Below are 57,368 nucleotides of genomic sequence, written 5' to 3' on the forward strand. Positions count from 1 at the left end.
GCTTTGGCGTCCAAGCTGACGGGGACAACTTAACGGTGACCGTACCGGTAAGACGGTGGGATATTGAAATTGCTGCCGATTTAATCGAAGAAGTAGCCCGCCTTTATGGTTATGATAACCTCCCAACAACCTTACCAACCGGGGAAACGACCCCAGGCCATTACACTTATGAACAAAAAATGATTCGCCAGGCCCGCGCCCTCTTGGAAGGGGCCGGCTTATCCCAAGCTATTTCTTACGGCTTGACTACGGAAGCTAAGGCTAAGCGGTTTGCGCTTGAACCAGCCAAGTTAACTAAGTTAGACTTCCCAATGAGTTCGGAACACACCACGGTGCGGATGAACTTAATCAGTGGCTTGTTAGACGATTTAGCCTATAACGCTGCCCGGAAAAACGAAGACGTGGCCCTCTACGAACAAGGCCGGGTCTTCTTCAGGGATGAGGGCTCAGAACGGCCACGGGAAGTAGAACACATTGCCGGGGCAATTACCGGCTTGTTCCACCAGGCTAGCTGGCACGATGGCAAAAAGGCAGCCGACTTCTACCTAACTAAGGGGATTGTTGATTATCTTTTAACCAGCTTTGGTTTAGAAAACGTTAGCTACCAAGCAACGGGCGCTCATGATGAAATGCACCCCGGCCGGACGGCAGACATCTTTGTCGGTGATGAATTTGTCGGCTTCATCGGGGAAGTCCACCCAACTATCTTGAAGGAATACAAGCTTAAGCGGACCTACGTCTTTGAATTAGACCTCGCTAAGTTGATTTCTTTGGATAAGAAGGAACTAGTTTACCAACCAGTTTCCAAGTACCCAACCATTACCAGAGACATTGCCATGGCAGTCGCTAAGGAAGTTTCTAACGCTGCGATTGTTGAAACAATTGAGGCAAATGGCGGACCTTACCTCAAGGAAGTTAAACTCTTTGACCTTTATGAAGGTGAGCACATCGACTTTGGCTTTAAGTCACTTGCTTACACCTTAGTCTTTAACAACCCTGAAAAAACCTTGGTTGAAGAAGAAGTTAACCAAGCCTTTGACAAGGTAGTGGCTGAGTTGAAAGCTAAGTTTGATATTGTCGTTCGTTAATAAGCTAAAAGAGGCCCACAAACGGGTCTCTTTTCTTGTAGTTAAGGAGCTTTCTTATTTGCGCGTATTGCGCCTAAAAAGTCCATGGGGTATAATAGGAAAGATGAATTTTTCCGTAAGGGGGCAAAAAAGAGCGTGGCTGATGATAAAAATAAGCAGGCGCCAATAGCTGGTGCACCTAAAAAGCGGGCTAAGGGAATTGTAATTGGGGTGGTAGTGGTAATCTGCGCCCTAGTGATTGCCATTTGTGGTTTTGGTTACCACTATGTCCAAGATTCACTAAAGCCGCTTAATCCTAAGTCACATAAGCTAATTCAAGTTAAGGTGCCGGTAGGTAGTACCAATAAACAAATTGGAAGCTTGCTTGAAGAAAAGCATGTAATCAAAAACGGGATGGTCTTTGATTACTATGTGAAAACCAAGAAATTTAACGGTTTTAAGGCGGGTTATTACGTTTTACAACCATCAATGACTTTGAGCCAAATTGCTAAGAAGTTAGAAAAGGGTGGCTCTTCTACCCCACTGATTAATACCGGCAAGGTCTTAGTTAAAGAAGGAGTTACCGCAGATGAAATTGGAACAGTGGTTGAGGAAAATACTCGCTTTAAGAAGAAGGATTTCTTAGCGTTATTAAATGATCAAACCTTTGTTAACCAGTTAGCAAAACAATATCCAGAGTTGCTTTCTTCCGCGGTAAATGCTAAGGATACCCGCTATAAATTAGAAGGTTACCTGTATCCGGCAACTTACGTGGTGACTAAGTCCGTGAGCCTAAAAGACTTAGTGACCCAAATGGTGGCGCGGGCTAACCAGGCTTTAAGTCCTTACTATAGCCAGATTGCCGCTAAGAAGTACAGCGTTCAAGAGGTAATGACTTTAGCTTCCTTGGTTGAACGCGAAGGGGTAACAGAAGCAGACCGTAAGGAAATTGCCGGGGTCTTCTTAAACCGACTCGACAAGGACATGGCGCTGCAAACTGATATCTCAGTCCTTTACGCCTTAAATGTCAAGAAGGCTAACGTTACTTACAAGGATTTAAAGGTTGATTCACCTTATAATCTCTACTTGAACAAGGGTTATGGACCAGGGCCATTCAACAATCCAAGTGTTGATTCGATTGAAGCCGTCCTAAATCCAAGTGACCGTGATAAAAACTACCTATACTTTGTTGCCAATATGAAGACGGGTAAGGTTTATTACTCGGCAACTTACGCCGAACACCAGGCTAACATTAAAAAAATCGAAACCGAAAATGCAAACTAATTCCAAGGGAGAAAGAATTTCATGTCACAACAAGCAAGCAACAAGCGTCCGATTATAATTGGGGTTACTGGGGGATCCGGTAGTGGTAAGACCAGTGTATCCAAGGCCATCTTTGAACAACTTCACGGCCACTCACTTTTGATGCTCCAAGAAGATTCTTACTACAAGGCGCAAGATGAAAAGCCATTTGAAGAAAGAACTAAGGTTAACTATGACCACCCAGATGCCTTCGATACTGATTTATTAATCGAACAAATTCATGAATTGCTAAACTGGAAGTCAATCGAAGTGCCCGTTTACGATTACGCAGCCCACACACGGAGTAAAGAGGTCATCAAGAAGGACCCTAAGGAAGTTATCATTGTCGAAGGGATTTTGGTCCTAAACGACCCCCGCTTACGGGACTTGATGGACATTAAAATCTTCGTAGATACCGATGACGATATTCGCATCATCCGCCGGATTCAACGCGACATCGAAGAACGGGGCCGGTCCTTACAATCCGTTATCGACCAATACTTGGCAACGGTTAAGCAAATGTACCACCAATTTATTGAACCAACTAAGCGCTATGCTGACATCATCGTTCCTGAAGGGGGCGAAAACCAAGTGGCAATCGATTTGTTAGTCACTAAGGTACGCGATATTATTTCCAAAACTAATTAACGAGGTGTAACTATGAGTGAAAAGACATTTCCAATGACTTTGGAAGGAAAAGAAAAGTTAGAAAAAGAATTAGAATACCTAAAGACAGAAAAGCGGGCTGAAATCATTAAACGCATCCAGATTGCGCGTTCTTTCGGGGATTTATCTGAAAACTCCGAATACGAAGCAGCTAAGGACGAACAAGCCTTTGTTGAAGGCCGGGTTAAAGAAGTTGAAAACATGCTTAACCACGCCGAAATCATCGATAACGGTGCAATTGATGCTGACGAAGTAGCCGTTGGTAAGACGGTTACCTTCCAAGAAGATGATGATGAACCAGAAACTTACCAAATCGTTGGGGCCGCTGAAGCAGATGTCTTTGCCGGTAAGATTTCTAACGAATCACCAATTGCCGCTGGTTTGATTGGCCACAAATTAGGCGAAACAGTTGCGATTGAAACACCCGGTGGGGTAATGAAAGTCAAGATTATTGACGTAAAATAAACTTGTTAAGCAGGCAAGGCGATTTGGCTTTGCCTGCTTTTGTTGTATAATTAACTTATCTTTTATTAGTGAAGGTGATTTGATGGAATTAAATGAAACCCTAAAAAAACAGCTAGACCACCGGACCATCCGGGCCTTTAAGGAACAAATCCTAAGCCAAGAACAGCTAGTAACCTTGTTAGAAGTGGCACGCCATACTTCAACGAGCATGTTTATGCAGGGCTTTTCGGTAATGCACATTACTGATCCTAAAAAGCGGGCGGCTATCCGGAATATCTCGACTCAGCCTTACGTTGGGGCTAACGGGGACTTGTTTATTTTCATGGTTGATTTATACCGCAATTACCAGATTAGAAAGCAAACGGGGCATGACGCAGGTAGGGTCCATACCACCGATATTTTTTTACAAGCCTATGAGGACACTGTACTCCTCGCCGTTCAAAATGTTTTAAACGCGGCTGAAAGTATGGGCTTAGGTGGGGTGATTTTAGGCTCAATCAATAACGACCCGGCCAAGTTAGTTGAAGTCTTGGACTTGCCTAAGTTAACCTACCCAGTTTTAGGCTTACAAGTTGGAGTCCCAGACCAAGCCCCCCAATTAAAACCACGTCTTCCCCTTGAGTTTATCGCCTTTGGCAATGACTACCCCAAGGACTTTAAGGCAAGCGACCTCAAGGATTATGATGAAGTCGTTCAAACTTACTACGACTTGCGCGATGCCAACCGGCGGATAGATTCCTTTACTAACCAGGTTATTGGACCGAAGTTAAGCGTAGCATCTAAGAAACGTGACGAGCAAGTTAAGGTTTTAAAGGCCCAGGGCTTGTGTCTAGATTTTAACTAAAAAAGTGCTAGCAATCAATGACGGACAAGATTGATTGCTAGCACTTTTTCTAGGTTTCAGCTGAAAAATTAGTTTTTTACTAACTTTGAATTTTATCTAGGTTGGATAGTAGGGATAATTTGTGCAGTAAAAAAGTTTGTCATTTTTTGAATTAATTTGCTGTTCGTTTGCGTATATCTATAATGAAGGGTAAATTATTCTCTTTGCCCTCCAAATTTTATATAATAAAGGAGAAGCAAATGGTAAGTAAGCAAAAAATACGGCAAAAACTGGCCCGGGCCGACTTTACCGACGACGTCATGTTTGGCTTAGTCATGTCTCAGTTAGAAATCTGTCGTAAGTTCTTAAAGGCAGTCCTACCCCAACACGATTTTACCAAGCTTAAAATCGTTGACCAAAGCCACTTAAAAACTGACTATCTGTCTAAGGCGGGCCGCTTAGACATCCACTGTACCGACGCTTATGGCAACCAATTTGACATCGAGCTACAGATGACCAACGAGCATAACGTTGCCCAGCGGTCCAAGTATTATCACGCCTTGATGGCCAACCACATGCTGACGGCTGGTGAAGAATATCAAGCCTTAAAGGCGACCTACGTCATCTTCTTGTGTCCCGCCAGTTTCACCGACGCCGACCAGGCCATCACCCATTACGAAATAGTCTCAAGGCAAGGTAACCACCTAAATGATGGAACCCACACGCTGATTTTAAATGCCAGTGGGAATTGGGCAGGCGTCAGTGACGAACTCAAGGGCATTTTTCAGTTACTCTTAAGGCAACCGGCTTCGTTTGGAAAGTTGGGCCCACAAATTATGGACAAAATTGATGAGATTAAGCACAGCAAGATAGGAGGGCGCAAGTATATGGAATTAACAGGAGCATTTTGGCAGGACGCTAGAGAAGCGGGTATCAAGATTGGTGAACGTCGTGGTAAAAAGGCCGGGATTAAGGAAGGGCGCAAAGAAGGACGTAAAGAGGGTCGCAAGCAAGGCCGTAGGGAAGGAACCGATGAAACCATCATCAAACTCATCCCCGACCTAGTGGCCCTGACCAATGATCGCCAAGCCGTCATCAATATCTTGATGAAGAAGATGAATCTGAACCAAGCCCAAGCAGAGAGCTACTACAAGCGGGCGATGGAAAGGGAAAAACGGGACTAGTTTTTGCCTAATTATGAACTAAGGCTAATGATAGCGTCAGCAAGAAATAACATTTATAATGAGTATTGAAAAGTCTCATAAATAAAGAAAGTGCTAGCAATCAATGACGGACAAGATTGATTGCTAGCACTTTTTTAAGGCTTTAGCTGAAAAGTTAGCTTTTTTAGCCGTTATTTAATTAAGGAGTCAAGGTTTCCTCGCTACCACTAGAGCTGGGGGTTAAACTGGCCTGACTTGAAGAAGCCTGGCTGCTGCTAGTAACACTGGTTTGACTAGTTTGGCTACTAAGCTGGCTGCTACTTGAGTTCAAACTGCTAGTGGCGTTAGAAGCACTGGCAGAGCTGAGTGAACTAGTTGCTGAGCTGGTGGTGGTGCTAGCAAAGCCTCCCAGGCGACTTGAACTTGACGCTGGGACGCTAAAGCTATCACTAGCATCGTCATCGTCTGCGGTTAGGTAGTAGTAAGTCTTACCGTTAATCACCTTAGTCGCAACGTCGCTAGGGCGGGCCCAGTCTTGGTTAGGCAGGCCCTGGGAGATGGCTTCGATTAGGTGGCGGTAAAATTCGATAGGTAACTGGCTTTGGGCCGAGGTTAGGTAGTGGTTAGGTTGGTAGGGGTTATCATACCCCATCCAAACGGAAACCGAAAAGTTTTTGGTGTAACCATTAAACCACGCGTCCATTAAGGCGTCACTAGGAAAGTTAGTAGTGACATCCGCCGGGTAAGCGTTGGTTCCGGTCTTGCCCGCCTGGTAGAAGTTAGGGATGCTGGCAGCCCGACCAGTCCCAGCTCCTGAGTAAATAACATCTTTGAGCATGGCGGTAATCATGTAGGCGGTTGAAGCTTGCATGACCTGCTTTTTTTTGCTGGTAAACTTCCGCGTCTCACCGGCTGGCAAGACAATTTTGGTGATGTAACTAGGCTCATAGTAAGTTCCCCCGTTAGCAAAGGCAGCGTAGGCAGCCGCGTTTTGCAGGCTGGATGAAGGGAGGCCAATCCCGTTTTGGAGTTCCAAGTTGTTCGGGTAGGTGAAGCCCAACTGGCTAATAAAGTTTTGAGCCCGGGTGATTCCGACCGCCTCTAAGGCCCTAATAGCCGGAATGTTTCGTGACTGGATTAAGGCATCTTGCATGGTCATTTTACCTAGGTGGCGGTTATCGAAGTCATGCAACTCCTTATCAGTCCCAGCGTAGGTATAAGGACCATCGTCTAATTCGTGATAGGTCGGCCACTCCAGGTATTCGATGGCCGGAGCGTAGTCGAATAAAGGTTTAGCAGTCGAAGCGTTCGTCCGGCTGGTTTGGACGGCCCGGTTAAAGCCAAAGGTGACGTTATCAACCTTGCGGGCCCCAATCATCCCTAAGATAGCCCCGGTCTTAGGGTCGACTACACTGGCCCCAACTTGGAGCTGGTCATTAGGGTAGGCTAGTTCATTTGAATTGGCTAGCTGGTAAAGCTTAGTTTGGACCTGCATATCCAGGTTGGTATAGATTTTTAAATCACTCCGGTAAGGATCATAGCCTGCCTGCTTAGCACTGCTTAAAACCTGCTTTAGGTAAGGGTCGGCTAAAATAGCCTTTTGGTTGGTTTGACTCTGAGCATGACTAGCTTTAGGCACCAAGCCTGAGCTAATGTCTTCATTAATTGCCGCCAGGTAGGCTGGCTGACTAATCTTCTTGTTAGCCAACATCGCCTTTAAGACGGTGTTTCTCCGCTTAGTTGCCTTTTGCAAGTCGCTATAAGGATTATAAGTCGAAGGGGCGTTGGGAATGCCCGCAATGGTTGCGGTCTGGGCTAGTGATAAGTCGGCCAAATCCTTACCGTAGTAGTATTTAGCCGCCGTTTGCATCCCGTAAATCCCGTTGCCCATAAAGACCTTGTTGACGTAAAACTTAAGGATGTCTGCCTTTGAGTACTGGTGGTCTAGCTGTAAGGCTAACCACGCTTCCTGGGCCTTGCGTTTAAAGGTCTGATCAGATTTCTTGGTTGAAAAATAGGAGAGCTTGATTAGCTGTTGGTCTAAGGTACTGCCCCCCTGCAAGGCCCGGTCGGGGTGCTTTAAGTCGGCCACAGCTGCCCCTAAAATTCTGACTGGGTCTAAGCCGAAGTGCTTATAAAAGTGGCGGTCTTCAATCGAAGTCACCGCGTCGGCTAGCTGGCTAGGGATTTCATTAGCCTTGACCGGTTGCCGCTTTTGCAGGCCCAGTGAAAAAATCTTCTGGCCTTGGCGGTCGTAAATCGTAGTTGTCCCGCTACTGATTAGGTAGTTATTGTCTAAGGCAGGCGCTTGTCTAGCATAAATAATAACTAAGCCGAGGACAAAGCAGATAAACACGATGGTTAAAAAGACCAGGCTGGTAATTAGGCGGCGGATTCTTCCTTTCCAAGTAATCTTGCGCTTGCGCTTTTTAGGGCGCCTTTTTTTGACCGGCCGTTTTTTAGGTTGCGGCCGTCTTTTAGCCTGGCGTTGAGGTTTTTTTTCCATGATAAAAAATACTCCCATTAAAAGTCTGAATATACAGTAACACAAAAGCGCCCAAGAAAAAAGCTTGACAGCTGGAAAACGTTTTTTAGAAAAAAGAAGTGGGTTTTTGCTTAAAAAATTTTTTTTTTGACCGATTTAAATTATAGAGATGGATATTTAGGAGGAATTTTGATGGATTTTATGGTTGTTGTTGGGATTTTAATGGGGGTCATCGCCGTTTTAGGGGGGATGATCGTCAAGGGTGCCAACTTAATGGTTTTTGTTAACCCCGAAGCGTTACTGATTATTTTCGTGGGGATGTTTGCCGCCGTAATTAATTCCTACCCCTTAAGCGATATTAAACGGATTCCCGGGATGTTTAAAGTTCTCTTTACTAACCGAGATTACAATCCAGTCGCTACGATTGAATCAATTGTAGAAATGTCTAATATCGCCCGCCGGGAAGGATTATTAGCGCTAGAGGAGCCGGTAAACCAAATCGAAAATGAATTTTTGAAGCGGGGCTTGGAAATGGTAGTTGATGGTATCGATGCCGAACAGATTGAAGAAATCATGTACACCGAAATCGAAGCGACTGAAGAAAGACACCATGCAGGCGCCGGCATCTTCAAGACCGCCGGGACGACTTCCCCAACCTTAGGGGTGTTGGGGGCCGTTATCGGTTTGATTGGGGCCTTAGGTGACTTAAGTGATGTCGATAAACTAGGGGAATCAATTTCTTCAGCCTTTGTGGCGACTTTATTAGGGATCTTCTTTGGGTACGTAATTATGATTCCGTTTAGTTCCCGTTTAGCCAGAAAGTCAGCAGAAGAAATTCAGGTAATGAATATTGCTTTAGAAGGTGTCTTGTATATTCAAGCTGGGCAATCGCCTAAGACTATCAAGCAAAAACTGTATTCAAAACTAGAACCAAAATTACGTCCAGAAGACGAAGAGTAGGAGTGATTGGAGATGAAAAGACGAAAGAAAAAGCGCGAGGAAGAAGAAGTCGGAGAAGGTTGGTTATTGCCTTACTCTGATATGATGACCTTACTATTATCCTTATTCATTGTGCTTTTCTCGATTGCCAAAGTGGACTCGCACAAGTTGCAACAGGTCTCAAGCGTCTTTAGTCAGATCCTTTCTAGTACAGGTTCAACCACGATTGCGACTAGTCAAGAGACGGCCATTGATAATGTGATTGACCTGGGGGATACCCCGAAAAAAGGTAAGGGGGGCGCACCTAACGTTAAAGGTGAAGCCAATGTTAAGAGTCAGGCTAACGTCAATACGATTAGCCAGGCGGAAAAAGCCGAAGCCCGCTTGCAAGCAGAGATGCAACAAAAGCAAACCTTTAACCAGGTCACCCAGGAGGTCAAAGCTGAGCTGGCCCAGGCCGGGATTCAGGGAAATTCGACCGTGAAGCAGGAAAAAGATGGGATTCATATTAACTTGGATTCTAACATCCTCTTTGATTCGGGGAGTGCTGAGCTGTCTGACCAGGTCCAAGCTGCTTTAAAAAAGCTGGTCCCAACCTTACAAAAGGTGCACACCTACCCTGTAATCATTGCCGGCCACACCGACAACGTGCCGATGGCTCATACTTGGCGCTACGCCTCTAACTGGGAGCTAAGTTCTGCGCGGGCAATTTCGGTCATGCATTTCTTCGTTAACAACGGGGCCTTCAATGAAGATGGGGTCTCAGTAGAAGCCTTTGCTGACACCAAGCCGGTTGCAAGTAACGATACCGCTGCCGGCCGGGCTAAGAACCGCCGGGTTGAAATTGTCATTCAAAAAGCAAAAGACCAGTCCTGAAAAGTAAGACAATATCCATCTAGATTATAAGTAATGAGAAGGAGAATAGTTGATGAATACTAAGGGCACCAAGAGTGTGGGGAGAATTATTATTGCCATCTTAATGGCGGTCTCCTTACTGTCAATCGTTACCTTAACAGTGGGAACATATAAAAGTACTAAAGACTTACTGATTCAACGAAATCAGCTGTCAGAAAAAAGTGCTGTAACGGTAGTTAATGATGAGGCAACTAACTTACGCCTCTCTGCCTTTAAAAAGGCCAAGGATATTCAAAAAAACGCGCTGTTTAACGGCGACTCTTACGATTTAGACCAAATTCAAAAGTTTATGGACAGCAACCAAACTGGTAATGACCGGATTGTCGGAGTCTACTTTAGTAATGATCAAGGTAGGGCAGTTGCAGGTTTACGTAAGTTACCTAAGAATATGGATGCTCGGACTAGACCTTGGTATAAGGGAGCCGTTGCCCAAGAAGGAACTGTTTACTGGTCTAAGCCGTATAGAGATATTAGCGGCCAATACGTTGCCACTGCTTCGTTAGCCTTTAGAAACAAGGCTAACCAACTAGGGGTAATTGGAGTTGACGTTTCTTTTAGCGCTATCAATGATACCATCAAGCATTTAAGCATCGGCCGGACTGGGTCCGTGACGATGATGACCAACCAAGGGGACGTTATGTCTTCTGAAGGGAAGGGTAAGAAGTATAAGGACGGAACAAATATTGCTAGTTCCGAAGTTTACCAAGCGATTAAAAACTCACCTAAGTTATCAGGTTTTGTTCAGCTAAAGGGTGGTAATAAGGTGTCAGAGGTTTACTTCAACAAGATTAGAGCTAACTCAACTTTATGGACCTTTGCTACCGTATCTAAAAATGACTTGGCTGTAGAAACACGAGCTTTAATCAGAAACTCAGCAATCTTAGTTGTCGTTATGCTAATAGTAGTCTTTGCCATTTCCTTCTTCTTGACTAAGCAAATCAAGGGGATGCTTGACAAGTTTGGCTCCTTCTTTGACAAGGCGTCTAAGGGTCAGTTGGCTAAGATTCCAAGTATCAAGGCCGGCCACAAGGCTAGTTTAGTTGATAAGTTCACCAATCCAGATGCAAATGGTTATGAATTTAACCGGCTAGCGGTTAGCTACAACCAGGTGGTTGACGGCATTAGCGCCATGGTTCACGGGTTGCAATCTGAAAGTCAACGGGTAGATGAAATGGCGGCTTCGCTCTTAGAACTTTCCCAACAAACAAGCAAGGCGACCGAAGAAGTTTCCCAAACGATTACTGGGATTGCCGAAGTCACGAGTACCCAAGCGGCTGAAACTGCCCACGGGGTTGATCAGCTCCATAAGTTGGCGGAAACGATTAGCGATATGCGCCAAAGCATCGTGCAATTACATGACCAAACTAACGATTCCAGTGCCCTAAACCAAGAAAACATGGACACCATGGATAAAGTTCATGCTAACTGGAACAACGAATTAGCAGAGATGAAGCAGTTGATGGAAAGTGTTAACGACATGAGCGCTAACGTTCAAAACATCAACCAAATCATTAACGTCATCAACGATATTTCCCGCCAAACTAACCTGTTAGCACTTAACGCTTCGATTGAAGCCGCTAGTGCCGGGGAAGCCGGAAAAGGCTTTGCCGTGGTGGCCGCTGAAATCCGCAAGTTGGCCGAACAAAGTAAGGAATCAACGGCTGAAATCGAAAAGATTATCGAAACTATTCGTCAAAAATCAGACGAAATGGTGGCCCAAACTAATAACTCAATTGAGGGTGGACAAAAGCAAACCGACTTAATCCTCTCTGCAATTAAGTCAACCACTGCTGTTTACCAAGGTAATAACCAAATGACTACTGAAGTTAACACCTTAGATACAGCTAGTGCAAGCATTGAAAAGGCGCAAGAACAAGTCTTGTCCAACCTGGAAAATATTTCCGCTTCTACCCAAGAAAACGCAGCCGGGACCGAAGAAGTTTCTGCTAACTCCGAAGAAGTCCTCGCTACGATTGAAGAATTTACTGGCCACGTAGCCGATTTAGCTAACATTGCTAAGGAATTACGCAAAGAAACAAATAAATTTAAAATTTTAGACTAAACTAAACAACCAAAATAAGATAGAAAAAAGGCACTGAGGATTTCAAATCTTCAGTGCCTTTTAATTAATACCAATTATGGCTAAGCCAGTGTTCCTTAGCCTTAACCCAGGAACCATAGCGGTTATGAACGTAGTTATTAGCGGTTTTTTCTTGGTTAGCTGGAGATAGGTCGCCCTTGAGGTAGGCGAGGTCTAACTGATACTTACCATAGTATTTTCCGTTTTTCGCCGTGTAACTGCCACTTGATTCGTGGGCGGCAATCCAAGCACGAGCTTCTTCTTCGGCTTGGCTAGCCAGGCTAGGTACGGTTGAATTAGCCTGGCTGGTAGTTGCATTAGCCACCGTAGTCACGGTGCTAGCCTGACTTTGGTTAGCCTGCACTGGAGTGCTTGCTTGGCTTGAACTTAAGTTGATGACCTGGCCAGGGTAGATCAAGTCAGGGTTTGTAATGTGATTGACTTTGACTAGCTGTTCCGTGGTTAAATTGTGGTCGGCAGCAATCTGGCTTAAGGTGTCGCCTGCCTTGACCGTCACCTGGGCTTGGTTAAGCTGCTGGCTAAAAGCAACTTGCTGGCTGCTTAAATCTTTTTTAAGCGCCGAGTTAGGAAACAGGCCGGTGATTGTTGCCAACTGACTTGCTGAAACTTGCACGCAAAAATTCCTCCTTTTGGCTACCAATTATAAGCCAAATGCTCAGAAAAAAATAGGACAAAATTTTTTCTTAATCCCGCCGGGTCCGTTGGTAAAAGAAGCCGGCCGAAAAAAGGGCAAAAGCTGCCGCCAGCAGGGAATAAAGCCAACTGGTGGCGCCCTGGTGCTTTTTTTTCTTAGCGAACTTAGCCTGAGGGGCGGTATAGCTAGCTAGCTTACCATCGCCTTTAGCTTGACTGGCACTGGGCATTTTAGCTTGGGCCGCCTTAGTTTGCTTAGCCACGGGGAGCGGCGTTGTGGGGTTAGCTTGGACTTGGTAGTTGGGCTGATAGCTGGGCTGGCTAAAGCTGATTTGCTTTGGACTAGGTGGAAAGCTGACGCTGGTTCTTTGCTTAGCCGTCCGTAAGGTAAGTGGTTGTGAAGTTAGGTGTTGCTGGCTGGTTTTTAACTGGTTAGTCAAGTTGGTAACGGTAGTTTGTTCTTGACTAATTAAGGTGGCTAATGTGCTGTGAAACCGAGCTACCAACTGGACTTGCTTAGCTTCTAATTGGTTTAATTGGCTAGTAAGTAAGTTAAGCTGGGCCGTCATGGTCGCTAACTCTTCTTTAAGGCTAGCTAATTTGGCGGCTAGCTCGGTTAAATTAGCCTCCAAGTTTGCTTGGGTCTTGGTTAGCTCAGCTAGCTGGTCAGTAATTTGCGCAAGCTTAGCGGTCAGCTCAGCTATCCTGGCTGTTAATTCATCTGGCTGGGCGCTTGCATTTGCTAACTGTTCCTTAAGGTCAGCTAGTTCCTGGGTCAACTCAGCTTTGTTAGCACTTAAGTCTTGGAGTTGGAGCTTGACAGCGGTTAAGTGGTCGTTAAGTTGGGCTTGGTTGGCTAAAGTTTGGTCTAAGTCGGTTTGCTTAGCGGCTAGCTGGGTCTTTAGCACGCCAATTTGCCTAGTTAAATTGGTGATGGCCTGGCTGGTTGTTAGCCACTCTTGGTAAGCTGCTTGTAAGCTAGGGTAAGTTACTCCAGGATCTAATAAGCCTTGGGTTTGGTTTAGTCTTGCTTGAAAGCTAGTCAAAAAACTTAGCCGCTGTTGGTGAGCGCTCAGATTTTGACTAATGGTTTGCTTAAGTGGACTAGCAAGCACCGTGGTTGGTGGGGCTAACAATAACAACCCAGCCCCACCCAAATAGGCTTTGGTCTGCATAAAAATTCCTCCCTAAAAGTCAATAAATTAATAATAAAATAAAGCGGAAACAAAAAGCAAACCAAAAACGTTTACACAAACTTAAGTTCTGAAATTATGTATATACAAATGTCCAAAAATACAAAAATATTAAAAGCTAAAATAACTAAAGTATATTAATGTATATAATTATTTTTTGGATAATATCTGCTACATAAACTTTTATTTAATTAGTTTAGTAAAAAATAACCCGATTAAACCCTTATAAAATCAAGGGTTATCCGGATAAACCCAAAGTAAGAGCTTAAACTCATTTCTAACCATATTAATGGTAATGATAATTTAATTATTATCAATAAAAAAGATTGGTTTTGCGCTAAGATTGTTATTGTAAAACCCAACTTCCTGGTATATACTGAAAATATAACGGGAACTTAGAAAAATAACCAAATAACTAAAAACTGTTTAGCTTTTGGTTGGTAAGAAAGGTGGGATTAAATGGTCGCAAGCGAGAGCACTTATAGCTTACTAAGACAAGCAATGGCTGTATCTAATCAGCGGGCAAGCTTGATTTCCTCAAACATTGCTAACGTCAACACGGCTAATTACAAGGCAAAGCAGATTGTCTTTGAAAGCCAGCTGGCCGATGCCACCCAAGGCTTAGCCTTAAATCGGACCCATAAGGCGCATATGGGTTACCTAGGGGCAAGCCAAGGAGCTTATGTAACTGCTAATAATACCGGTGCAGTTAAGGAAAATGGAAATAATGTTGACCTGGATAGTGAGATGGTTAACCAAGCGATGAACACTATCTACTACGAAGCTTTAGAAAAGCAAATTTCAGGCCGACTATCAATGCGCAATTACGTAATTAACAATTAAGGAGTTATTTAAGTGAGTATTTTTAACGGATTACAAATTAATGCTAGCGGGCTAGCCCTCGAACGCTTGAAACTAGACACGGTTTCGACTAACATCGCTAACTTAAATACTAACCAGACGAGAAACTCGGCCGCCTACCATGCTAAGTCGGTGGTTTTTTCCGAGAATATGAAAACAAGTCTTAATAACGGGCTGACATCTTCAGGGGTTAAGGTGCTAGGGATTGATGAAAACCTGGACCGTAACCTAAAGTATGACCCGACTAATGAAGCAGCTGACGCTAATGGTTACGTAGAGCAATCAAACGTTAACCTCTCAGATGAAATGGTTAATATGATTCAAGCGATGCGGACTTATGAAGCCAATGTGTCTGCACAAGAGGCCAATAAATCGATTTTGACTAAGGCTCTTGCAATTTCGAAGAATTAGGGAGGAATAAGCGATGAATCTTGGAGCAATCGATCCAAGTTTGGCGGCCTATCAGGCTAATTTAGGCCAGAGTTTAGGTTTAACTAAGGAGCAAGCAACTAGTGCCAAGCAAACCTTCAGTGACTACTTGGATAAGTCAATGGCCAGCCTAAACCAGTCGATGGCCGTAGTTAATGACGGAACGAAGGACCTCGTTTCCAGAAAGGCCGAAGACTTGGGCCAGATCATGGTAAACATGACTGAAGCTCAGTTGAACTTACAAACGGCGGTTCAGGTTAGAAATAAGGTTATTACAGCCTACAACGATCTTAAAGAAATGCAATTTTAGTTGACCGGGAGGATATGTAAGTGGATAAAGTGAAAGATAGCTTGGCTAACCTCGGGCAACGGTGGCGTGACTTAAGTCGCCTGGCACGGATTGCAATTATTTTAGGTTTGGTTAGTCTCCTGACGGTTGGGGGGATTATCTACTACCTCCAGACTAAGGTTGACTACGGGGTTTTATTTTCTAACCTCAGTCAGGCGGACGCTGGCAAAATTACCGAACAGCTAGAAAAAGAAAACGTGGCCTATAAGTTGGCCGACAATGGCTCAACCATCTTAGTTGATAAAACAAAGATTGACCAAGAACGAATTAACCTGGCGATGAATAATGATTTGCCTAACACGTCTAAGGGCTTTGATTTGTTTGATTCGACTAGCGTAATGACGACCGACCAGGATAGAAAAATTCTCTACCAACGGGCCTTACAAGGGGAATTGCAAAACGCAATTCAATCCTTAGACGCCGTTTCAGCCGCCAAGGTCATCTTGGTAATGCCAAATAATAGTAGCGTCTTTAGTGATAGCAGTGACAATAACAAAGCTAAGGCCTCAATAACCTTGACCTTGAAAAACGGCACGATTTCTAACCAAGCCGTTAGGGGGATTGTTTCCTTAACGACTGGTGCCGTTAACGGCTTAAGTCCTAGCAACGTGAAGGTAGTTGACTCGAACGGAAACGTCTTAAATTCCGATACGGCTAGCGGAGACGATAATACGGGTGGCAGCTCTAAATACATTGCCATGCAAAACAAATACGCTAGTCAGTTAGAAAAGAAGATCAGAAGCATGTTACAACCAACTTTAGGCGACACGAGCTTTACCGTTTCGGTTAACGCTAGTTTGGATTTTAACGCGGTTGAAAATAAGACGACGACCTACGCTAACCCGCAGGTTCGTTCGGAAGCAACCGCGGCCGGTGGGGATGCCGCTACGGTTTCATCAGCTCAGACCGCTAATGAAGCCAGCAACGTAGCTAACGTTACTAACCAACAAAATGGCAATAACGCTAGCTCCTCTGCTAGCTATAGTCATACTCAAAATAACGAGTTAGACACGAGTGTGACTAAGACAATCCAGGCTCCCGGCACGGTTAAACGGCTGACGACTTCTGTCTTAGTTAACCGGCGCTTGAGTCGGAAGAACCGGGCTGACATTACCCGGGCAGTGCAAGCAGCCATTGGCTTTGATGCTGGCCGTGGGGACGCGATTGTTGTGCAGGGAATGACCTTAAATAACAAGCGTAAAACAACGGCGAGCCCTAAGGCCACGACCGATAACAAATCCTTCCCATGGTTATACCTAGGAATTGGGGGCGTTATTTTAGCCCTAGTTATCGGCGGACTAACCTTCTTTATGATTAGACGCCGGCGGGCCGCTGAAGAAGAATACTATGACGATGATTACGATGTCGATGTCAGTGACGAAGAAACACCGACAGCTACTGAACAGGCGGATGAAGTTGAAACACCAGCACCAAGTCCAGTGGTCGAAGAGCCTAAGGTTTCACCAGAAGTTCAAAAACAACTTGACAGGGATGAACGGGCTCGCAATTACGCTATGGAAAATCCTGAGGTTGCTGCCGACTTAATCAAGGCCTGGATGAAGGATGAAACTAACCGCAAGGCAAAGAGAGGAGGTAAATAATGGCAGAGATGGACGGCTTTAAAAAAGCAGCAATTTTGATGATTTCATTGGGAACTGAAACCTCTTCGCAGGTCATGAAGCACTTACCGGCTGACGTGATTCAAAAGGTCAGTTACGAAATTGCTAACACGGATGTGGTTAGTCCTGAAGAAAAAGACCAAGTATTAAACGACTTTGTTAATACCGCCCAAGCCCGGCAATACGTCTTGGATGGGGGGATTGACTACGCTAAAAACGTTTTAAAACAGGCTTTAGGTCCCCAAAAAGCCAAGGAAGTCATTGATTTGCTCACGCAGATTCAATACCGGGAGCGGCCTTTCAATATCGCTCGTAAGGCGGATGAACAGCAGCTAGTCAACCTCTTGTTAGATGAACATCCGCAAACTATCGCCTTGGTTTTATGTTACATTCAACCTGACAAGGCGGCGCGGGTTTTATCTGAATTTCCCAAGGAATTACAGGTCGATGTGGCCGAAAGAATCGGGACGATTTCTTCAACTTCGCCTAAGATTATTCACCGCATCGAAAAGGTGATGGAAAGTAAGTTCTCAACTTTAATCGAAAACGACTCCGAAAAGGTTGGGGGTGTCAAGGCCTTGGTAGATATCTTAAACTCTGCCAGCCGGAGCACCGAAAAATCTATCCTGGGCGACTTGGAAAAGACCCAGCCTACTCTGGCCGGCGAAGTCAAAGCCAGCCTATTTACCTTCGAAGATATCGTTACCTTGGACAAGATGGACGTTCAAAAGGTATTACGCGATGTGGCCAACGATGTCTTAGCCTTAGCGCTTAAAGGTTCTAATGATGACATTAAGAACTTCATCTACGAAAACCTTTCTAACCGGGCAGTTGATAACTTGAAAGAAGAACTCGAATTCATGGGTCCAACCCGCTTGTCTGCTGTTGAAGAAGCCCAACAAGAAATTGTGGGGGTTATTCGCAAGTTAGACGAAGCCGGTGAGATCTACATCGGAAGAGGTGAGGAGGATGCCGTTGTATAACAACGTGGTTAAGCAAGGCGCACTCTTAAATGGCAAGAAAGCTCCGATTGTAACGGCCCAGCCTAAAAAGCACCCCCAGCAAGCCGATTTGTTGGCTGACGGCAACCTTACTCCGGAGGAGTTAGAGCTAAAGCGCCAGTCTAAACGCCAGGAAGCTAAGCTCAACCAGCTCCGCAGTGAAATTATTAGCCAAGCCCAGGCTGAAGCCCAGCAAATTAAAGACCAAGCCCACCAGGCTGGTTTTGAAAGTGGGCAAAAAGCGGGCTATGAGGCTGGTTACCAGGAGGGATTAACCGAAGGAAATAAGGTTGCTACCGAAATTGTTAACCAGGCCCAGGCTAATTTAGAAGCTGCTAATAAAGAAGTGAAAGACTTCGTTCAAACCGAAAAGCAGGCCATCATCAACTACGGGATTAAGATGGCGGAAGTGTTACTTAAGTCTGAACTCAAGGCTGATTCAAGTAAAATTTTGGCCTTGCTCGAGCCGATTTTGTTTGAACTAGAAAAGCCCGACCAGGTGATTATTGTTAAGGCTCACAGCCGTTATCACCAGGATTTAAACCAGCGCTTGGAAATTATGAAGCAAAATAGTAACGTCCGCTATGCCATCCTGGATGACAATAGCCTCGGAGTTGATAAGGTTGTGGTCGAATCGGATGAAGCCTTGTTAACCTTAGACATTCATGAAGAGTTGGAGAATTATTTTAAAGCATTAATTGAGAAGGAACAAAATGAAAATTGATTTTGACGAATTAACTAACGAGGCCCGCCTCCACCGTTTTTATTCTAAGTACGGTAAGGTTGCCGAGGTGGTCGGTTTGATTATCAAGGCCACCGGCTTAGAGGTTTTTGTGGGGGAGATTTGCGAAGTGCAGGTTAAAAACTCCCACAAGGTCGCGCTAACAGAGGTAGTGGGCTTTGTTAAGGATACGGTCTTATTGATGCCACTCGATGACCTAGAAGGCATCGGTCCTGGTTGTATAGTCAGGGCGACTAAGAAGACACTGCAAGTCAAGGTGAGTGATGGTTTACTTGGCCACACCTTAGATGGCTTAGGTCGCCCCTTTGATCTGAGTGATGTCGATACAAGTTCTTTAGTCGATTATCCGGTTATGCAAGATTCGCCAGATCCCTTTAGGCGCCAGCCCATCGCTAACATCATGAGTACCGGGATTCGGGCCATCGACGGCTTACTAACCGTTGGTGAGGGTCAGCGGATTGGGATTTTTGCCGGAAGTGGGGTGGGGAAATCTACCCTGCTAGGGATGATTGCTAAATACTGCCAGGCCGATGTGATTGTGGTCGGCTTGATTGGTGAACGGGGCCGCGAAGTCTTGGAATTTATCCAAAAAGACCTAGGGGAAGGTTACCAAAAGTCAGTGGTCGTCTGTGCGACCTCCGATATGCCACCGTTAGTTAGGTTAAAGGGGGCTCACACGGCGACTGCGATTGCTGAGTACTTCCGCGACCAAGGTAAAAAGGTGGTCTTGATGATGGATTCCGTTACCCGCTTTGCCATGGCCCAACGTGAAATTGGGCTGTCGATTGGTGAACCACCGACTACCAAGGGTTACACTCCATCTGTTTTTGCTGAGTTACCCAAGTTGCTTGAACGAAGCGGGATGTCTGATAAGGGGTCAATTACCGCCTTTTATACGGTCCTAGTTGATGGCGATGACATGAACGAGCCGATTGCCGACGCGGTCCGGGGGATTTTAGACGGGCACATCATCTTATCACGTAAGATTGCGGCCCAAAACCACTACCCGGCCATCGATGTTCAAACCAGCCTTAGTCGGTTGATGAAGGGGTTAGTTAGTGAGCAGCAGAGTAAGGATGCCAGTGCCCTGCGCGAAAACTTAGCCGCTTATGCGGACGCCAAGGATTTGATTGACATTGGGGCCTATAAAAATGGCTCTAACGCGGTCACCGACTTTGCCATTAAAGTTCACCACCCGATTGATAGTTTCTTGAAACAAGAAGTTAGCGAGTACTCAAGTTATGAAGAAACTGTCACGAAGTTGCACCAGTTATTTGATCAGACGTCAGTCTTATAAGCATAGAGGGGAATCGGAATGGAAAAATTTCAGTTTTCTTTAGAAAAAGTTTTAACCTACCGGCAACAATTAGAGCAAGAAGCTAAGCTTGAATTTGCGGCGGTTCAACGACAAGTCAACGAGCGCGAAGCCAAGTTAGACCAGATTGCTAAGGAACGAGCGCAAATGCTAACGGTCCCTGAACAAACATTAGGGCGCATGCAAATCCAGCACCGCTACTTGGCCCAACTTGAACAGGTCAGTAGTGAATTAAAGCTTGAAGTTGACCAACTGCAAGGTAAGCTAGACCAGGCCTTAGATGGCTATGTTAAAGCTCAACAGCAACGCAAGGTAATCGAAAAGCTCCGGGCTAAAAAGGAAGCCGAGTATCAGCAAGCGTTCCGGCAGGCTGAACAAAAACAGCTAGATGATCTAGCTAACCGCAAGCAATTAATCAGTTAAGGAGGTGAGTTAATGCTAAAAAATATCCCCCTAAATGTTGCTAACCAAACTTTAGGGACGACAGGTAATGACGACCAGACTACCCCGCTGGTAACCAGTGAGCAGGTCTTGGACTTTAGTAAGTTACTGGCCCAAGTAACAACTGAAACAAAGCCAGTGTCGTCACCGTTAGAAGAAACAACTAACCAGCAACAAGCCTTAAAGCAACAACCCTTAGATCAAGCCCAAGTAAAAGATGCACTAGCGCCTAAGGAAGTTGAGGTGGTACCGCTAGCCAGCTTAACTAATGCTAAGACTAGCGCCCAGTTAGAGTTAGAAGAACTAGGGCAAAAGCAGGCTGCAGTTGAAAAACAGTTACCGGCCGCTACCGTTAATGACCAAGTGAAGCCAGTTAAGGTGGCAGTTACAATTGCTGGTAAACAAGCGGACCTTCAGCCAGTTGATTTAGGGCAAAAGCCAACTACGCAGCTAAGAGAGCAACCGTTAGCCGTTCAGTTAGTTCAACCTGACTTAAAGCTAAAGCCTAATTTGACGGCCGTAAAGGTTAAGCAAAGTCCGACTAAAATAAGTGGTCAGGCTGATGAGCAAGTTGACTTGGGGCAGTTAGCCCTCTTAACTAGTGCAGTCTTTAAGGAAAACCTAGCGGTTGCTAATGGTCAGACTAATCTGAAAACTAACCTGCCTAGTCAAGTTCAAGAAATTAGCTTAACCACCGGCCAAACTAGTGAATTGGACAGCCTGGCTAATAAAATCGTCGCGGGCTTAAAGAGTGAAAATTTGAACGACCACAAGACCTTAACTCTGCAGATTAAACCAGAAAAGTTAGGGAAGATGGAAGTTAAATTTAAGGCGACAGCTGAGAACTTTACGCTTGAATTTAAGGTAGAAACTAAGGAAACTAAGGCCATCTTAGAAGCTGTTTCAGATAAATTACAAAAGATTATTGATAAGCAGCTGAGTCCGACTTTTAGTCAGGCCTTGAACCTGCAAGCTCCAAGCGAAGTTTTAAAGGTTAGTCCAAGCCAAACTGCTAGTGAGATGACTTTGGGTCAATTTGACTTTGACCAGGGTCAATCACAACAACGGCAATTTGGTCAAACACACCAGACTAAAAAAGCAAGTCCCAAGCAAACCGTAACTTTGGTAGAAGATAGTCCTGCTAATCCCCAAGTTACTGGTCAGGTTAGCATTTTAGTTTAGTAAATAATAGAGGAGAAAGTTATGGATGTTGCTAATTTAAGTGATGCGGTAGCTTCGTTAGCTACTAATCCTAATTTAAAATCGGCAAGCCAACAAGCACTTGCCAAGAGCAATTCTAAGTTAGATATGGAAGCCTTCTTAAAAATTATGGCTGCTTCGATGAGTAATCCTTCCTTTAGTGGGGATTCATCTTCTGGCGGTGCTAGCGGGGCGACCGATTACGTTTCCCAGTTAGCTCAGTTTTCAGTCTTACAAGAGCTAACCGACTTAGAAACAACCATTGCTCAATCAGCTGCTATTCAGCAGCAACAACAAGCCTTTGCCCTGATGGGTAAGAAGGTAATGCTAAATGACGGTCAAGGCTCAACAATCGAGGGCACTGTTAGTGGTGTTCAATTTTCAAAGGGTTATGCCAAGTTAATGGTTAATGGTCAAGCCTACTCAATGGGGAATTTAATCCAAGTAGGCGATGCCAAATAAATTATAGTAAATAATTAATAGTAGAGGAGATATTAATTTATGTTACGTTCACTTTTCTCAGGTGTTAGTGGGATGAAAAACCTACAAACCGATTTAGATATTGTCGCTAATAACATTGCTAACGTTAATACGACCGGGTTTAAATCCAGTCGGGTTCACTTTGCAGATACTTTTAGCCAAACAGTTGCTTCTGCATCAGCGCCAACTCGAGGTAACGGGGGGACTAACGCTAAGCAAGTCGGTTTAGGGGATCAAGTTGCTTCGATTGATACCAACATGACATCTGGGTCAACCCAATCTACTGGAATTGCCACTGACTTTTACATTACTGGTAGCGGCTTCTTTATGGCTAAGGATGCTAGTTCCGGGCAAACTTACTTTACCCGTGACGGGGCTTTCCAACGTGATAGTGCTGGTAACTTGGTTAACAGTAATGGTTATTTAATTCAAGGGGTTAATACGGTGGCTAACCCAATCTTATATGCTAACTATAACGAAAATAGTTTAACAACCCCAACAACAGTTAATGCCACCCAAGGGATTACAATTCCCCCAACTTTGACCTACCAAGGCCAAAATTATAGTTTTAATAGTTTCTCCGTTGATAGCAACGGGGTGGTAACTGGTGAATACAAGAATACCACTAATACTGATGCCGACGCGCAAAAGTTTGTTTTAGGGAAGTTTTTACTTGCAACCTTCAACAACGCGGCCGGCCTAGAAAAGCAAGGAAACAACTTGTATTCAGCTTCTAATAACTCAGGGACACCAATTGTTGGTGACGTTGGTCAAAACGGGGCCGGAACCGTTCAATCCGGGGCCTTGGAAATGTCAAACGTTGACTTATCAACTGAATTTACCAATATGATCATCGCTAACCGGGCTTACCAAGCCAACGCGCGGATTATCACTACCTCAGATGATATCTTGCAAGAATTAGTTAACCTTAAGAAATAATTAGGGGTGGACGCTTGTGATTAGATTGACCAGTTTTAAGGGGAAGACATTTTATTTAAATCCTGACCTCTTATATAGAATTGACGAAACACCGGACACTGTCTTGACCTTGACGGACGGTAAGAATCTGGTTGTGAAGGAAACTGCCAGTGAAGTGGTAGCTTTAATCATCACTTACCGGCAGAAAATTTACCGCCAACCGGTAACTAATTTAGTGGAAAAAGTAGGGGATTAAAATGGCAAAAAAAGTACCAAAAACAGAGGAACAACCGGAAGCAACACCAAAGAAAAAAGGGAATAAGCTAGTTTTGATTCTGGCCTTCATTTTATTAGCAGCTGCTTTTGGTTTTGGGGGCTCATACCTAGCCAATAAGTACATCCTGCCTAAAAAGGCGGAGGCTGCTAAAAATGACAAGACAACCATCTCTAAGGATGAAGTGTTAGTTCCAATTTCTAAGTTTGTGGTTAACCTTTCGGGCAATAGTAATAATAACTATCAATACATTCGCTTAAAGGTATCCTGCCTAGTAGCCGATAAGGATGCAAGCGAAAACCTAACTAAGTCAATGCCTTTAGTTCGCGACAGCGTGATTAGCGTGCTTAACTCTAAAACGGCTAATGACTTGTTAGAAGCTAACGAGGGAATTAATAATTTAAAGACGGCTATCAAAGATAAAATCAACCAGGAATATGGGCAAACGATTGTTAAACAGGTTTATATAACGGATTTAGTAATTCAATAAGTTAGAGGGGTCAGTAAATGGAAATGGCGTTAGCAGTAGTTAGGTTAATTATTGGACTAGTGGTGGTCATCTTTTTAATTAACGTTTTAATGCGCTATTTAAACAAGTACACCACCCAAAATAATGACAGTTTGCGGCTGGTTTTGCGGGTGGCACTTTCTAAAAATCTTAGCTTAGGAATCGTTGAGATTTTAGGGTCTTACTACGTGGTCAGCATGTCCGAGCAAAAGTTAGAAATCATTCGTCAGCTAGACGCTGAGGAAATCGAGCAATTAGAAGCTAACCTAGCCCAAAAGCAGGCGGCAAACGAACAGCAGGTAGAAAAGTTCAAAGAAATTTTTACTAAGGCCAAGTTAACGGTCAGAAAGGATCATAAGGATGATGAAGATTAAGGCGCGTCCAAGCAAGGTTTACCTCCTAGCACTTGGACTTAGTTTAGGCTTGTTATTGATGGGGCTTTTTCCTGAGGCCATCCACGCGGTAACGACTAACGAACTATCGTCTGAACTAAATAAGGCTTTAGGTGGTACCAGTGACACCAAGACGACGATTAACACCTTCGTCATGCTGACCCTCTTGTCTTTTTTACCGATTGTTTTGGTAATGACGACTTCGTTTACCAGAATCATCATGGTCTTATCCTTTACCCGGTCGGCTTTGTGAACGCAAACCAACCCGCCTAACCAGGTGCTAATGGGCTTGGCCTTGTTTTTGACCCTCTTTACGATGAAAACTACCTACACTAATATCTACCAGGACGCATACAAGCCCTATACTGAAAATAAAATTTCGCAAACCACGGCCTTGAGTCGGGCGGAAGGCGAGATGAAAAAGTTCATGTATAAGCAAACCCGCTCCAAGGATATTAAGTTGTTTTTAGACTTGGCCAAAGACAAGCACCGCTACCGCAAGGCCCAGGACCTGCCCCTGGTCAGCTTGGTTCCAGCCTTCGTAATTTCCGAGATGAAAACGGCCTTTAGCATCGGTTTTTTAATCTACATTCCTTTTTTGATTATCGACATGGTGGTCTCCAGTATCTTGATGTCGATGGGGATGATGATGTTATCACCGGTAATGATTTCACTACCGTTTAAGTTACTGTTATTTGTCCTAGTCGACGGTTGGTATTTGTTGGTCCAGTCACTAGTGGCAGGATTTCATTAGGAAAGAAAGGAGTAGGCGATGACAATTTCACTCGTGTTAACACTGATTCGGGAGGCATCACTAAGGATTTTAGTGGTTTCCGGTCCGGCCTTAATCGTCTCGATGATTGTCGGCTTGATTATTTCAATTTTTCAGGCCACCACGCAAATCCAGGAGCAAACCTTAACCTTTGTGCCGAAGTTATTTGCGATTTTTATAACAATCATCCTGGCAGGCAACTTCATGATTACGGTCTTGCTGGAATTTACCCGGTACGTGTTTCGGATGATCAGTCAGCTTTAAGAAGATGGACTTTGCACAAATATTAGGCTTGATTTTGTGTCGGATTTCGGCCTTCATCGTCTTAGCCCCCTTGTTTTCTGAACGGGGCTTTCCCAGGATGGCCAAGTTAATCGTGGCTGTCTGTCTGACCGTGGCTGCCTTTCCAGAGGTTACGACTAGTTACCGGGCAGTCTCGGGTGGTTTGTATTTACTGTTGGCTTTAAAGGAAAGCTTGTTTGGAATGGTGATGGGTTATATCAGTAAGCTCGTCTTTGATGCGGTCACCATGTCCGGGGTCTTCATTGACTTTCAAACCGGCCTCACGATGGCCCAGGCCTATGACCCGACCTTTCAGGTACAAAATTCGACCTACGGGAAAATTTATAACTGGATGGCAATTATGGTCTTTTTTGCCTTAAACCTTCACTTATTAATGATTAAAGGGGTTATGTATTCCTTTGAGATGATTCCCTTAGGGACGGCCAACATTTTAACCGGGTCGGTGATTGAAGGGATTGTCAAACTGTTTGTTAAAGCCTTTGCGATGGCAATCAGTTTAGCGGCCCCCTTGGTAGTGGCGGTCTTGGTGGTCGACGTTGTCTTAGGGGTAATCGCGCGGACCATCCCACAAATTAATGTCTTGTTATTAGGGATGTCAATCAAAACGATTGTGGCCTTAATTTTGTTTTTACTGGCCCTCCCTAACGTCGTTGACTTTTTACAGGCCAACTTACCGGCGGCCTATACCAACATTGTCGATTTAGTCAAAGCTTTAAAAGGACGGTGAGTAAGTGAATAACGATAAGTCTGATAAGACCGAAAAGCCCACCCCCAGACGGATTCGGGAGGCGCGCAAGGAAGGCCAGGTTGCTAAGAGTCAAGATTTAGGCGCAGCCGCCGTCCTCTTAGGCTTAGCCGGCTTCTTCATTCCGGCCTGGCAGTTTGTTATTCAAAACTACCTGCCCTACATGGTAGCTTCGCTGCAAAACCTGACCATTTACCAGGCACAGATGAATGACCTGCCTAAAGTGGCCTTACAAGCAATTTGGTTGGTGGTTTTGGGTTCGTTGCCCTTTATGGCGATTTCTCTAGGGATTGGGTTATTTATCAACCTCGTTCAAACCCGGCTTAATTTCAGTGTCAAGGCCATAAAGCCGGACTTTAAAAAACTCAACCCGCTAACCGGGGTTAAAAATATGTTTTCCATGCAGGCCTTGATGAACCTGGCTAAAACAATTGCCAAGTTAGCTGTGATTGTTTACCTCTGTGTTAAAAAGTATCAGGCGGCAATTTCGACAATCGCCCAGCTAAGCCAAATGGAAATGGGGCAGATTTTATACTTCGTCTTGCACTTTGCCCAGGAATTGATGCTCCAAATCGCCTTGGTCTTCTTGGTTTTAGGCGGGTTAGACTATATTTATCAACGCCATAGCTTGATGAAACAGTTGAAGATGTCTAAACAAGAGATTAAGGAAGAAGTTAAGCAAAATGAAGGGGATGCCAATATCAAGGCCCAACGCAAGGCGAAGTACCAACAGCTGCTCCAAAATGCGATTGCTAACGTTAAGGATGCAACGGTGGTCATTACCAACCCGACTCACTTTGCGGTGGCCATCCAATACGAAAAAGATGGCTTAGGGATTCCCCAAGTCATTGCCAAGGGGGCAGACGAGATTGCCCAGAGAATGAAGGCAGAAGCCAAGAAGTTAGACGTACCGATGGTGGAAAACGTCCCCCTGGCCCGGGGCTTATACGCCAAAGTTAAAGTCGGCGACGTGATTCCGGACGAGTTCTTTGGGCCGGTGGCCGAAGTCTTAGCCTTAGTTTACCAATTAGAAGAGGAAGCTAAGCATAAAATTTAAGGAAGGAAGTTTGTAAGTGGCAGGACAAAGCAAGAAAAAAGCTAAAGGTAATAAACTCCTCGCGGCGGATATCATTATTTCATTTGTAGTCGTAGGGGTGATTGGGTTAATCATCATCCCTTTACCGGCGGCGGTCTTAGACGTTTTAATCGTAACCAACATGGCGATTGCGATTAACATTTTACTAATTACTTTGTTTGCAAAGTCTGTCTTGGAATTTGCAACCTTTCCCACCTTACTGTTGATTACGACGATGTTTAAGTTAGGCTTGAATATGGCCTCCACCAGGTTGATTTTAACCGATGGGTCTGCCGGTAAGGTGATTGCGGCCTTCGCGGACGTGGTGGCCGGGAGCAATTACATTGTCGGAATTATCCTCTTTATCATCATCATGGTCGTGCAGTTGGTCGTGGTAACTAATGGGTCCGGCCGGGTAGCCGAAGTTTCTGCCCGCTTTACCTTGGATGCCATGCCCGGTAAGCAAATGGCGATTGACGCCGACTTAAACAGTGGCTTAATCACGGAAGAACAGGCTAAAAACCGGCGGAAGGATCTGCAAAGGGAAGCCGATTTTTACGGGTCCATGGACGGGGCCAGCAAGTTCGTTAAGGGTGATGCCATCGCCGGGATTTTAATCGTCTTGGTTAACCTTATCGGTGGATCGATCATCTTTAGCGCCAACGGCTCAATGTCAATCGTTGATGCTCTCGGGCAGTTTGGTAAGCTCTCCATCGGGGACGGCTTGGTGTCATCGATTCCGTCGCTGTTGATTTCGATTGCGTCTGGGATTATCGTGACCCGGTCTGGCAATGACGGCTCCTTTGGGAAAGACATTGCCGCCGATGCCATCAGAAACCCCAGCCTGTTTAGGATTGCCTCTGCTATCCTAATTATCTTAGGCTTGGTGCCGGGTTTTCCAACCATCCCCTTCATGGTCTTAGGGGTCGGCTTGCTAGTAGCTTCGACGATGATTACTTCTAACGAAGAAAAGAAGCAGGCGGCCTTTAGGCGGGAACAACAAAAGCTGGCCTTAGCAAAACGCAAGTCTAGTCAAGAAGAAGACGAAGACGTGGCTTCCTTCCAGGTTGAACCAATCGCAGTCGAAATCGGCTATGGCTTGGTGTCGTTAGTCGATAAATCGCAGGAAAATAGCTTGATGAAACAGGTGGTGGCAATTAGAAAGCAAACTGCCCATGAACTCGGGATTTTGGTTGCCCCAGTGAGAATCCGCGATAACCTCTATTTGGACGCCAATAATTACTCGATTAAAATCCGGGGCAATGAAGTGGCCTTTGGTGACGTCTATCCAGACAAGTACATGATTATCTCTAACGGGCAAGACGAATTCCCATTCCAAGGGATTCCTACCAAGGAGCCGGCCTTTAAGCTCGATGCCTTATGGATTGATGAGGCCGATAAGGAACAAGCCGACCTGCAAGGCTACACGATTATCGAGCCGTTAACCGTGATTGCTACCCACTTAAAAGAGGTCATTTACGGTCACGCTTCAGAGTTATTAGGGCGTCAAGAAGTTAAGACCCTGCTTGAAGGAATCAAGGCAGCCAATAACGTCGTCATTGATGAATTAATTCCTGATATTTTACGCCTCGGTGAGGTCGAAAAGGTCTTGCAAAACCTGTTGGATGAAAAGATTCCAATTAACGATTTAACCACGATTTTAGAAACCCTGGCCGACTATGGGACCGTTACGAAGGACACAGAAGTTTTAACCGAATACGTGCGTCAGGCCTTAAAACGGACGATTGCTAACAAGTATTCAGAAGACGGCCGGACCTTAAACGTAGTGACGGTTCACCCTAAGACCGAAGAAATGATTGCCCAAAGCATTCAAAAGACGGCCACGGGCTCTTATCCGGTCTTAAACCCAGATGCGGTTAACCAGGTTTTACAGGCGGTAGACAAGGTCCAAGCGCAACTGGCAACCAAGGAGCAATCCTATGTAATCTTGACCTCGCCAAAGATTCGGCTAGCCTTCCGGAAGTTAATTGCCTTTAACTTCCCTGACTTAGCCGTCGTCTCGTTAAACGAGGTTCCTAATGAAATCACGATTGAGGCCGTGGGCATGATTGAAGTATAAGGAGGGATGGATATGTATGAAGTTGATTTGGAAAGCCAGGTCTTAAAGTACCTGCCGTTAGTTGAGCGGATTGCCAGCCGGATTTCTGTAAAAAATACCAACTATGAGTATGAAGATCTCTACAATATCGGGGTCATTGGCTTAATCGACTCCCTTAAAAAGTATGATCCCTCTAAGAAAGTCCCCTTTGGTGGTTATGCTTCAATTCGGATTAAGGGGGCAATCATCGACGAAGTCAGACGCCATTCCAAGTTGCCCCGCTACAAGATGAATTTAATCAACGAATACTACCGGGCCAAAGAGGAACTAGAAAGCCAAGCCCAACACACTGCCAGTGACGAAGAAATTGTCGCTAAGATGGGCATCGATTTGAACCAGTTAGGTGAAATCTACGACAGTATGCACTACCTGGCTTCGGTCTCCTTGGAGGGAACCATGTTTTCCAAGCAAGAAGACCAGATTCATCTAGCCGACTTATTGGAAGATCAAACTGCTACTGACGCGGAAGAAAACCTGCTAGTAGCTGAGCAAAAGCAAATCTTAGCCAAGGCGATTAAGCGGTTGACTGAAAGGGAGCAGCTGATACTAAGTCTCTACTACCAAGAAGAGGCCACCCTTAAGGAAATTGCGGCCGTGCTAGACATTTCCATCGCCCGGGTCTCGCAGTTACACGGCAAAGCGATTGCTAAATTAAGGGCCGATATTCAAAAGGAGCTTAACCGTTAACGAAAATATATTTAAAACATACTCAAAAGCTATCTAAGATAGTCAATCAGAAAGTAAAAATGTGAGATTGACAAATTTTAGAACTTATGTTTTGAATTTTGTTTAAGAAAGTGCTATCATCTCTGTAATAGGAGGTGAGACCATGCTATGCGTACAAAAGGTTAGGCTATATCCTAATCAAATTATGAAACAAGTGCTTGATGATTTATGTGATTATCGCAGATATTGTTGGAATCAAGGCTTAGCTTTATGGAATGATATGTATGATGCTTCCTTAGTTTTAGGAGATAAAAAATTACGTCCAAGTGAACGTAAGGTTCGGGACGAATTAGTTGCTAACAAGGAAGATTGGCAGTACCAACTGTCGGCCCGTTGTTTACAGCTAGCCATTTCTGACTTAGGTAAAGCTTGGCAAAACTTCTTTAAGAAGTCATTACCGGATTGGGGCAAACCAAAGTTTAAGTCTAAAAAGACAGCCCGCCAAGGTTTTAAAACAGACCGAGCTCAGATTGTTAACGGTAAGTTACGGTTGGATAAGCCGCACGGGGTTAAAGCCTGGGCTGATATTAGTTTTAAGGGCGCTAATGATTTAAAGGGTGAATTAAAAGTTGTCTCGATTTATCGTGAAAACGGTAAGTATTGGGCTAGTTTACCCTTTGAAGTTAAGGTGACGAAAAAAGCTAAGACCGGACAACAGACAGCTGTTGATGTTAACGTCGGTCACTTTGACTATCCTGAAGGTCAAGTCAAAACTTTACCTAACAACTTAAAGGCCTTGTACAAACGCATTAAGCATTACCAACGCCTCTTAGCTAGAAAACGAGTGGCAAATGGAAAGAAAGCGACCCAAGCAAATAACTACGTTAAGACGAGAGCCAAGTTACAACGTGATTATCGTCGGGTTGCCAATATCCAACATGATATTGTCCAAAAGTTTACCACCATGCTAGTCAATAATTATGACCGCATTGCCATCGAAGATTTAGCAGTCAAACAGATGCAGATGAGTCATGTTGCGTCTAAAGGCTTACATCGGTCAATGTTTGGCTATTTCAAGCAGGTTTTAAAATATAAGTGTGAATGGTATGGCAAGGAGTTAATCTTAGCGGACCGTTACTATCCAAGTACCCAGCGTTGTTCTCAGTGTGGGCATGTTAAGACTGGCACAGATAAAGTCGGGCTTGACGGCAACAAGAAACACAAAACTAAGCATAGTGAATATATTTGTTATGAGTGCGGGGCAGTTATGGAACGAGACGAAAATGCCGTGAGAAACTTACTTGCTTTACTGTAAAAATAAACGGGGTGGGCTACACCCTTAAGCTACAAGAGTCAGTCACTGTCATTACCCCCAAGTTGGGATATGGGAATACTGGTGTTGACGGTAGTAAATAAAATTAGGAAAGGAAAAGCTATATTCTTTCTCAAATGTAATCAGTTACTATATTTGATTACGTTTGTTTACATTTATGTAGCAGCTAACAAATGATTAGAGGATTAGATACACTGCGCGCCGACTTTAACGTCTTACAGGCGCGGCAGCAAAACTTAAGTAGTAACGTGGCTAACGTTAATACTAGTGGCTACCAGCAAAAGCACTTATTTCAAGCAGCCCTAGCAGACGTTAGGTTACATAATTATGAAAATGGCCCCCAAAATGACCAATACAATGGCTTGGTTGGGGGAATTAGCTGGCACAACCAGATTAGTGGTGCCAAAATCGATACCACGATGGGGGCGTTGAAGCACACCGAGCGCCCGACTGATTTTGCGATTAACGGGGACGGCTACTTCGTAGTCCAAGGCCCTAATAACCAACAACTTTACACCAAGAACGGTAACTTCCGCTTAAACCAGCAAAACCAACTGGTGACCCAGGAAGGCTACCCGGTTTTAGGCGCTAACGGACAAGCGGTAACAGGAACAGCTAACCCCAACTTGATGGTGGTAACCTTTAACGACAATAACAATATCCAAAATCTAGGGGCTACTTACTACACCACCACCGGGGGCGTTAGTCAGGTGCAAAACCTCCAGGTGCAAGCCGGCTACTTGGTCGACTCTAACGTCTCAATGGCAGACGCGATGACCGAAATGATGCAGACGGTGCGTGAATTTCAGTCGAGCCAACAGGTCCTAAGTGCCACTAACCAGACTTTGGACAAGGCCGTTAATAATTTAGGGAAGGTGTAATAACTAATGGGAATCAATAACTTATTTGCCACTAATGTTACCGGCGTAACTGGCTTACAAAGACAACTTGATATTATTGCTAATAACGTGGCTAATTCAACCACCACCGGCTATAAGGCCCGCCAAGCTTCTTTCCAAGAACTACTGAACCAGGATGTAAAAGCCGGCGTTGATCCGGCTAGCCAACCGTTGGGGTTAAACGCCGGCCTTAACGTTACTAACCAAGCACCTGATTTTAAGCAGGGTAACCTAGAAGAAACCGGCCGCCAAACCGACTTAGCCTTAAATGGCCCGGGCTTTTTTGGCCTACGAGACGCTAACGGTAACCTCTACTTGAGTCGGGACGGGGCCTTTTCCTTTGATAGCGACCAAAATTTAGTTTCGGCACAAGGCTTAAAGGTGGAACTAAACGAAAGCCTGCCCAAAGCTCAGTGGCCTAAGGGGACTTTAAAAATTGGGCGTGACGGGCAGGTCTACATTAAAGAACAGGATCAAACCACTGCGGTGGGGCAGTTAGTTTTATACCAAGCCCAAAATAACGAGGACTTACTAAGTGTCGGTAATAATTTATACCAAGTAGCCCCAGGGCGGACTTTACAGTCGAATTTGACCGGGGCTAACGTCGGGGCGGTCATTCAAGGTAGCCTCGAAAGTGCCAACGTCGATTTGGCGGCAGAAATGTCCAATTTGATTATTGCCCAACGGTCTTATTCAATGAATACGCAGATGCTAAAGGCCAACGACGAATTATGGGAAGCAATTAACGCTTTTAGTCGCTAGCTTTAGGGCACACGGGAGAAGAGAAGATGATTAGGTTTAAACAAGTTAGCAAGACTTATGGTGAAAATTTAGCTTTACGCCAGGTCAATTTTGAAATTAAGCAAGGTGAGTTTGTCTACTTAATCGGGCCTTCGGGTGCGGGCAAGTCCACCATCATCAAGCTGTTGACAAGGGAAGAACTGGCAACCAGTGGCCAGGTAATCATTGGCAACACGGATCTAAGTAAGCTCAAGGACCAACACGTCTATAAGTTGCGCCGCCAGCTAGGCATCGTCAACCAGCAAGATGTGTTCTTAGAAAACCGGACCGTTAAGGAAAACTACCAGGCCGTTTTAGGAGCGACCGGGGTGGCTGAAACGGAGTGGTTGGCTAAGATCAAGCGGACCTTAGATCTAGTGGGTTTAGCCGCATACTTAGACGCTTACCCCCGGCAGTTATCGGTCGGGCAAAAAAAGCGGGTGGCCATCGGGCGCGCCATGCTCAACCGGCCGAAGATTTTACTAGCCGATGAGCCGACCGCTAACTTGGATCCTAAGACGGCGATTGACATTATGCGCCTCTTTTTTAGGATTAACCGGCAACAAACCACGGTCCTAATGGCGACGCACGATAGTACCATCGTTAATACCTTTATGCGGCGGGTGTTAGAACTGGAAGAGGGTAAATTAATTAGGGACCAAGCTGCTGGAAACTATAACGTTTTCGGAAATCCAAATGATATTTATATTTTATAATTAAACGCTTAACTATTTACCAAAACAGCCGATTAAATAAGTGGAAGGTTGTTTAAGAATTACTTAAACTAATTCTAGAATTGAGCGTGTATACACAAGTATACGAGAAAGGATTTTTGCCATGCAAAATGTATTTAGTCGTTTCAAAAAGATTAACGGAAAGTCGTTTATTCCGGTCGGGATTACCCTGTTAATCCTGGTTTGTTGTTATTTCTTCGTGATTAGTGGCAACGCCGATTTAGCTGCTAGTTTCTGGATTTTTAGTCTAGTCGTCTTGATTCTTCAAGCCCTAGGGATTTGTCTAGCCAAGATGTATTTCACGGGTGCGACCGACCAATCAATCGCTAACTTAGAAGACAAGATTGCCAAGGTTTCCCAGGGGGATTTACGCGACCTAGAATCAATGGTCACAGACGATAAGGAATCCATCGCCGGCCGGGTGCAAACTTCCCTTTTAGGGATTGCTAACGCCTTTAAGGGAATGGCAATTGGGATGAAGGAAGAAACTAAGGAAATCGAGCAAATGGTCACTAAGTTGGGGAATTTGACCGACAATGCTAAGGCCTCCATCTCGGATATTCGCGATAGCATCGCTGATATTGCCGACAAGTCAAACCGCCAAAACTCCGAAACAGACCAAACGGTTGAATACATCAACCAACTTGCAGATGATATCGACAGCATCAACGCTGATATTAGCCAAATGGTAGCCCGGGCCGACCAATCACGGGAAAGCAACGAACGCAACTTCAATTTGATGCATGACGTTGCTACTTCTTGGCAAGAAGACCACCAAAATCAAACCCAGATTGTTAAAGAAATGGATAACATGAACAAGGATATCCAAAGCATTGGTAACATCGTTAACTTGATCAATGACATTTCTGAACAAACCAACTTACTAGCCCTCAACGCTTCCATCGAAGCTGCCCGGGCTGGGGAAGCTGGTCGCGGGTTTGCCGTGGTGGCCGATGAAATTCGCTCATTAGCTGAACAATCCAGCAAGTCAACCAAGGATATTAGAGAAATCATTGAATCTATCCGGGACAAGTCAGAACACATGACAAATGACATTAACCGCTCTTACAAGAAGGGCCAAGAACAAAGCCAAGACATTGAAAAGGCCATCGGGGCAACACGGGAAATCACTGAGTTGGTTAATAGTTTCAATACGAGTCTAGATTCAATCAAGGGTCGGATGGCTGATGTGATTAAACAAAAAGACGTCGTAACCGAAGCTTCACAACAAGTGATGGACTCAATGACCTCGATTTCCGCCTCAACCCAAGAAGTTAATACCAACGTTGATGACTTCTACAAGATGGTCCAAGAACTTGAAAAAGATGTAGCTCACCTAAAGGATGCATCCGAAATCAAGAAATTAAACGCAGCCGCATTTATTACTGACTAGGCTAAGGGGGAAGAAGCTGTGGAACAATACATTGTGTTTACAAGTCATGACCAATTATTTTGTTTACCGGTGACGGTGGTTAGAAGAATCGTGGAGGCAGAAAACTTTGTGCCGATTCCAGACGTACCTGCTTACATTTTGGGCGTCTACGAATACGAAGAACAAATGCTACCTATCATTGACTTAAAGGCCAAGTTATTTAACGACCCCACCGTTAAAAATACCGAAAATAAGGTCATCTTATGCCAATGGCAAGAACAAACCATCGGGATTTACGTTGAGTCAATTCGCGGCATCATGATGCTTGAAGACACCGACTACGAACGGGAATTGACCAAGGCTAAACTCAAGCGCGGCTACATTGGCAAGTTTTTGAAACTCGATGATGAAGTGGTTATCTCACTTGAACTAGAGTACCTCTTCAATAACGAGCAAGCCCAGGAGTTAATGGATTCCGTGGACCAAGCCAAGGAAGATCAAATCTTAAACCAGCCAGCAAAGGATACTGAGGGCGATGATCAATAGTTCTTTGCGGGTCGGAATTGCCGATTATAAGGTAGCTAAAGCCCCGAATAGTTTGATTACAGTGGGGCTGGGTTCATGTGTGGGGACCTTTATTTATGACGAACGTTCTGGCGTCGGCGGGCTTAGCCACATCATGTTACCCGATAGCTCACTTTATACGGGCAGTTTAGCCTTGAATCCGGCTAAATATGCCGATACCGCCTTAGAGTTGATGGTAAAAGAATTAAAGCGTAAGGCTCCTTATGGACGCTTTAAGGCCAAAATCGCTGGGGGAGCTAACATGTTTGACTTTAATAAAACTCTAAAAAACGGTAATGTCGGTAAGAGAAACGTAGAGGCAGTGGAAGCAGAGTTAAGTCGGCTCCACATCCCCTTAATCGCTGAAAATGTCGGCGGTAACTCTGGCCGCACGATGCGGGTTAACCTTGAAACCTTCGAGGCGACAATTAGTATCGTGCACCATGATTCAATCATTTTATAAATAGGGGGGATTGTAATGATTAGAATTTTAGTGGTAGATGATTCAGCCTTCATGCGCAAGGTGATTACAGATTTAATTGCAAAGATGCCCGGCATCGAGCTAGCAGGCGTTGCCCGCAACGGGAAAGCGGCAGTCGATTTTGTTAAGGCTGATAGCGAGTTAGACCTAGTCTTAATGGACGTGGAAATGCCTTTGTTAAACGGCTTGGAAGCCTTAAAACAAATTAAGCAGTTCAGTAGCGTGCCGGTGGTTATGCTTAGTGCTTTGACCAACCAGGAGGTAACGATTGAAGCCTTAGAGTCCGGGGCGACTGACTTTGTCGAAAAGCCTACCAACATCATGGCCATTAAAGACGACTGGATTAGGGAATTTTTTGCCAAGATTAAGGCGGCCAGTCGCCAACAAAGGCGGCCGTTAAGTCGGCGACGGGAGGTGGCACCTACCGCTACGACCAGTGGCCAGGTTAAGACTAGCCTTGAGTTACGCCGGAATTTAAAGGCGGTCGTAATTGGTTCCTCAACCGGGGGGCCACGGGCACTCTTACACTTAATTACCGCGCTCCCGGCCCGGCTTGCGGTACCGGTTATCATCGTTCAACACATGCCTAAGGGCTTTACCAAGACCTTTGCAGAAAGAATGGATGCCGAAGCCAAGCCCAAGGTTAGTGAGGCTAGCGACGGAATGCTCTTGAAAAATGAGGTTTACCTAGCTCCCGGTGATTATCACATGGTCATTAAAGATGGGCGCTTGCATTTAAACCAAGAGCCAAAAATGCACGGGACCCGGCCGGCGGTTGACCCCCTGTTTGACTCGGCAGCTGCTTACTACGGCCAAAACTTAGTCGGCATCATCCTAACTGGGATGGGTAAAGACGGGGCAGAAGGAATGGGGACCATCCTAGCTAAGGGGGGTTACACGATTGCCCAAGACAAGGACTCCTGTGTCGTCTTTGGCATGCCACGAAGCGCCATTGAAAAAGGTGTGGTTAACGAGGTCTTAAGCCTAGACCAAATTCGGATAAAATTAGAGGAATTAGTGAGGTAGCGGCAGATGAGTGAACTAAACTTTGAATTTTTCAATGACTGGGTGGAAAAAAAGCTCGGGATTCAATTAAATTCTTACAAGCAAAAGCAAATGCAGCGTAGAATCGGTAACATCATGCATACGACGGGGGCTAAGACTTTAGAAGAGTATGCCCAGATTCTTACTAGGGACAAAGCTGCGCGGGATGCCTTTGTAGAGCATTTAACCATCAACGTCACGGAATTTTATCGCAATAAAGAGATTTTTGAGAGTTTTGAAGAAACGGTTAAGCAAATTATCTTACCTAAATACAAAATGCCTAAGATTTGGTCAGCCGCTTGTTCTATCGGGGCTGAGCCTTATACCCTGGCAATGATTTTAGATCAAAATCAAATTAAGGGTAAAATTATCGCCACCGATATCGATAAGGTCATCTTGGACAAGGCTAAGGCCGGGACCTACAAGTTAGCCGAACTAAAAAATCTTTCGCCTAAAGTTTTAGAGCGCTACTTTACTAAGCAGGATAATCTTTACGAGATTAAGCCCCAGATTAAGAAGTACGTAACCTTTAAGCCGCATGATTTATTAAAGGATAGTTATGAACCAAACTGTCATATCATCGTGTGCCGCAACGTGACAATTTACTTTAACTCAGATGCTCGTGATGAGGTTTACCAAAAGTTTAGTGACGTCTTGATGCCAGGGGGAATTTTATTCACCGGGGCGACCGAGACCATCTCTAACTGTGAGCAATTTGGTTTAAAGAAGGTTGATTCCTTTATTTATCAAAAAATCTGATTACGAGGAGGAAAAATAATGGCTGACGACAATAGTGTTTATCGTGACCTCTTCTTTGAAGAAAGTGACGACAACTTACAAGCACTAAATGACAATATTTTAGAGTTGGAACAAGAGCCCGATAACATTGACTTAGTTAACAATATTTTCCGGGTGGCCCATACTTTAAAGGGAATGTCTGCGACGATGGGTTACGATGTCATGACTAAGTTAACCCACAAGATGGAAGATATTTTTGACTTATTCAAGTCAGGCAAATTAAAAGTGACTAGCGACCACGTGTCCTTGATCTTTAAATGCTTGGATAAACTACAAGAACTAGTTGATGATTTGCGGGACGATAAAGAGTTAAGCGAAGAGCAAATCACCGACCTGTGGAATGAACTTGATCAAGTTGAAAAAGGGGTTGAAGGCAAAACGCCGGCGGCCCAAGCGCCTAAGGAAGAACAAGCTAGTGACGGCCCGAAAGAGCTGACGACTGACTTTGAAAAGGTTGAGGAAGCTGACTTAGACGTGATTAAAAAGGCTAAAGCCGAGGGCTACAATGCCTTTGCCATTGCGGTCAGAATCGATGCGGGCTCGCTATTAAAGGGGCCGCGGGTCTTTTTAATCATGGAAAAACTAGACCAAGAAGGCGACGTTATCCACTCCGAGCCAAGCACTGATATCTTAGAAGCCGGCGACTTTGAAACGGACTTCAAGTTAATCTACTTAACTCACGACAGCAAGGAACAAGTGGAAGAAAACATCAACTCCAACAGTGAGATTGACCAGGTGATTGTTGCAGACTTTGACCCAGAAGCTAAGCCAGCAGCTGCTGAAGCCGAGGTAAAAGAAGTAGCTAAAAAGGAAGCGCCTAGCCCCGCTAAGGAAGCTAAGCCTAAGGCGGCGCCGAAAAAAGCGGCTAAAAAAGATGCCCACCACAATAACCGTAATCAGTCAATCAGGGTTGACCTAACGCGGCTAGACAACTTCTTAGACCTCGTGTCTGAATTGGTGGTTTACAGAAACCAACTAGAAGACGCCGGCAAGCGCAACAACGCTGATGAAGTCCGTGATTCGATGGAACAAGTTTCTCGCCTAACGTCAGAGCTACAGGACTTAGTTTTAAAGATCAGAATGCAACAAGTCAGCGTGGTCTTTAGCCGCTTCCCCCGGATGATTCGCGATTTGGCTAACGAATTAAAGAAGGACATGGAGTTAGTCATCATTGGGGAAGAAACCGAGTTGGATAAGACGGTGGTTTCTGAATTATCCGAACCAATGATTCACCTGCTCAGAAACTGTGCCGACCACGGGATTGAACAACCTGAAGTCAGAGAAAAGCTCGGCAAGCCGCGGAAGGGTAAGATTACGTTGGCCGCCTACCAAGAAGGTAATAAGGTCATCATCACCTTAGAAGACGATGGAAAAGGTTTAGACCCTGAAGCCATCAAGGCTAGCGCTGAACGCAAGGGGATTAACACCGAGGGCATGAGCGAACGCGAAATCCAAATGTTAGTCTTCCACCCTGGTTTTTCAACCGCTAAGAAGATTACCGACATCTCTGGCCGTGGGGTCGGGTTAGACGCCGTTCAAAACAAGATTTCTGAACTGGGCGGGTCGCTAGAAATGGAAAGTCAAGTCAACGTCGGGACCAAGGTTACTATTAAGTTGCCGTTGACCTTATCCATCATCCAAGCCTTGATGATTTCAATTTCTAACGAAGACTTTGCCGTGCCGTTAGACGTGGTTGAACGGGTTGTGATGATTAAAGAAGAAGACATCTTACAAACCCAACAACAAGAAGTCTACCGCTTCCAAGATCAGTTAATTCCAATCGTGCGGACCAACCGCCTGTTGGGCATGCCTGAAATTGAAAGCAAGAAAAAATTTGCAATCATTGTGAAAATCAATAAGCAATACTATGGCATCTTGGCCGATGGTTTGATTGGCCAACAAGAAATAGTTATTAAGAAGATCGACCAAATGTTGATGAACATCAACAAGTACCAAGGGGCAACCATCCTCGGGAACGGTTCGATTGCCTTAATCTTAGATGTAAACGCAATTTGCAATGCACAAAAGGTGGCGAATAGCTAGTGGCGTACTCAGAAATTGAACTCGATGGCCTAAAAGAAATTGTTAACGTTGGGGGCGGCAACGCTGCGACCAGTATCTCCCAAATGATTAACTCGCGGGTGGATATGGATGTGCCTGAAGTAGAGGTTATGGCTTATGACGAGCTCTATCAAAAAATCATTGCCGACGACGTCGAAATGCACGCCGTTTTGAGTAAGATTGTTGGTGATATTGACGGGGCCTTGTTATTTGTGATTACCGATGAATCGGGTCAAAAGATTGCGAAGATGATGCTTGGCTCAGACGATAACCCAAGTAATGAAATCATTGCCTCAGCGGTCACCGAGTTGACTAATATTTTATTTAACTCATTTTTACGTGCGATTGGAGACATGTTGCAGATTCAACTCATTGCCAGTCTGCCAATTTCAAGGTATGATTTTTTTGGAGCGATTATCTCTAGTGCCTACATGGCCTTTGACCATTATGATGAACAAATCCTTGTTATTCATAATGAATTTACTTATAATAATGAAAGCCTAGACGCATCTTTATTCCTGATTCCAGGTGAAGGTGTCTTAGATAAGATTTTTAAAGCATTAGGAATTTGAGAGGAGAAATTTAAGTGGCAAAATCAGTATTAATCGTAGACGACGCGGTCTTCATGCGGATGAAGTTAAAGGATATCTTGGAAAAGAATGGTTATGAAGTAGCTGGTGAAGCGCAAAACGGCCAAGAAGCCTTTGAAAAGTACCAAGCAACTAAACCAGACTTAGTAACGATGGATATTACCATGCCTGAAGTAGACGGGCTTGAAGCTTTGAAGATGATTAAGGCCAGTGACGCTAACGCCAAGGTCGTAATGTGCTCAGCCATGGGGCAACAAGGGATGGTTATGGATGCAATTCGCGCTGGCGCGGTTGACTTTATTGTGAAGCCTTTCGACACTGAACGGGTAATTCAAGCGATTGATAAGGCCCTTTCCTAATTTTGGGGGTAACTTATTATGCAAATGATTCTTTTTAAAATGCAGGGCCAAAATTACTTAATCTCTGCAGACGACGTTGAAGAAGTAGTTGATACAATTCAGATCACTAAGGTACCCCTAGCTTCAAACTGGATTAAGGGTTTGATTAACTTGCGGGGGACGGTGGTAACGGTCGTCGGTTTGGCCGAATTATTAGGTATTCCTTCTTCTGATAATAACCTTAACATCTTAATCATGAAAAATGGTGAGGAACGAAAGGGCTTATTGATTGAAGAGGTAATTGAGGTCTTAGACATCGACCCAACGGAAATTCAACTTGGTTCTGACCAAGACGAAAAGCATATCAAGGGTGTGATTGCTTTTCCAGATAAGGTTGCCAACATTGTTGACGTAACGGACGCAATCTTCTAGACTTACTATGAAATAGAAATTGAATGGGGAGAGTTATTGTGGATCAAGTATTGTCCCAGCAAGAAATCGATGCCTTGCTGAACGCCATGAGTAGTGGCACGCTCGATGAACAAAAAATTGAAGAGGAAGCTCAAGAAGCTGCGAAAGTTAAAAACTATGATTTTAGGCGGCCGACGCGCTTAACTAAGGAATATATTAATACCTTACACATGGTCTTTGACGATTTTGCCAAGTTAAGTGGGACCCTCTTAGCTTCACAACTGCGGACCAGTGTCAATCTTAAGGTGGCAGCCATTGAACAGGTTTCTTATGATGAGTTTATTCACTCCATCGCTCGGCGGACACTAATTGGTCTTTTTCACTCGGATCCAATGAAGGGTTCACAGATGATTGAAATTAATCCTCAACTGTGTAATTTTTTGATTGAACTCCTCTGTGGGGGACAAGAGATTGGTAGTGATGATGCAAATGCCAAACGCAACTTTGAGATTAGGGAAAACTTCACGGACATTGAGTTATCAATTCTAGAAGAAGTGGTTACGGACTTAATGGGGGTTTACCAACAAGTTTGGAAAGATATTGTGGAATTTAACCCTGTCTTAGATACCATTGACACTAACCCCCAGCTGTTACAGACGATGTCGCCTAACGAGCCGGTAGTCCTAGTGACCTTTACGGTTGATCTGTTGGATAGGAGTACCTTTATTAACCTCTGTATCCCGTATATCTTTTTTGAAGGGATCTTAGATAAACTAAGTATCAGGAACTGGTTTGACTCAAGTAAGGATAACGATGAGGATGATTCAGCTGAACTCAAGCGCAACTTAAATGGGGTGGAGATGACCATCGAAGCTATTTTAGGAGGCGCCAAGATGGATTTAGCCGACTTCTTAAACCTAGAGATTGGTGATGTCATTAAACTAGATAAGAAGACCTCTGAACCAGTTGAGACTTATATTGGTGAACAGCCATTTTACACGACTAAGCTTGGGAAGCTAAGCAACGGTCAATTTGCAGTAGAATTAATAGATAAGATGGAAGGAGAAGAAGATTAATGAGTGATACCCTATCCCAAGCTGAAATTGATGCTTTGATGAACGGCGGTGCAACAGCTGAACCCGAAAAACCAGCGGAAACAAAGGAGGAGCCGGCAAGCTCAGAGGCAAGTCAAGTCCAAGCAAGTGAAGTTAGCACTGAGGCTAGCGGTTTAGATGAACAAGCTAAAAGCGACTTAATCGGGGAAGTTGGTAATATCTCCATGTCCCAAGCCGCCACCACCTTGTCTTCAATCTTAAACCACCGGGTGTCAATCACCACTCCGCGGGTAACCAGGATCCGCTTTAAGGACTTAATCGACGGCATCAAGGCACCTAAGGTGGCCACCACGGTTGAATTTAAAGAAGGCTTGACCGGGGTTAACTTGATGTTACTTGAAGTGCACGATGCTAACGTGATCGCCAACTTGATGATGGGCGGCGACGGGACGCCGGAAAACGAAGAGTTTACGGAGTTAGAATTGTCTGCGGTGGCAGAGGCAATGAACCAAATGATTGGTTCGGCGGCCACTTCGATGGCGACCATGATTAGCACTAAGGTCGACATCTTGCCACCTAAGGTTAACTTATGGGATGAACCAGGTAATATCAAGTATGACTTCATCGTTGATGACGAGGTCATCTACAAGATTTCCTTCTCCCTAACCGTTGACGGCTTGATTCAAAGCGAAATTATGCAAATCTTCACCGACCAAATGGTAGATGATATCGCCCAAGCGATGTTAGCCGATAAGGCGACCGTGGTTAATAACCGGGAAACTGCTACTAGTCAAAGTGAGGAAAGTAAGAGTCAGGCTCCGGCTGCTAGCCAGGCGCCAAGTCAAGCCCCAAGCCAAGCTTCAAGTCCAGCCCCAGCGCCGACACCAAAACCAACTCCAAAGCCTAAGCACCAAGAGCCGGTAGAAGTTCAAAGTCCAGAGTTCCAAAACTTTGAACCAACCCAACCTGCGGCTGAATCAAACGACAACTTGGATTTAATCATGGACATTCCGTTGAATCTAAGTGTAGTTTTAGGGCGGAGCAAAAAGACCGTCCGCGATATCTTGAGCTTCAATACGGGGTCGGTTATCGAGCTAGATAAGTTAACCGATGAACCACTAGAAATCTTACTTAACGGTAAGCTAATTGCTACCGGTGAGGTCGTGGTCATCAATGAAAACTTTGGGGTGCGGATTACAGACATTTTGTCTCCCAAACAACGGCTTGATTACATGCGTTAATAATTTTTTCAAAAGATTTTCAAAAAAGGTTAAACTTAAGGGTTTAACTTTTTTTTATTCTGCCGATATAATATAGTGAGGATATTAAATTCAGTAGCAAAGTTTGGAAGGAGGCAGTTGATATGAATATTCGTGGTGATTATAACAATTATCGCAATCTCTATGTAAATAAAGCAAAGCCGGCCTATTCCACGGCTGCTAGCCAAGAACCTGTGATGGGTTCCAAAGCAGCTAACGTTGAACTTTCTGAAACTGCTAAGAAATTAGGCCAACAAGAAACAAAGCAAAGTGGGACCTTTGATCAAGCTAAAGTCGACCGGCTCAAGGCTGCTATCGCTGACGGCAGTTATGAATTATCGGCTGAAAAAATTGCTGATAGCATGTTGCAAGCGATGAAAGGAAAGTAAGCATGGAAGAAAAGGAATTTTACCGGCAACTCAGCCAGTTTAAGCGCCTCTTACTTAAGGAAAAACAAGCCTTGATTAAAAACGAGGGCCAAAAAGTGGCTGACTTGTTGCCCCAAAAAGAAAAGTATCTTCCCAGCTTACAGACTTATACCGGACCACTTGGAGAACAAACCAAGTCATTATTAAGGGAAATCAAGGAGTTACAGGAGACTAACTTACTTTTGACCAAGCAGGCACTTAGCTTTGGTGAAAACTTAATGAAGTCAATTCGGACTAACTTAAAGTCAGACCAGGCTAACGTCTACCAGGATCAAAAGCGGAAGAATCCTTACCAACAACGACCCACTAATTCATATATCATAGACAGTCAAGCGTAGGAGGTTAGGTATGGTTGGTTTATTTGGAACATTAGGAACAGCAAGTAGTGGTTTAAATGCCAGTGACATTGGCTTACAAACGGCTGCTAATAACATTTCAAACGCGGGTACGGAAGGGTATTCGCGGCAAAGGGTTAACTTACATACTAAACTACCTTACACTTTGGCCGGGGTCGGTTCGATTGGGACTGGGGTTAAAGTTGATGGGGTTAAGCGGGATGTGAGTGACTACATTCGCCAACAGATTCGGGTGGCAACGTCTAAGCAGGCTTCGGCGACCCAGCGATCTACCACCTTGGGTAACCTGCAAGACATTTTAAACGAGCCCTCGGATAACGGGGTCATTAACCAGTTGGCTAACCTTTCTAAGGCCTGGACCTCAGTGGCTAACGACCCGGAGATGACGACCACTAAGAGTGTGGTTTTAGAGCACGCCTCAAGTTTTGTGGACGCCATTCACAACATGGCCTCATCGATTACGGATCTAAAGAATACGACCGTTAACGGGGTAGCCCAGGCGGCCTTAGACTTCAACAAAAAATTAGAAACCTTAAACGAACTAAACACCCAGATTTATAATTCCTATGCCATCGGGGAAACGCCTAACACCTTATTAGATAGCCGGGACCAAGTTCTTAAGGAATTAGCCGGCTTGGCCGATATTTCCACGGTGACCGATGAATATAACCGGGTATCCGTTTACCTAGGTGAAAATCCTCAGGCAGAAAACGTGGTCTTGGATTCAGCTACTAAGCAGGTAAATAACCTTAGCGTGGTAAGTGATAGCCAGGCGGGTAAGTCGTCAGTAATCGTTGATGGTGACATTACCGGTAAGCAGGTAGAATTAGCCGGGGATTATCCTGCTGGGACCTTGTTAATCCTAAAGCAAAATGCTAGCGGAGCTTACAGTATCTCTAAGGAAGCCCAGGTGGTCGAAGGGGACTTAGGTGGTTACCAAGACGCCTTGGCAGAAATTAACTCGGCGATGACGGAGTTAAATAATTTCACCAACACCATCGTCAAGACAGTTAACCTTGTTTACAATTCTAACGGTACGACCAGTCCCGGTAAGGCCGGTCTTTATGACGGCTTCTTTACGTTGGCAACTGACAGCCAAAACCCGGCGGTTGACTTTGAGGTTAACAAGAGCTTACTGGCTAACCCAGCATTGCTAAAAACTGGGACAACGGCGGCTAGTGGGGACAGTAGCATTGCGACCGCCATTGTGGCTGCCTTTGCGGCGCCGATTCCAACCGACGGTAGTGACGCCAGCATTTTGGCTGCCTATAATCCAGCTAACTTGCGCTTCAAGACCAATACCAGTGGTTCAACCTACGCAACCCGTTTTAACAACATTGTGACTACCAACGGGATTGCCAAGCAAAAGGCCGATAACACCCAGGCGGCACAAGATACCCTGTTGAACAGTTTGAACCAACAAGATCAATCTGTTTCCGGGGTTTCGATTAACGAAGAAATGGCCGATGTGATTCGCTATCAAAATGCCTTCCAAGCTAATGCCCGGATGATGCAGGTGGTAGCAGATTGTTTAGATACTTTAATTAATAAGACGGGGGTTTAAGCTAAATGAGAATTTCTAGTAGCATGACTTATACGAACTTCTTGAATAACTACCAGGTTAACGCCAACACCATGCAAGGCACCTTAGACCAGCTGGCATCTGGTAAGGTGGTTAACAAGGCCTCGGATAACCCCTTGTTAGTTTCAAAGATTATGGACTCAAAGGTGGCCTTGGCTAACAATGCGGCTTATGCCAACACGATTGCCGACGCCAAGTCCTGGACGGAAAACCAATACAGCGTCCTAAACCAGGTGACCAAGTCGATGAACCGGATTATCACCTTGATTACCGCTGCGGCCTCTTCAACCAACGGAATTGACGAGTTAACCGCCCACAAGCATGAAATTAACCAGGATTTACAAAACATTGTCGACTCCTTAAACACCAGTTACGGTGGCAAGTACATCTTTGCCGGCAAGAACACTGACACTAAACCCTTTGAAATGCAAAAGGATGCAAACGGGGTGTTAACTGGAATTAGTTACGGTGGTACTAAGGACGGCTTACCCCGTGAAATTTCCGCCGGGGTGACGGTTGATCTCTTTGCCGACGGCAGTAAGTTTATGCAGGTGACCGATAAGGAAGGCCAAACGACTAACTTAACCGATTTTGTGGCTAACTTGATGAACGCATTGGGCAACAATCCTAGCCAAAGAATCGATCAAGCTAAGTTAGGAACGGAGCTCTTAAGCCAAGCACAAGCATTTTACGATAACTTCACGACCGTGCAGACGACCGTTAGTGCTAAGGAGACCCGCTTGCAGGCAGCGGCTAGCCGAAATGAAACTGAAAAGACCAACCTGTCGACCCAGTTATCGGATGAACAAGATGTGGACTACGCCGAAGCTTACATGCACTACCAAAATCAAATGGTAGCTTATAAGGCCACCTTAGCAGTCGGCACAAAGATTTTACAAACAACTGTCTTGGACTACATGAGATAAGGTCCGTGATTAGGAAGTAAAGGGTAACTTTTCATGGCAACATGAGGGGTTGCCCTTTTTTAGTGGGGTGGGCAGATGAATAATTATAATATCGACAGAGTCGAGCGGGCTGAGCGGATGGTCAATGAGATTGCGGCGGTTGAAAAGATTCAAAAAATTGCCGATAGTCAAAATAACCAGGTCGAAAATCAGCTCCGCGACGAAGCGGTGGGCGAACAACGTTTAAGTCAACCGCCAATAAAAAAGACTAAAACCCAAAAAAGGCTTAAACATTCAGTGACTTCAACCGATATAGATAATGTTGACTTAGATGATGAATTCTTGTTAGAAATCATCAGGCGCTTACGGGACCGGTTTAAGTTAGCGGACTTAGACTTAGACCTCCGGCTAGAAAGAACCCTGCCTAGACAAGTAGCCTTATTGGTTAAAAGCAAGCAAGAATTGATCAAAATACTAAGTGTAGCGGAGCTAGTAGCTCTATATCGGCGAGAGAGTTTTAGTAAACAGGGAATTTCGTTAGACGAGAAAGGATGATTTATATGGCAACCAGTTCAATTTCAGCGGCAACCAGTTCAGCTTTTAGTGCTGCCACTAGTAACCTTAACAAAAGCACAACCGACACGGATAAGACAACTAGCAAGTCAAGCCTTACTAAGGCAACCGATGCTAGTATTAAGAACAATTTAGGAAAGTACACTGGGGTAACCTTAGACGTTATCGACCAGTTGATTGAAGCTGACCCGCTGTCAACTAGAAAGTCGAGCGACGAGGATTTAATTAAGAACTTAAATGAACAAACGACCGCTTGGAAAAACATTAGCTCATCTTTGAGTGACTTAAAGACCGCGTTAAATTACTTAAAGGATGACGACCAATACTATACCAAGGCCACCAGCAGTTCTAACCAAAGCGTGGCGACGATTAGCGCCTCAACCGCCTCAGGAATTGGGACCTACTCAATTAAGGTCAGTCAACTAGCGACTGCCATGAAGATTTACGGGGGAGTCCCTGCTGCTTTAGGAACGACCGATGCCGACAGCAGCCAAAAGCTTAACCTAACCGGCTCATTAAACCTGACTTCAAGTGTAGGAACGGCCACGTTAAATATTAACGACAGCCAAAACATCAACGACATTGCCACTGCGATTAACAAGTTGACGGTCACAGTCCAAGACGACAAGGGTAAAGACGTCGTTAAGTCCCTTGGTATCACCGCCACCGTGGTAGCTAACCACTTGGTCTTAAGCTCAGTGGCGACTGGTAAGGACAACACCATTTCGGTTTCTTCCACCGACGGGACCGCTGATAGTTTAGGACTAGGGAGCCAAGCTCACAGTGTGGCTGGGCAAGACGCCGTTTATAATATCGACGGTTACGACTTAACCAGTGCCTCTAATACGATTACTAACGCCATTAACGGGGCAACGGTTACGCTAACCGGCCTGTCCGCTAAGGAAGCCGACGGGACCTTGGCCGACACGACCTTAAACGTAACCCACGATACAACTTACCTCGAAGCCGCGGTAGAAAACTTCGTTAACAAGTACAACGCAACGATGAAGTATCTAAACGAATACACTAAGATTGATACTTCGACCGAAGACTTAGACGAAAAGCAAAACGGGGTCTTGGAGGATGATAGTGCCGCTAGCCGCTTGAAGTCTGAATTAGCCCGCCTAGCAGTTTCTTTAGGGGTCGATACCAACAGCAAGACCGGTGAAAAGATTAATAGCGGACTAACGTCTGGTCAGCTAGGAATCAGTGTCGATCGTGACGGGATTATGAGCATTGACGCTGAAAAGTTAGCCAAGGCCATCGATAATGGTAACGGGATTGAAACCATCAAGAACTTCTTTTATAATACAACTGGTCGGATTAGCAAGGAAGAACACGGTTACGTCACCGGATTTTTAGCAACCATCAAGACTTACACTGAACCCGATTATGTGCATAACACTAAGGGAATCATCAACGATAAGTTAGACATGAACGCAAAGGAAATCAGTAATTTAAACTCTGACGTAACCGACCTTGAAACCCGGTTAGCTGAAAAGCGGGAAAGCTTGATTAACCAGTATAGTGCGGTTGACGCTGCCATGGAAAAAGCCGAGGCCATGCTCAAGCAAATTGATGACTGGTTCAAGACAGACGACAATAACAAATAGTAGTCGGAGGTAGCCGATGGATGAACAACAAGCGGTCAAAGTAATTTTAGCCTCACTAGCCGCTTTTGATGGGAGCGCCCAGATGGCTTTAGAGATTGTTAACCAGCTAGAGCCCTTGTTTGCCCAGCTGCAAACTAAGCCACCAAAGCTATCAGAAGCTGAGTTACGCCAATTAGAGGCCGGCTATAACCACCTGCTTGCGGTCTTAGCAGCTGAAAGGCGGAAGTTAAGCAAGCAGCTAAGCGAACTGAGTGGTCCTAGGCAAAAACGGATCGTCAATGCTTACAGTAAACATCTGAAATCTTCAATGAAAATGACTTTTTAAGAAAGGATAGAACAAATGGTTTATGGATATGGCCCCAAGGCGGGGAAAAATGATTACCTTAAAACGCAAGTCTTTAGCGCAAGTCCAGCTAAGCTGACCTCGATGCTATTTGATGGGGCAATCAAGAGTATTAAGTTGGCCAAAATCGCCATTGATCAACGCGATATCGAAAAGGCCCATAACAACATTACGAACGCCGAAAACATCATTTACGAATTAGCTAACTCAGTTGACACCAAGGTCGAAAGCGAACTGCCCGGACAGTTGCTATCGCTTTATGACTTCATGAACAGTCAACTCCAGGAAGCTAATATTAAAAAAGACAAGCAAAAATTAGACCGGGTGTTAGACATGCTCACCACCCTAGCTAACTCTTGGAAAAAGATTGCTGAGTAGGGGGAGAAATAATGTGTAAGATGGACATAGCAATTTGTATTTTAACCAAGGATGAAGACGCTAAATTACGGCGCTGCCTAGACTCTGTTAAAGACGTTGGCGCTGAGTTAATCGTTATCGACAGCGGGCAAAACGAAAGCACCAAGGCCTTGTGCCAGGAACTTGCTGCCGAATATCACCCCTATGACTGGGCGGATAACTTTGCCTTAGCCCGCAACTATGCCCTAGAGCAAACTCTTAGCAACAACATCTACTTCCTGGATAGTGATGAATGGTGGGATGAAGAGGATGTGGGCTTTAACACGTCCCAGTTACTCAAATACTTTAACCGTCCTGACCTCGCGGAGGCTATTGGGATGGCCACAATCATTAATCACCGTCAAAAAGACGACGGCAGTGAAGAAGAAGTTGGTCAGTTAAAGCAACGGGCTTTTAATAAGGCTTACTTCCATTACAATAAGGATGTTCGGGTTGACGAAGTTTTAAGTTCAACTTTAGGTTTTGACAGCTTAGCCTTTAATTTAGCTAACGTAACTAGAGTTCACCACGACGGCTTTTTAACCGCAGAAAGTCGGACTAAAAAGAATGCCCAAAGGCTAGTCTTATCCCTAAAGGACTTAGAAGACCATCCAGGCGACAGCAAGGCCTTACTAACTTTAGCTGATTGTTACCGTGAAGGCGGTCAGCTGGAAGCGGCTAAGTTAGTCTACGACCAAGTTGTCTCAGCAACAACGGGTCGCGACGGGGCAGAACTATACCAAACGGTAGTTGATAGTGAAAATCTCCTGGCAGATTCACCTGATTACCACTTTATGGCTGGCGAAATTTATGGGATGTATCATGAAGATGCTAAAGCCCAAGCACATTTCGCTAAGATTTTAGCTTTACAAGATGAGGGCATCGATAGCACCTATGTTCCGGTTGCTCATTATTTTATTGGTAAGTTAGCAGAGGCAAAGGGAGACTTTGAAACAGCTAAAAAGCACTATCGGCTAAGCGGTGAATATCCAGATGCAATTGATGCCTTAGCGGCAATTTTATAAGTAAAGAAGGTAAACTGGTGAACACTCGTGATAGTAAGGAAATTCTTAATTTAATTACAACTTTAGAGGAAGCTAACGCTTACTTAGCCTCAAGCGAAGAAATGAGCCTCGAGCTGTTAGGGCAGGTAATAACCAACTGCTTAACGGCTAGTGACAATATTAGCCAAACGCTCCAAACCTTTGGCGAGCTCGACTGGTATCAAGCCGAGTTGGCGGCTTATCAAAGCTTGCTGAAAGACTTTTTAGCAGCCATCAGTCAAGCGGGTGAATTAGATTATCCAGCACAAGCAATTGAAGCAAGCTTAACTAAGCTGACCACTAAGTTAAGTGCCAAGCATAAGAAACAGGTGGTCTTTTTACCCTATAAGGCTTCAATGTGGGATTCATTAGCGTCGATTTACGAAGCAGCTTCAGCAGATCCGAGCTGTGATGCTTACGTAGTGCCAATTCCTTACTTCACTAAGGACGAGCATGGTAAGTTAAAGGACCTTCATTACGAAGGAAATTTGTTTCCTAAGGAAGTTCCAATCACTTCCTGGCAGGATTATCCTTTAGCAAAAAAGCGGCCAGACATTATTTATATTCATAATCCTTATGATGATGATAATTTAATCACCACGGTCTTACCTGCCTTTTATACGGATAAGTTGAAGCAGTACACAGACTTACTAGTTTATGTACCTTACTTCGTGAGTTTACATGAACGTAAGCACTATGAATACGCCTTAAATAAGGGAATTGAAAATGCTGACGTGGTTTTTATCCAAGATGAGGTGGTCAAAGCTGGCTATCAAGGGGCCTGGAAAAAGTTTGCCCAGGAAAATCCGACTTATCCTAAGGAGAGGTTAGAGCAGATCTTAGCTAAGATGGTGGCTTTAGGAAATCCTAAGTATGATGCCTTAAATAAAACTAACCCAAGTAATTACCCCTTACCTAGTGAATGGAAGAAAAAAATCTACCGGCCAGATGGAAGTAAGAAAACGGTGGTTTTCTATAATACTACGATTTTAGATTTAAATGCCGCTGAGGGGCAGATGCTTTCTAAGTATGCGGATGTGTTTAATTTCTTTTGGAAGCATCAGGCTGACTATACCCTCCTATGGCGACCACACCCTCTTTTAGTTGATGCGCTTCGCTCCCAACGACCTGCCTTACTGGCGGACTATTTACAGTTAGTAAGGCAATTTAAGGAAAGTCAGCTGGGAATTTATGATGATAGTCCTGATTTTTATTTAGCTTATACTTACGCCGACGCTTTTTATGGCGATATGTCAAGTATGGCAGAGTTATTCCGGAAGCTAAATAGACCGGTGATTAAACAAATTCCTACCTATCCAACTGAGCAGGTGCCGGCTGAGTTTGATTTAAACTTGGTAAAAGAGCACCTGGCCAAGCAAAAGTGTCTGGCGGAAGGAAAGTTGCCGTTGGCTAAGTTGCCAGCTTGTTTAGCAGCAAATACTCATAGTCAAAAAACGACAGACTATCATTTTGGTTTAGACATTCATCGTTATGTTATGAATTTAGCTAATAAATAACTAAGATTTTAAGTGGGCTACATTTCGTGGACCCACTTTTTTAGCGGAAAGGAAGAGTTATGATTTCACGTGCGCAATTCGAACTATTGACCTCCCTAGCAAAAACAGGCCCAATTAAGGTAGAAAAACCCCAAGCCCAAAGTGTGGCAGAAATTTTGGCAAAGGGATGGTTACTTAAGCGGGATGATTTACTTGAAATAAGTCCGAGCGGGCTTAAAGAACTTGAACCTTACCAAGTTAAGCAGGCGATTATTATGGCAGCTGGTTTTGGGTCCCGGATGCTGCCAGCCACCAAAGATACACCTAAGCCCTTGGTAGAGGTTAACGGTAGGCGAATTATCGAGACCTTGTTAGACGCTTTGGTTGCTGCAGAGATTAAAGACATTACTGTCATCGTTGGCTACCAGCGGCAAAAGTTTAAGAGCTTGTTAGCAAACTACCCCTTTTTAAAATTTGTAACCAATGATGATTACGTCAACTGCAACAATATTTCTTCAATGCTGAAGGTCTTAGACCGCTTAGATCGGGGGACTTATATTTGTGAAGCGGACCTATATGTAACTAACCCAGCCATAATCAGCAAGTATCAGTACGACAGTAACATCCTCGGCTATTATTGCCAAGAAACGACTGACTGGTGCTTTAAGCTCCAAGCTGGTTACGTGACTGATTATCGGCAAGGCAATACGGATTGTTACAATGAATACGGAATTTCTTACTGGACAAAAGAAGACTGTGCCCAGTTAAGGCAGGACTTACCTGCGGTTTACGCTCAGCCAGAGGGTTCCCAGCAATTTTGGGAATCAGTCCCCTTGAAGTGGTGCCAGGCAAACTATCAAGTCCGCCTTAGGGAGTGTCAAAAAGAAGACATTGTAGAAATTGACAGCTACCAGGAATTGCTTCAAATTAGACAAAAGTAGGTGAGCTAATGCAGGTAACAATTATTGGGGCGGGCAACGTCGGCACCCAACTGGCGGTTCATTACGCTAGTCGGGGAGCCACGGTCAAAATTTACAGTTCTAAGCCCCAACTCTTCCAAACGGAACTACAAATTATTGATGATGTGGGGACTATCTTAGCTAAGGGCAGTCCTCAGTTGGTGACGGATTCACTAGCAGCGGCCGTTAGTGGTAGTGAGCTGATTTTAATAACCGTGCCAGCTTTTTTGGTGGACAGGCTTGCTAAAGAACTAATTCCCCACCTAAAGGCCGGCATGAAGGTGGGGTTAATTCCCGGCAGTGGCGGCGGGGAGCTGGCCTTTAAGGAAGCTTTAGCCAAGGGCGTAGTAATCTTTGGCTTACAACGAGTTCCTAGCGTCGCCCGGTTGAAGGAATATGGGCACATTGTAGTTGCCAGTGGCTACCGACCTAGCCTTCACTTAGCTGCCTTGCCCCAACAAGCAAGTGTTGACTGTTGTCGCTTAATTAGTTGGGGATTAGGGATGCCCTGCTATCCGCTTGCTTCTTACCTAAACCTAACTTTAACGCCTTCTAACCCCATCTTACATACCAGTCGCCTGTATCGGCTTTTTAAGGATTATCGACCAGGTAAAGTTTACAAGCACTTGCCACTTTTTTATGAAGACTGGGATGATGAAACGACTAGATTATTATTTAAATGCGATACCGAGGTCCAGGCATTATGTCAGCACTTAAGTGAGTTTGATTTAAGTGGGATAAGGTCTCTCAAGGAACACTATGGTCAAGTAGAAGTGGCGGCATTTAGTGCCAAAATCCGCTCGATTGCTAGTTTCAAAGGGCTAAAAACCCCGGGGCTAGAAACGGCTGGCGGTTACCTGCCGGATTTTTCTTCCCATTACTTTAGTGCTGACTTTGCCTTTGGGCTCAAGCTAATCTTACAGGTTGGAAACTTAGCGCAAGTGGCGCTACCAACTTGCCAAATGTTAATGACTTGGTATGAGTCCTTACCACTCAAGCACCAGGAAGTTTCCTGTGCGCGCTATGGGCTTAACACGCGGGCCGATTTGGTAGCTTTTTACGGTCAATAGTATTGGTTTGAAAAATTAGTGTATTAATGCACTAATTCGGTGTCAGTGTAAACTTAGATTTATTCTCTTGCTTAGGCTGAAAAGCAACTGCTTTACGTCCATCTGTAATAAAAAAACAGCCTCGAATTGAGTTTGAGTTCAATTCGAGGCTGTTTTTATGGCTTATTTTAAATCGTGGTTGGTAAACCGACTTACATTACCAATGCTTTGACCGTTAACAAGGTTGGCCTTGAAGCTGACGTGATCTCCACTTCTAAGCAGGTTAGCCTTTGCAAAGTCATCGGTATCAATCGTGTAGACTACCGGGCTATTTTGTAAGGTAAACATTACCTTATTTTTATTGGATACAATGGCCACCCGGTCGATGGTCCCCGTAAGCTGCTTTAACTTACTATCCGGTGTATTGGCCGCCTTAGTGCCGCTATTTACTAAGGCCTGTCTGAAATCATCGAGGGCACTGATTGGCGAAGTTCCCGTACCATAGATAGATTGATCCTCGGCGTCGAGGTAATAGTAGCCTCTAATTGCATGGGTTTTGTCCAGAATGGTCATAATCCAAGTAGGGCGGCCGTCGATGTTATATAAAATAGGCATGTTGGCGGTCCACTGTTGAGCCTTATAATTTTGGTTGGCGTTACTCTTGGCCCCAGAACTATCCATGATGCCATTAGCCTTATAGTAGGTTAACTGGCCGGTCCGGGCATTAACCATGGAGTAGCCAAGGGCAGAATCGGATTTGGTATTTGGGTTAGTAAAGTCGGTGAAATAACTAATTGTCCCGTTGGCGTTAAAGATGGAGGTGACCCCATCTTCCGGGCCGTTATTAGTTGGCTCTTTCATATCAGTTTTACCTAGGAACTGATTCCAAAAACCGTGCTGGTAGCTGCCGTAGTTATTATTTAACTCGGCGGCTACGTCTGAGGTAATGCCTTCGTCAACGAATTTTGGTAAATTAGCTAGCTTGTAGGTCTTAGTTGTACCCGTAACGGCGTTCATCACAATTACCCGGAGCTTCTGATAATTAATCCGGTGACTCAAAAAGGCTGACTTATAAACGGTTTCCACCCAATAAGGGTTACCGTCGTTGTCAATTTCTAGCTGCGCCCCACCGTCACCGAGTTTTAACCACTGGGGGTTATTGCGGTAGAGTTTTCTTTCGGTATCCCGGCCGAAGTAGGCGCTAGTGGTGTATTTATAAGGTTTATGGATGAATTTCGGGGTGGCGTTTTGACTAGTGGCGTCAATCATAAAGTAGCCCGGAATCGTCTTAGCCTTAAGCATGGCAAAGAAGCCTTGGTATTCAACAGGTACGATGTAAACCGCCTTACCGTGGAGGTATTGCGCCTGAACAGTCCCCGCAATTTTATAGTACTGACTATTAGGCAGGTCGGAAACTGATTTTCTCACCCGGTTAAGAACAGTCTTAGGAGCTAAGGCAATCGGAGTCTCTCCCCGCTTAAAGGTCGGCGCCTGCTTAGAGCTGACTTGTTTAACTGCAATCGAATTATAAGTAGGTTTGACCGACAGGATGGAATGCAGCTCACCACCAGCCGCAATTAAGAGGCTGAGCGCAACCAGGCTGGCTGGCAAAGTGGTGGCAACCCAATTCTTTACTTGCTGATCAGCTGTAACTTTACCGCTAATAGAAGTTAACATTAAGTAGATTCCGCCCCAAACGGCGTTGCCTAGTAGGAGGGACAGCAAGTTTCTAGATGGTAGTAGGAAGTAGACTAGGGTAAATACCACCAACATTTCTAGTAGCAACAAAACTAGCGAAGCTAGCAGTTGCTTTTTATTCTCCCAAAATAGTGCTCTACATATAAAAATGATAATGGCCAGGCTACTATACATTAAGGTCATGGCTAACATAAGGATAAGCCTCCTTTAATAAATTATTTAGTTAATTATAGCATAAGTGAGGCTAGGGACTATAGCGGGAGTGACAAGGAAAATCAAAATAAAAGTCAGCTTCAAACTTGGGAGGAAGCTTGAAGCTGACTTACTTTATTTAGTTAGCAAGTAAGGGGTGGTTAGTCTTACCTTGTACTTGTATTTTGGTAGTCTAACAGTAATTGGTAGCGTCTAACCTCGTCTTCGTATATTAATTCCTTCAAACTGTAAGCCCGGTTAAGCTCAAAGGCATCCTCCAACAGTTGTGGTTGGCTGAGGGCGTACCTTAACTTAGTTACTAGCTCAACTAAATTACCGTGCTCAAAACTAGCTCCCGCCTTAGGAGCAAAGGTATCTTGCCAAATATCAATTTTACTGGTAAGGACGTAACAGCCATTGCGCAAGGCTTCGGCAATCGAGTTAGGTGAACCTTCCTGTAAGGAAGGTGATAAATAGATTTGAGCTTTTTGGTAGTGACGTTCTAGCTGAGCCTTGTCCTTAATCGGCCCCAATAGGAGGAGTCGCTTTCGTAAAGCCGGGTGAGCTTTGTAGATAGAAGCCACCAGTTCAGTGATTGTAGAATCCACTGGACCAATCAACTCTAGTTTCCACTCGGGAAAGTCAAAGCAAACGTTCATAAAGGCTTGGATTAAGAGGGGAGTGTTTTTTCGACCAGCTTCTTGGCTACCAACATTGATGATCACTTTGTCCTTGATTTTAGGAGAGAGTTATAGGTTGAAGTCACGCTTAAGGCTACCATTTCTAATTAATTCAACCGGGCGCCGCCACTTTTTGGCCAAATAATTTTGCATGGCAGATCCTTCGCAGGAAATAATGTCACAGTTTTTGATTAAGTAATCATATGGAGGAGTACTAGGATTGATTAGTTCACCCACCCATTGACTATTAGCATCCGCCTTTAAAATAATCTTCCCTCGATAATGTTCCTTAAAATATTTTACAACTGGATAGTAGGTACCATACATACCAAATAAGAAGAGAACGTCGATGTCCTTAGAATAATCCTTTAGGTA

At 44.6% G+C, this 57,368-nt stretch carries 61 protein-coding genes and 1 pseudogene (2 of these 62 only partly in view); 56 read left to right on the forward strand and 6 right to left on the reverse strand.

Annotated elements, in window-relative coordinates:
• The 6 genes from pheT to FC14_RS09720 form a co-directional block, all read left to right on the forward strand.
• Positions 1-1,088 carry the 3' end of a phenylalanine--tRNA ligase subunit beta gene (gene pheT, locus FC14_RS09695; protein ID WP_056977773.1) on the forward strand. 1,324 nt of this gene lie to the left of the window's left edge, so only the last 1,088 of its 2,412 coding nucleotides appear in the window; the start codon falls outside the window, past its left edge; the stop codon is at positions 1,086-1,088.
• Positions 1,089-1,172: 84 nt separating this feature from the next.
• Positions 1,173-2,351 (forward strand): endolytic transglycosylase MltG, encoded by a 1,179-nt coding sequence (mltG, locus tag FC14_RS09700; protein ID WP_082618738.1) that lies wholly within the window; start codon positions 1,173-1,175, stop codon positions 2,349-2,351.
• A gap of 21 nt (positions 2,352-2,372) precedes the next feature.
• Positions 2,373-3,017 carry a uridine kinase gene (gene udk, locus FC14_RS09705; RefSeq protein ID WP_056977775.1) on the forward strand — a complete coding sequence of 215 codons (645 nt, stop codon included), beginning with the start codon at positions 2,373-2,375 and terminating at the stop codon, positions 3,015-3,017.
• A 12-nt stretch (positions 3,018-3,029) separates the two neighbouring features.
• Positions 3,030-3,500 carry a transcription elongation factor GreA gene (gene greA / locus FC14_RS09710; protein ID WP_056977777.1) on the forward strand — a complete coding sequence of 157 codons (471 nt, stop codon included), beginning with the start codon at positions 3,030-3,032 and terminating at the stop codon, positions 3,498-3,500.
• Between the two features lie 82 nt (positions 3,501-3,582).
• Entirely contained in the window at positions 3,583-4,344 is a 762-nt protein-coding gene (locus tag FC14_RS09715; RefSeq protein ID WP_056977779.1) for an NADPH-dependent oxidoreductase, read from the forward strand.
• Positions 4,345-4,583: 239 nt separating this feature from the next.
• On the forward strand, positions 4,584-5,507 hold the full coding sequence (locus tag FC14_RS09720; RefSeq protein WP_056977781.1) for an Rpn family recombination-promoting nuclease/putative transposase: 924 nt from the start codon (positions 4,584-4,586) through the stop codon (positions 5,505-5,507).
• Between the two features lie 178 nt (positions 5,508-5,685).
• Here the strand turns inward: FC14_RS09720 and FC14_RS09725 are convergent, their stop codons facing one another.
• On the reverse strand, positions 5,686-7,992 hold the full coding sequence (locus tag FC14_RS09725) for a transglycosylase domain-containing protein (protein ID WP_056977784.1): 2,307 nt from the start codon (positions 7,990-7,992) through the stop codon (positions 5,686-5,688).
• A 171-nt stretch (positions 7,993-8,163) separates the two neighbouring features.
• Here FC14_RS09725 and motA point away from each other — a divergent pair, with 171 nt between their 5' ends.
• The 3 genes from motA to FC14_RS09740 are packed head-to-tail and all read left to right on the forward strand — an operon-like array spanning position 8,164 to position 11,887.
• Positions 8,164-8,931, forward strand: coding sequence for a flagellar motor stator protein MotA (gene motA, locus FC14_RS09730; RefSeq protein ID WP_050612079.1), 768 nt, complete (start codon positions 8,164-8,166; stop codon positions 8,929-8,931).
• Positions 8,932-8,943: 12 nt separating this feature from the next.
• A complete protein-coding gene (locus FC14_RS09735) occupies positions 8,944-9,786 on the forward strand; it encodes an OmpA/MotB family protein (RefSeq protein ID WP_056977786.1) in 843 nt (280 codons plus the stop codon).
• A gap of 52 nt (positions 9,787-9,838) precedes the next feature.
• Positions 9,839-11,887 (forward strand): methyl-accepting chemotaxis protein, encoded by a 2,049-nt coding sequence (locus FC14_RS09740; protein ID WP_056977789.1) that lies wholly within the window; start codon positions 9,839-9,841, stop codon positions 11,885-11,887.
• A gap of 64 nt (positions 11,888-11,951) precedes the next feature.
• Here the strand turns inward: FC14_RS09740 and FC14_RS09745 are convergent, their stop codons facing one another.
• Together FC14_RS09745 and FC14_RS09750 are read right to left on the reverse strand one after the other, a co-directional pair.
• On the reverse strand, positions 11,952-12,539 hold the full coding sequence (locus tag FC14_RS09745; protein ID WP_056977791.1) for a LysM peptidoglycan-binding domain-containing protein: 588 nt from the start codon (positions 12,537-12,539) through the stop codon (positions 11,952-11,954).
• Between the two features lie 70 nt (positions 12,540-12,609).
• Entirely contained in the window at positions 12,610-13,734 is a 1,125-nt protein-coding gene (locus tag FC14_RS09750) for a hypothetical protein (protein WP_056977793.1), read from the reverse strand.
• 477 nt (positions 13,735-14,211) lie between these two features.
• Between FC14_RS09750 and flgB the strand changes: the two genes are divergently transcribed.
• The 47 genes and pseudogenes from flgB to FC14_RS09985 all read left to right on the forward strand — a co-directional run bounded on the left by flgB (position 14,212) and on the right by FC14_RS09985 (position 54,444).
• Entirely contained in the window at positions 14,212-14,595 is a 384-nt protein-coding gene (flgB, locus tag FC14_RS09755) for a flagellar basal body rod protein FlgB (protein WP_056977795.1), read from the forward strand.
• Positions 14,596-14,607: 12 nt separating this feature from the next.
• Positions 14,608-15,024, forward strand: coding sequence for a flagellar basal body rod protein FlgC (gene flgC / locus FC14_RS09760; RefSeq protein ID WP_056977797.1), 417 nt, complete (start codon positions 14,608-14,610; stop codon positions 15,022-15,024).
• Between the two features lie 13 nt (positions 15,025-15,037).
• A complete protein-coding gene (fliE, locus tag FC14_RS09765) occupies positions 15,038-15,352 on the forward strand; it encodes a flagellar hook-basal body complex protein FliE (RefSeq protein WP_056977799.1) in 315 nt (104 codons plus the stop codon).
• A 20-nt stretch (positions 15,353-15,372) separates the two neighbouring features.
• Positions 15,373-16,992 (forward strand): flagellar basal-body MS-ring/collar protein FliF, encoded by a 1,620-nt coding sequence (fliF, locus tag FC14_RS09770; protein WP_056977801.1) that lies wholly within the window; start codon positions 15,373-15,375, stop codon positions 16,990-16,992.
• The gene (fliG, locus tag FC14_RS09775) at positions 16,992-17,993 is read left to right on the forward strand and encodes a flagellar motor switch protein FliG (protein WP_050612088.1); all 1,002 of its coding nucleotides are present in this window, start codon (positions 16,992-16,994) and stop codon (positions 17,991-17,993) included. Before fliF ends, fliG begins: the two co-directional genes overlap by 1 nt.
• Positions 17,980-18,735, forward strand: a complete 756-nt coding sequence (locus FC14_RS09780) for a FliH/SctL family protein (RefSeq protein WP_056977803.1) — start codon at positions 17,980-17,982, stop codon at positions 18,733-18,735. Before fliG ends, FC14_RS09780 begins: the two co-directional genes overlap by 14 nt.
• Positions 18,725-20,050, forward strand: a complete 1,326-nt coding sequence (gene fliI / locus FC14_RS09785) for a flagellar protein export ATPase FliI (RefSeq protein ID WP_056977805.1) — start codon at positions 18,725-18,727, stop codon at positions 20,048-20,050. The genes FC14_RS09780 and fliI overlap by 11 nt, the downstream gene beginning before the upstream one ends.
• 18 nt (positions 20,051-20,068) lie before the next feature.
• Complete coding sequence (gene fliJ / locus FC14_RS09790) at positions 20,069-20,491, forward strand: flagellar export protein FliJ (protein WP_056977806.1); 423 nt, start codon at positions 20,069-20,071, stop codon at positions 20,489-20,491.
• A gap of 12 nt (positions 20,492-20,503) precedes the next feature.
• Entirely contained in the window at positions 20,504-21,691 is a 1,188-nt protein-coding gene (locus FC14_RS09795) for a flagellar hook-length control protein FliK (RefSeq protein WP_056977808.1), read from the forward strand.
• 21 nt (positions 21,692-21,712) lie between these two features.
• The gene (locus tag FC14_RS09800; protein ID WP_050612093.1) at positions 21,713-22,171 is read left to right on the forward strand and encodes a flagellar hook capping FlgD N-terminal domain-containing protein; all 459 of its coding nucleotides are present in this window, start codon (positions 21,713-21,715) and stop codon (positions 22,169-22,171) included.
• A gap of 39 nt (positions 22,172-22,210) precedes the next feature.
• Entirely contained in the window at positions 22,211-23,128 is a 918-nt protein-coding gene (locus tag FC14_RS09805; RefSeq protein ID WP_056977810.1) for a flagellar hook-basal body complex protein, read from the forward strand.
• A gap of 16 nt (positions 23,129-23,144) precedes the next feature.
• Positions 23,145-23,363 (forward strand): flagellar FlbD family protein, encoded by a 219-nt coding sequence (locus FC14_RS09810; RefSeq protein WP_056977812.1) that lies wholly within the window; start codon positions 23,145-23,147, stop codon positions 23,361-23,363.
• Between the two features lies 1 nt (position 23,364).
• Positions 23,365-23,871: a flagellar basal body-associated FliL family protein gene (locus FC14_RS09815; protein WP_056977814.1), complete on the forward strand. Its 507-nt coding sequence runs from the start codon at positions 23,365-23,367 to the stop codon at positions 23,869-23,871.
• 17 nt (positions 23,872-23,888) lie between these two features.
• On the forward strand, positions 23,889-24,263 hold the full coding sequence (locus tag FC14_RS09820) for a flagellar biosynthetic protein FliO (protein WP_056977816.1): 375 nt from the start codon (positions 23,889-23,891) through the stop codon (positions 24,261-24,263).
• Positions 24,253-25,035 (forward strand): annotated as a pseudogene (gene fliP, locus FC14_RS09825) (flagellar type III secretion system pore protein FliP). Before FC14_RS09820 ends, fliP begins: the two are co-directional and overlap by 11 nt.
• Positions 25,036-25,053: 18 nt before the next feature.
• Complete coding sequence (gene fliQ / locus FC14_RS09830) at positions 25,054-25,317, forward strand: flagellar biosynthesis protein FliQ (protein WP_050612098.1); 264 nt, start codon at positions 25,054-25,056, stop codon at positions 25,315-25,317.
• A gap of 4 nt (positions 25,318-25,321) precedes the next feature.
• Positions 25,322-26,083, forward strand: a complete 762-nt coding sequence (gene fliR / locus FC14_RS09835) for a flagellar biosynthetic protein FliR (protein ID WP_056977818.1) — start codon at positions 25,322-25,324, stop codon at positions 26,081-26,083.
• 4 nt (positions 26,084-26,087) lie between these two features.
• Complete coding sequence (locus FC14_RS09840) at positions 26,088-27,158, forward strand: EscU/YscU/HrcU family type III secretion system export apparatus switch protein (protein ID WP_056977819.1); 1,071 nt, start codon at positions 26,088-26,090, stop codon at positions 27,156-27,158.
• A 16-nt stretch (positions 27,159-27,174) separates the two neighbouring features.
• Positions 27,175-29,256 (forward strand): flagellar biosynthesis protein FlhA, encoded by a 2,082-nt coding sequence (gene flhA / locus FC14_RS09845; protein ID WP_056977821.1) that lies wholly within the window; start codon positions 27,175-27,177, stop codon positions 29,254-29,256.
• Between the two features lie 12 nt (positions 29,257-29,268).
• Positions 29,269-29,982 carry a sigma-70 family RNA polymerase sigma factor gene (locus FC14_RS09850; RefSeq protein ID WP_056977823.1) on the forward strand — a complete coding sequence of 238 codons (714 nt, stop codon included), beginning with the start codon at positions 29,269-29,271 and terminating at the stop codon, positions 29,980-29,982.
• A gap of 142 nt (positions 29,983-30,124) precedes the next feature.
• Entirely contained in the window at positions 30,125-31,276 is a 1,152-nt protein-coding gene (locus tag FC14_RS09855; RefSeq protein ID WP_191979957.1) for an RNA-guided endonuclease InsQ/TnpB family protein, read from the forward strand.
• Positions 31,277-31,467: 191 nt separating this feature from the next.
• Positions 31,468-32,175 (forward strand): flagellar hook-basal body complex protein, encoded by a 708-nt coding sequence (locus FC14_RS09860; RefSeq protein ID WP_056977827.1) that lies wholly within the window; start codon positions 31,468-31,470, stop codon positions 32,173-32,175.
• 6 nt (positions 32,176-32,181) lie between these two features.
• The gene (locus FC14_RS09865; RefSeq protein ID WP_056977829.1) at positions 32,182-32,955 is read left to right on the forward strand and encodes a flagellar hook-basal body protein; all 774 of its coding nucleotides are present in this window, start codon (positions 32,182-32,184) and stop codon (positions 32,953-32,955) included.
• Positions 32,956-32,981: 26 nt separating this feature from the next.
• Positions 32,982-33,689, forward strand: a complete 708-nt coding sequence (locus FC14_RS09870) for a cell division ATP-binding protein FtsE (RefSeq protein WP_056977831.1) — start codon at positions 32,982-32,984, stop codon at positions 33,687-33,689.
• Positions 33,690-33,810: 121 nt separating this feature from the next.
• A complete protein-coding gene (locus FC14_RS09875; protein ID WP_056977833.1) occupies positions 33,811-35,100 on the forward strand; it encodes a methyl-accepting chemotaxis protein in 1,290 nt (429 codons plus the stop codon).
• A gap of 18 nt (positions 35,101-35,118) precedes the next feature.
• Positions 35,119-35,625, forward strand: a complete 507-nt coding sequence (locus FC14_RS09880) for a chemotaxis protein CheW (protein WP_050612107.1) — start codon at positions 35,119-35,121, stop codon at positions 35,623-35,625.
• Complete coding sequence (locus tag FC14_RS09885) at positions 35,615-36,106, forward strand: chemotaxis protein CheD (RefSeq protein ID WP_056977835.1); 492 nt, start codon at positions 35,615-35,617, stop codon at positions 36,104-36,106. The genes FC14_RS09880 and FC14_RS09885 overlap by 11 nt, the downstream gene beginning before the upstream one ends.
• 15 nt (positions 36,107-36,121) lie before the next feature.
• Positions 36,122-37,150, forward strand: coding sequence for a protein-glutamate methylesterase/protein-glutamine glutaminase (locus tag FC14_RS09890; protein ID WP_056977837.1), 1,029 nt, complete (start codon positions 36,122-36,124; stop codon positions 37,148-37,150).
• Positions 37,151-37,156: 6 nt separating this feature from the next.
• Positions 37,157-37,927: a CheR family methyltransferase gene (locus tag FC14_RS09895; protein WP_056977839.1), complete on the forward strand. Its 771-nt coding sequence runs from the start codon at positions 37,157-37,159 to the stop codon at positions 37,925-37,927.
• 18 nt (positions 37,928-37,945) lie between these two features.
• Positions 37,946-40,009, forward strand: coding sequence for a chemotaxis protein CheA (locus FC14_RS09900; protein WP_056977841.1), 2,064 nt, complete (start codon positions 37,946-37,948; stop codon positions 40,007-40,009).
• A complete protein-coding gene (locus tag FC14_RS09905) occupies positions 40,009-40,599 on the forward strand; it encodes a chemotaxis protein CheC (protein ID WP_056977843.1) in 591 nt (196 codons plus the stop codon). Before FC14_RS09900 ends, FC14_RS09905 begins: the two co-directional genes overlap by 1 nt.
• A 14-nt stretch (positions 40,600-40,613) precedes the next feature.
• Positions 40,614-40,976, forward strand: a complete 363-nt coding sequence (locus tag FC14_RS09910; RefSeq protein ID WP_050612113.1) for a response regulator — start codon at positions 40,614-40,616, stop codon at positions 40,974-40,976.
• Between the two features lie 18 nt (positions 40,977-40,994).
• Positions 40,995-41,387 carry a chemotaxis protein CheW gene (locus FC14_RS09915; RefSeq protein ID WP_056977845.1) on the forward strand — a complete coding sequence of 131 codons (393 nt, stop codon included), beginning with the start codon at positions 40,995-40,997 and terminating at the stop codon, positions 41,385-41,387.
• A 38-nt stretch (positions 41,388-41,425) separates the two neighbouring features.
• The gene (fliM, locus tag FC14_RS09920; protein ID WP_056977847.1) at positions 41,426-42,442 is read left to right on the forward strand and encodes a flagellar motor switch protein FliM; all 1,017 of its coding nucleotides are present in this window, start codon (positions 41,426-41,428) and stop codon (positions 42,440-42,442) included.
• Positions 42,442-43,662, forward strand: coding sequence for a flagellar motor switch phosphatase FliY (fliY, locus tag FC14_RS09925; protein ID WP_056977849.1), 1,221 nt, complete (start codon positions 42,442-42,444; stop codon positions 43,660-43,662). Before fliM ends, fliY begins: the two co-directional genes overlap by 1 nt.
• 122 nt (positions 43,663-43,784) lie before the next feature.
• Positions 43,785-44,069, forward strand: a complete 285-nt coding sequence (flgM, locus tag FC14_RS09930; RefSeq protein ID WP_056977851.1) for a flagellar biosynthesis anti-sigma factor FlgM — start codon at positions 43,785-43,787, stop codon at positions 44,067-44,069.
• 2 nt (positions 44,070-44,071) lie between these two features.
• A complete protein-coding gene (locus FC14_RS09935; protein ID WP_056977853.1) occupies positions 44,072-44,446 on the forward strand; it encodes a hypothetical protein in 375 nt (124 codons plus the stop codon).
• 10 nt (positions 44,447-44,456) lie between these two features.
• The gene (flgK, locus tag FC14_RS09940; RefSeq protein WP_056977855.1) at positions 44,457-46,028 is read left to right on the forward strand and encodes a flagellar hook-associated protein FlgK; all 1,572 of its coding nucleotides are present in this window, start codon (positions 44,457-44,459) and stop codon (positions 46,026-46,028) included.
• Positions 46,029-46,033: 5 nt separating this feature from the next.
• Positions 46,034-46,972, forward strand: coding sequence for a flagellar hook-associated protein FlgL (flgL, locus tag FC14_RS09945; protein ID WP_056977858.1), 939 nt, complete (start codon positions 46,034-46,036; stop codon positions 46,970-46,972).
• Between the two features lie 75 nt (positions 46,973-47,047).
• Positions 47,048-47,506, forward strand: coding sequence for a hypothetical protein (locus FC14_RS09950; RefSeq protein ID WP_056977860.1), 459 nt, complete (start codon positions 47,048-47,050; stop codon positions 47,504-47,506).
• Positions 47,507-47,511: 5 nt separating this feature from the next.
• Positions 47,512-49,137: a flagellar filament capping protein FliD gene (fliD, locus tag FC14_RS09955; RefSeq protein WP_056977862.1), complete on the forward strand. Its 1,626-nt coding sequence runs from the start codon at positions 47,512-47,514 to the stop codon at positions 49,135-49,137.
• Positions 49,138-49,153: 16 nt separating this feature from the next.
• Positions 49,154-49,462 (forward strand): hypothetical protein, encoded by a 309-nt coding sequence (locus tag FC14_RS09960; RefSeq protein WP_056977864.1) that lies wholly within the window; start codon positions 49,154-49,156, stop codon positions 49,460-49,462.
• 15 nt (positions 49,463-49,477) lie between these two features.
• Positions 49,478-49,858, forward strand: a complete 381-nt coding sequence (fliS, locus tag FC14_RS09965) for a flagellar export chaperone FliS (protein ID WP_056977866.1) — start codon at positions 49,478-49,480, stop codon at positions 49,856-49,858.
• 11 nt (positions 49,859-49,869) lie between these two features.
• Complete coding sequence (locus FC14_RS09970) at positions 49,870-50,901, forward strand: glycosyltransferase (RefSeq protein ID WP_056977868.1); 1,032 nt, start codon at positions 49,870-49,872, stop codon at positions 50,899-50,901.
• A gap of 17 nt (positions 50,902-50,918) precedes the next feature.
• Positions 50,919-52,436, forward strand: coding sequence for a CDP-glycerol glycerophosphotransferase family protein (locus FC14_RS09975; protein WP_056977870.1), 1,518 nt, complete (start codon positions 50,919-50,921; stop codon positions 52,434-52,436).
• 59 nt (positions 52,437-52,495) lie between these two features.
• Positions 52,496-53,356 (forward strand): NTP transferase domain-containing protein, encoded by an 861-nt coding sequence (locus FC14_RS09980; RefSeq protein WP_056977871.1) that lies wholly within the window; start codon positions 52,496-52,498, stop codon positions 53,354-53,356.
• A gap of 8 nt (positions 53,357-53,364) precedes the next feature.
• A complete protein-coding gene (locus FC14_RS09985) occupies positions 53,365-54,444 on the forward strand; it encodes an NAD/NADP octopine/nopaline dehydrogenase family protein (RefSeq protein WP_056977872.1) in 1,080 nt (359 codons plus the stop codon).
• 162 nt (positions 54,445-54,606) lie between these two features.
• On the opposite strand, the gene FC14_RS09990 is transcribed toward FC14_RS09985, so the two are convergent.
• From FC14_RS09990 to FC14_RS10000, 3 genes are all read right to left on the reverse strand, one after another.
• The gene (locus FC14_RS09990; RefSeq protein ID WP_056977875.1) at positions 54,607-56,313 is read right to left on the reverse strand and encodes a hypothetical protein; all 1,707 of its coding nucleotides are present in this window, start codon (positions 56,311-56,313) and stop codon (positions 54,607-54,609) included.
• A 167-nt stretch (positions 56,314-56,480) separates the two neighbouring features.
• Complete coding sequence (locus tag FC14_RS09995; protein ID WP_056977877.1) at positions 56,481-57,038, reverse strand: glycosyltransferase; 558 nt, start codon at positions 57,036-57,038, stop codon at positions 56,481-56,483.
• Between the two features lie 24 nt (positions 57,039-57,062).
• On the reverse strand, positions 57,063-57,368 hold the 3' portion of the coding sequence (locus tag FC14_RS10000) for a hypothetical protein (RefSeq protein WP_056977879.1). The gene runs 225 nt beyond the window's last position; 306 of the gene's 531 nt are visible here — the last part of the coding sequence; its start codon lies off the right edge, out of view — the gene reads right to left on this strand; the stop codon is at positions 57,063-57,065.

It is taken from the genome of Ligilactobacillus agilis DSM 20509, from assembly GCF_001436215.1.
Lineage (GTDB): Bacteria > Bacillota > Bacilli > Lactobacillales > Lactobacillaceae > Ligilactobacillus > Ligilactobacillus agilis.

What these genes read in the sequence shown, in the direction of transcription:
- fliJ (WP_056977806.1), top strand. Translation starts at nt 20,069, where the DNA reads ATGGAAAAATTTCAGTTTTCTTTAGAAAAAGTTTTAACCTACCGGCAA.
- FC14_RS09950 (WP_056977860.1), top strand. Translation starts at nt 47,048, where the DNA reads ATGAATAATTATAATATCGACAGAGTCGAGCGGGCTGAGCGGATGGTC.
- FC14_RS09780 (WP_056977803.1), top strand. Translation starts at nt 17,980, where the DNA reads ATGCCGTTGTATAACAACGTGGTTAAGCAAGGCGCACTCTTAAATGGC.
- FC14_RS09990 (WP_056977875.1), bottom strand. Translation starts at nt 56,313, where the DNA reads ATGTTAGCCATGACCTTAATGTATAGTAGCCTGGCCATTATCATTTTT.
- FC14_RS09915 (WP_056977845.1), top strand. Translation starts at nt 40,995, where the DNA reads ATGCAAATGATTCTTTTTAAAATGCAGGGCCAAAATTACTTAATCTCT.
- FC14_RS09855 (WP_191979957.1), top strand. Translation starts at nt 30,125, where the DNA reads ATGCTATGCGTACAAAAGGTTAGGCTATATCCTAATCAAATTATGAAA.
- FC14_RS09960 (WP_056977864.1), top strand. Translation starts at nt 49,154, where the DNA reads ATGGATGAACAACAAGCGGTCAAAGTAATTTTAGCCTCACTAGCCGCT.
- flgM (WP_056977851.1), top strand. Translation starts at nt 43,785, where the DNA reads ATGAATATTCGTGGTGATTATAACAATTATCGCAATCTCTATGTAAAT.
- fliD (WP_056977862.1), top strand. Translation starts at nt 47,512, where the DNA reads ATGGCAACCAGTTCAATTTCAGCGGCAACCAGTTCAGCTTTTAGTGCT.
- FC14_RS09800 (WP_050612093.1), top strand. Translation starts at nt 21,713, where the DNA reads ATGGATGTTGCTAATTTAAGTGATGCGGTAGCTTCGTTAGCTACTAAT.
- FC14_RS09750 (WP_056977793.1), bottom strand. Translation starts at nt 13,734, where the DNA reads ATGCAGACCAAAGCCTATTTGGGTGGGGCTGGGTTGTTATTGTTAGCC.
- FC14_RS09850 (WP_056977823.1), top strand. Translation starts at nt 29,269, where the DNA reads ATGTATGAAGTTGATTTGGAAAGCCAGGTCTTAAAGTACCTGCCGTTA.
- FC14_RS09875 (WP_056977833.1), top strand. Translation starts at nt 33,811, where the DNA reads ATGCAAAATGTATTTAGTCGTTTCAAAAAGATTAACGGAAAGTCGTTT.
- FC14_RS09795 (WP_056977808.1), top strand. Translation starts at nt 20,504, where the DNA reads ATGCTAAAAAATATCCCCCTAAATGTTGCTAACCAAACTTTAGGGACG.
- FC14_RS09870 (WP_056977831.1), top strand. Translation starts at nt 32,982, where the DNA reads ATGATTAGGTTTAAACAAGTTAGCAAGACTTATGGTGAAAATTTAGCT.
- FC14_RS09865 (WP_056977829.1), top strand. Translation starts at nt 32,182, where the DNA reads ATGGGAATCAATAACTTATTTGCCACTAATGTTACCGGCGTAACTGGC.
- FC14_RS09985 (WP_056977872.1), top strand. Translation starts at nt 53,365, where the DNA reads ATGCAGGTAACAATTATTGGGGCGGGCAACGTCGGCACCCAACTGGCG.
- FC14_RS09970 (WP_056977868.1), top strand. Translation starts at nt 49,870, where the DNA reads ATGTGTAAGATGGACATAGCAATTTGTATTTTAACCAAGGATGAAGAC.
- FC14_RS09715 (WP_056977779.1), top strand. Translation starts at nt 3,583, where the DNA reads ATGGAATTAAATGAAACCCTAAAAAAACAGCTAGACCACCGGACCATC.
- fliI (WP_056977805.1), top strand. Translation starts at nt 18,725, where the DNA reads ATGAAAATTGATTTTGACGAATTAACTAACGAGGCCCGCCTCCACCGT.
- fliR (WP_056977818.1), top strand. Translation starts at nt 25,322, where the DNA reads ATGGACTTTGCACAAATATTAGGCTTGATTTTGTGTCGGATTTCGGCC.
- FC14_RS09820 (WP_056977816.1), top strand. Translation starts at nt 23,889, where the DNA reads ATGGAAATGGCGTTAGCAGTAGTTAGGTTAATTATTGGACTAGTGGTG.
- FC14_RS09735 (WP_056977786.1), top strand. Translation starts at nt 8,944, where the DNA reads ATGAAAAGACGAAAGAAAAAGCGCGAGGAAGAAGAAGTCGGAGAAGGT.
- fliS (WP_056977866.1), top strand. Translation starts at nt 49,478, where the DNA reads ATGGTTTATGGATATGGCCCCAAGGCGGGGAAAAATGATTACCTTAAA.
- fliQ (WP_050612098.1), top strand. Translation starts at nt 25,054, where the DNA reads ATGACAATTTCACTCGTGTTAACACTGATTCGGGAGGCATCACTAAGG.
- greA (WP_056977777.1), top strand. Translation starts at nt 3,030, where the DNA reads ATGAGTGAAAAGACATTTCCAATGACTTTGGAAGGAAAAGAAAAGTTA.
- FC14_RS09900 (WP_056977841.1), top strand. Translation starts at nt 37,946, where the DNA reads ATGGCTGACGACAATAGTGTTTATCGTGACCTCTTCTTTGAAGAAAGT.
- FC14_RS09895 (WP_056977839.1), top strand. Translation starts at nt 37,157, where the DNA reads ATGAGTGAACTAAACTTTGAATTTTTCAATGACTGGGTGGAAAAAAAG.
- FC14_RS09885 (WP_056977835.1), top strand. Translation starts at nt 35,615, where the DNA reads ATGATCAATAGTTCTTTGCGGGTCGGAATTGCCGATTATAAGGTAGCT.
- FC14_RS09815 (WP_056977814.1), top strand. Translation starts at nt 23,365, where the DNA reads ATGGCAAAAAAAGTACCAAAAACAGAGGAACAACCGGAAGCAACACCA.
- motA (WP_050612079.1), top strand. Translation starts at nt 8,164, where the DNA reads ATGGATTTTATGGTTGTTGTTGGGATTTTAATGGGGGTCATCGCCGTT.
- FC14_RS09890 (WP_056977837.1), top strand. Translation starts at nt 36,122, where the DNA reads ATGATTAGAATTTTAGTGGTAGATGATTCAGCCTTCATGCGCAAGGTG.
- fliE (WP_056977799.1), top strand. Translation starts at nt 15,038, where the DNA reads ATGAATCTTGGAGCAATCGATCCAAGTTTGGCGGCCTATCAGGCTAAT.
- mltG (WP_082618738.1), top strand. Translation starts at nt 1,173, where the DNA reads ATGGGGTATAATAGGAAAGATGAATTTTTCCGTAAGGGGGCAAAAAAG.
- fliG (WP_050612088.1), top strand. Translation starts at nt 16,992, where the DNA reads ATGGCAGAGATGGACGGCTTTAAAAAAGCAGCAATTTTGATGATTTCA.
- FC14_RS09725 (WP_056977784.1), bottom strand. Translation starts at nt 7,992, where the DNA reads ATGGAAAAAAAACCTCAACGCCAGGCTAAAAGACGGCCGCAACCTAAA.
- FC14_RS09805 (WP_056977810.1), top strand. Translation starts at nt 22,211, where the DNA reads ATGTTACGTTCACTTTTCTCAGGTGTTAGTGGGATGAAAAACCTACAA.
- FC14_RS09935 (WP_056977853.1), top strand. Translation starts at nt 44,072, where the DNA reads ATGGAAGAAAAGGAATTTTACCGGCAACTCAGCCAGTTTAAGCGCCTC.
- FC14_RS09720 (WP_056977781.1), top strand. Translation starts at nt 4,584, where the DNA reads ATGGTAAGTAAGCAAAAAATACGGCAAAAACTGGCCCGGGCCGACTTT.
- FC14_RS09860 (WP_056977827.1), top strand. Translation starts at nt 31,468, where the DNA reads ATGATTAGAGGATTAGATACACTGCGCGCCGACTTTAACGTCTTACAG.
- udk (WP_056977775.1), top strand. Translation starts at nt 2,373, where the DNA reads ATGTCACAACAAGCAAGCAACAAGCGTCCGATTATAATTGGGGTTACT.
- flgB (WP_056977795.1), top strand. Translation starts at nt 14,212, where the DNA reads ATGGTCGCAAGCGAGAGCACTTATAGCTTACTAAGACAAGCAATGGCT.
- FC14_RS09740 (WP_056977789.1), top strand. Translation starts at nt 9,839, where the DNA reads ATGAATACTAAGGGCACCAAGAGTGTGGGGAGAATTATTATTGCCATC.
- FC14_RS09980 (WP_056977871.1), top strand. Translation starts at nt 52,496, where the DNA reads ATGATTTCACGTGCGCAATTCGAACTATTGACCTCCCTAGCAAAAACA.
- flgL (WP_056977858.1), top strand. Translation starts at nt 46,034, where the DNA reads ATGAGAATTTCTAGTAGCATGACTTATACGAACTTCTTGAATAACTAC.
- fliY (WP_056977849.1), top strand. Translation starts at nt 42,442, where the DNA reads ATGAGTGATACCCTATCCCAAGCTGAAATTGATGCTTTGATGAACGGC.
- flgK (WP_056977855.1), top strand. Translation starts at nt 44,457, where the DNA reads ATGGTTGGTTTATTTGGAACATTAGGAACAGCAAGTAGTGGTTTAAAT.